This is a genomic window from Halopseudomonas aestusnigri (assembly GCF_002197985.1).
GTDB classification, from domain to species: domain Bacteria; phylum Pseudomonadota; class Gammaproteobacteria; order Pseudomonadales; family Pseudomonadaceae; genus Halopseudomonas; species Halopseudomonas aestusnigri.
In genome coordinates this window covers 536755-593319 of record NZ_NBYK01000001.1, presented here as the reverse complement: position 1 = coordinate 593319, position 56565 = coordinate 536755, and the positions used below count along the sequence as shown (strand labels likewise).

The window sequence follows — 56565 nt, the reverse complement described above, 5'->3', positions numbered from 1 at the left end:
TTGTGACGGATCACGCCGTTGGCATCGATCAGATAGGTTTCCGGTGCGCCGTAAACGCCCAGATCAAGCCCGAGTCGGCCATCGGCATCGCTGATGTTCAACTGATAGGGGTTATGAAAGTCCTTCAGCCACTTGATCGCGTCTGCATTGGTGTCCTTGTAGTTGACCCCGTAGATCACCACGCCTTCGGCAGCGAGACGGTTCAGCACCGGATGCTCGACGCGGCAGGCAACACACCAGGTCGCCCAGATGTTGACCAGCGCCGGGCCCTTGAGATCAGCCTGGGTAATGCGCGGCTCGCCGTCGATCACCGATGGCAGATCAAACGTCGGGAACGGCTTGTTCAACAGCGGTGACGGCAGCTCCAGCTCGGTCACGCCTTCTTCCTTGGTCATCAGGCTCTGCAGGAAGAAGCCGGCCAGCACCAGAAACAGCAGCAACGGCACAATCAGCAATAGACGACGCATCAGGCAGGCTCCCCGGCAACGCGACTGGCCGGCTTGTCGGCGCGCTGGCGCGCCTTGAGACGGTAGCGCTTGTCACTGGCTGCCAGAAGGCCACCAGCCATCATCATCAGGCCGCCCAGCCAGATCCAGCGCACAAAGGGCTTGATATGAACCCGCATCGCCCAGGCATCACCCTCAAGCGGCTCGCCCATGGCAACGAACAGGTCGCGGGTAAAACCGGCGTCAATGCCCGCCTCGGTCATTACCTGATTCTTCACCCGGTACAGGCGCTTCTCCGGATGCAGCGTAGTCAGCAGGCGGTCGCCGGAATAGACACTGACTGTGCCCTGATCGGACACCCAGTTCGGCCCCTCACGGTGGCGCACGCCATCAAATACGAAGGTGTAGCCGCCCAGATCCAGGGCGTCACCCGGCGCCATGCGCAGGTCACGCTGATTGTCGAACAGACTGGCACCGACCACACCAACGGCACAGACCGCGATACCCACATGCGCCAGGGTCATGCCCCAGTAGCTGCGCGGCAACGCACGAACACCGGCGACCAGCCCCTTGTTGCGACTCTTGTGCAGGATGTCACGCACACTGGCGCCACACACCCAGAAGACCAGCAGCAGCAGACTGCCGACCGCCAGCTGGTGGGCACCGATCCACAGGGCGATAGCGACTGCAGCCACGGCTGCCAGCACCAGCACCCACTTGAGCTGGCCAACCAGCCAGTCCATCGGGGTCTGCTTCCAGCGGCTGAGGATGCCGACACCGAGGGCAGCCATCAGAATCGCCATCAACGGCAGGAACATGCCGTTAAAGTACGGCGGGCCAACCGACACCAGGGTGTCGAACGCCGACATGATCAGCGGGTACAGGGTGCCGAGCAGGACCATCAGCGCCGATACCACCAGCACCACGTTGTTGACCAGCAGCAGCGCTTCACGCGAGTTCCAGGCAAAGCCGATCTGGCTCTTCACTACCGGCGCACGCAGGGCATACAGCAGCAGCGAACCACCAACCACGACCAGCAGGAAGCCCAGCACGAACACGCCGCGCTCCGGATCGGTTGCAAACGCGTGCACCGAGGTCAGCACGCCGGAGCGTACCAGGAAGGTACCCAGCAGACTCAGCGAGAAGGCCGCGATGGCGAGCAGCACGGTCCAGCTTTTGAACACGCCGCGCTTTTCGGTCACCGCCAGCGAGTGGATCAGTGCAGTACCCACCAGCCAGGGCATGAATGACGCGTTTTCTACCGGATCCCAGAACCACCAGCCACCCCAGCCGAGCTCGTAATAGGCCCACCAGGAGCCAAGCACGATACCGATGGTCAGAAATGCCCAGGCGACGATGGTCCAGGGCCGCGACCAGCGGGCCCAGGCGGCGTCAAGGCGACCGCCCAGCAGCGCCGCGATGGCAAAGGCAAAGGCCACCGAGAAGCCGACATAGCCCATATAGAGCATCGGCGGGTGGACGATCAGGCCGAAATCCTGCAGCAGCGGATTCAGGTCATTGCCGTCGACCGGATGGAACGGCAGCTGCCGGTCGAAGGGGTTGGAGGTAATGAGCATAAAGCAGAGGAAGCCGACGCTGATCATGCCCATCACCGCCAGCACCCGCGCCAGCATCTCTTCGGGCAGGTCGCGGGAAAAAATGGCAACAGCGAAGGTCCATCCGGCCAGAATCAGCGCCCACAGCAGCAGAGAACCCTCGTGACCACCCCAAACCGCACTGATCTTGTAATACCAGGGCAGTGCCGAGTTGGAATTGAGCGCAACATAGGTCACGCTGAAGTCGTCAACCACAAAGGCGTGGACCAGGCACCCAAAGGCAATGGCCACGAACAGACACTGCGCCGCGGCCGCCGGTTGACCGAGCCCCATGGCCATGCCATCGCCGCGCCAGGCGCCATACAGCGGCACTGTTGCCTGCAGAACCGACAGGCACAGCGCAATGATCAGGGCAATCTGCCCAAGTTCAGGAATCATGCTTTACCCCTTATTCCGCTTGCGGCTGCTGGGCGGCCTTGTTGGCCATGGCGTCATTCATCGCCTTGGCCACTTCGGGCGGCATGTACTCTTCATCGTGCTTGGCCAGCACCTCGTCGGCCTCCAGCACGCCATCGGCGTTGATGCGACCCAGCGCGACGATGCCCTGCCCTTCACGGAACAGATCCGGCAGGATGCCACTGTAGGCAATGGTCACAGCCTTGGCACCGTCGGATACATCAAAGCGGACATCGAGGGAGTCGGTCGAGCGCTCGACGCTGCCCTCGACCACCATGCCACCAGCACGAATGCGCGCACCCTGGGGTGCCTCGCCGTCGGCAATCTGGGTCGGGGTGTAGAACAGGTTGATGTTTTCGCGCAGGGCAGTCAGGGCCAGCGCCACGGCGGACCCTACTCCCAGCAGAACCAGCAAAATCAGAATCAGGCGTTTCTTGCGTGCGGGATGCATCAGGATTCCTCTCGCCGACGACGGCGTGCTTCGGCCTGCACCAGCCGACGACGTCCGATCATCGGGGTGAGGAACAACAGGATCAGAACTGCAGCCGTAATTCCGTAGGCAGTCCAGACGTAGGGGCCATGTCCACCCATGGCAAAGTAGGTCGCCAGGTCGCTCATGAATTGTTCTCCAGCGCATCACGTACCCAACGGGTCTTGTGCTCGCGCTTCAGGATTTCCAGCCGCATGCGCATGAACAGATTCAGCGTAAACAGCCCGTAAAACGCCAGTACCATAACCAGCAGCGGCAGCCACATTTCCGGCGGCATGGCCGGCTTCTCGGTAATAGTGAAGGTGGCAGGCTGATGCAGGGTGTTCCACCAGTCGACCGAGTACTTGATGATCGGGATATTGATCACGCCGACAATGGCCATCACCGACGTCGCCTTGGCTGCGGTATCACGATTGCTGATCGCCATGCGCAGGGCAATGATGCCAAAGTACAGAAACAGCAGGATCAGCATAGACGTCAGTCGCGCATCCCACTCCCAGTAGGTACCCCAGGTCGGCTTGCCCCAGATTGACCCGGTGATCAGCGCAACAAAGGTCATCCAGGCCCCGATCGGCGCCGCACACTGCAGTGCGACATCCGCCAGTTTCATGCGCCAGACCAGGCCAACGACGCCAGCTACCGCCAGCATCATGTAGCAGGATTGGGCAAGAATCGCCGCCGGCACATGGATGTAGATGATGCGGAAACTGTTGCCCTGCTGGTAATCCTGCGGGGCAAACACCAAACCCCAGACGCTGCCGACAACCAGTGCCAGCAGGCTGAAGGCAGCGATCCAGGGCATCAGTTTGCCGCTGATCTCATAGAACCATTTGGGCGAGCCCAGTTTGTGGAAAAACGTCCAGCTCATTCGCCGTTCAACTCCGCAATTATTCGCTAACCCCGATTCGCAGGCCCGCAGCGATTGCCAGCGGGGCCAGACTCAATGCCAGCACTGCCAGGCAGCCCAGCCACAGCAGGTAACCCTGCACCGGCAAACCCTGCAATGCCGCATCCATGGCGCCGGTGCCGAGAATCAGCACCGGGATATACAAAGGCAGTATCAGCAATGCCAGCAGCATGCTGCCGCCGCCCTTCAACCCTACCGTCAGCGCCGCACCGATGGCTCCAAGCAGGCTCAGTACAGCCGTACCGAGCAGCAGCGTGGCACAGAGTACCGGGATCACCGACCAGGGCAAAGCCAGCATCATGCCCAGCACCGGCGTCAACAGCACCAGCATGACACCACACATCAGCCAGTGGTGCAGCACCTTGACCAGCACCAGCAGTGTCAGGGGATGGGGAGACAATACCCATTGCTCCAGCGAGCCGTCCTCAAAGTCACTGCGAAACAGCCCATCCAGCGACAACAGGGTCGCCAGCAAAGCCGCCACCCAGATCACACCCGAAGCCATGCGCTGCAGCAGCGCCGGCTCGGGGCCGACCGCCAGCGGAAACAGCGTTATAACCATGGCAAAGAACACCAGCGGATTGAGCACCTCGCCGGGGCGCCGCCAGGTCAGCTGCCATTCTCGGCGCAGCAGTTGCCAGAGCACGCTACCCATCAGCAAACCCGCCCCAGATCCAGCCGCCGAACCTCATTCAGGTGGTCCAGACTGTGGTGGGTGGTCAGCACCGCGATGCCACCGTCGCGGGCAAATGCCAGAATCTGCTGTTCCAACACTTGCACTGCCGCCCGATCCAGCGCGGTAAAGGGCTCGTCCAGCACCCAGACCGGCTTGGCGGTCTGCAACCGCAATCGTGCCAGCGCTACGCGACGCTGCTGCCCTGCGGACATCTGCCGACAGGGCACATCTTCATAGCCGCGCAGGCCAACCGCAGCCAGAGCATCCCAGATCGCCTCACGGTCGACGGGCTGGTCGAGCGCGCAAAGCCAGGACAGATTCTCTTCTGCGCTCAGGGTCGCTTTTACCGCCGTGGCGTGACCAAGAAACAGCAAATGGCGGCGCCAGAACTCGCGCCCGCTGCCACCCAGGATAGATCGGCCAGCATAATGAATATCACCGGCCGAGGCAGGCATCAGGCCAGCCAGAATACGCAGCAGACTGGTCTTGCCTGCACCATTGGGGCCGGCGACCTGCAATACGTCGCCTGCCTGAAGACAGCAGTCCAGCCGGGCAAAGAGCTCACGCTCATCCCGCTCACAAGCCAGGTCGATGATGTCGATCTGCTCAGCTGCCACCGCTGCTCCGAACGCTACCTGGGTGGTAGCGGCTAATTAATGATCCCGCCCCGTCTGCCGCTATACTCTGTAGCCAGCAAGACCTGCGGGAGCGCCTGTTTTCCAGCGGCGCCATTATACATGCCCCCCTTTTGCGGGGGACCTCGATTTACGTCAACATGTGACAGCATGAGCCCCGACTTTCGCCTGCCACCGACCAGCAACACCCCGCCAACCGGCAGCACCAGTGCTGCGCCGGCGCGTTCTGCCGACGCCATAATGGTGGCGCTGCAGCTATTGCGTCCAATTGACGCACTGCAGGTTTTGGGCGGCGATCAGGCTGACGCGGATGTCGTGCAGAGCAGCGCCAAACCGAATGCAAGCGGCCAGTTCGATCTGCTGCTGAAGATCGTCAAGCAGGACATGAGCGGCACCACCACCCTGCCTGCCAGCAGCAACCAGCCGCTTGCAACCGGAACCCGCATGGTGGTCCAGGCGGTGGCCCAAACCCAGCTGATGGCAGTCGTACAGCAGGTCAACGCACAAAATGCCCAGCTGCTGACCCGCCTTGATCCGGCGCAGTTTCCGGCCGGCTCCCCGGTCCAGGCGCGGGTAATCAGCCAGCAAACGATTCCAGCCACCACCAGCCAGGCTGCGCGCTACGAGCTGGTGGCCCAACTGGTCCAGCAGAGCGCCCAACAGACACTGCTGAACATTAACAGCACGCGCCCGGTCGAGCCCGGCACCCTGCTCAACGCAACCGTTGGCAGCCAGGGCGAATTGCGCGTGCTCAGCAGCAGCGAGCAGGTCCGCCAGGCCGATCTGCTGCAAGGCTTGCGCGCCGCCTTCCAGCAGCAGGCTTCATCAGAACTACTGCTGACGCGACTGGCCTCGCTGGCGGCATCGCCAGGCGACTTGCCGGCCGTGCCGGCACTGCAACTGGCTGTTGCCAACGTACTGAAGCAGATTGTCGATGCGCCGCAACTGATGACTGCGACCGGCGTCGCCAATGCGGTGGCCCAGAGCGGCAATTTTCTGGAAGCCAACCTGGCACGTCTTGCCGATATCATGGGCCGACAACAGGCTGGCGAACTCAACCCGGACGGCAAGGCGCCGGTTACCTCACCCGGTGACGCTGCCAGGCCGGCCCTGCCCGCACTCGACAAGCTGCTGCCGCTGCTGGCCAGCCTGAGCGCACCACGCGCAACAGAGCCGCTGGCCGGTGCAGACTTCAAGGGGGCGCTGGTCAGCCTGCTGGTTACCCTGCAGCAACAGCTACCGGGCTCGGCCCTGACTCCACCGCAGACGCCGACCGGACCATGGCAACAGGCAATGCAGCTGGCGCAGCAAGGCGTAATCGTCAAGCCTGGCCTCTTCCCCCTGCCCGCCCGCGCCCTGCAGGCACTGGGCGAAACCAGCGATCTGGGCAGCCTGCTGCGCCTTACCGCAGCGCTGCTATCGCGTATTCAGCACCATCAACTGCAGAGCATGGGCCAAACCCAAACCTTCTCGGACGGCAGCAGCCAGACAACCTGGCAGCTTGAAATCCCCCTGCGCGACGGCCAGCAGTTCAACCATGTGCAGGTCCGCATCCAGCGCGACGCACCGGCGCCAACACCACGTCAGCCGGAACCGGTGCCGATATGGGAAGTCAGGCTGGCGTTCAATCTGGATCACCTGGGCAACATGCAGGCAATTGCCCGTCTGCGCAATGACAAGGTCAGCAGCGAGCTGTGGGCAGAGCGGCAGGAAACACTGGGCCTGATCAACAGTGAAATCGGCGCCCTGCGCGACCGACTGCTGGCCAAGGGGCTGGATGTCGGCGAGCTGAGCTGCCACCGGGGCACACCACCGCCACCACGCCAGCCGGTACAGCAAGGCTGGATCGACGAGGTAACCTGATGAGCACATCCCGAGAAGCGATTGCGCTGGTCTATGACGGCGGAGAACAGGCACCGACCATTACCGCCAAGGGCGAAGGGGATCTGGCAGAACAGATCATTGACCTGGCAATGCAGTACGAAGTACCGATCTACGAGAACGCCGAACTGGCAAGAATGCTGGCACGCATGGAGCTGGGCGATCAGATACCCGAAGCCCTGTACCGGACGATCGCTGAAATCATTGCCTTTGCCTGGTACATAAAAGGGAAGCGGCCGGCGGGATTCGACCCAGATGCCGGTAAGGAAAAACCACTGCAGCTGGAACGCAAGGAGCAGCAGTAACCTGGCGTCGAGGTCAGCCCTGGCGCGAGGCGTGCAGTTTGACGAACAGTTCGGCCTCGGCCTTGGACAGACCGCAGGATTGGGTCAGATCTTCAATACTCGCGCCCATGCCAACCAGCCTGGCGGCCTGGTTATAGGGCATCGCCTGGGGGTCCTGTTGCTCAAGCTTTAGCTGCTTGTCTTCGAGTCGCTTGACCTGCTGGCGCAGCGCAGTCAGCTCTTCCCCCATGCGGATACTGCCCTGCTGGAAGGTGGCAAGATCCCGTACCAGCTGGTCCATCCGCGCCTGCAATCGAACGTCCAGTTGCTGCTGCAGAGTCGGCAGGCGACGCACCTGAACGAACAGCGCAATGAGGCCGACCAGCGCGGCCAGCAACAGGCCGACCACACCGCCCACCACCAGCAGCAGCCAGGGCTCATTCATCTGTCAGAATCCCGACAATTCTGCCCACTCGTCCTCGGTCATCATCTTCTCGAGATCGACCAGAATCAGCAGCTCGTTGTTCTTGTTGCAGACGCCCTGAATAAACTTGGCCGACTCATCCGTACCAACATTCGGCGCCGTCTCGATCTCGGACTGACGCAGGTACACCACCTCGGCCACGCTGTCGACCAGGATGCCGACAACCTGCTTGTCTGCCTCGATGATCACGATGCGAGTGTTATCGGTGATGGGGGCCGGGCTCAGGCCAAAGCGCTGACGGGTATCAATAACCGTCACCACATTGCCACGCAGGTTGATGATCCCCAGCACATAGGAGGGCGCACCCGGCACAGGGGCGATCTCGGTGTGTCGCAGTACTTCCTGCACCTGCATGACATTGATGCCGTAGGTCTCGTTGTCGAGCCGGAAGGTCACCCATTGCAGGATCGGATCTTCAGCACCTTGTCCCGAATTATTCTTCATTGTCTTGCTTCCCGATCATCATTTAAGTCCAGGGCTCGAGCGCGTCACTCGGCAACGCCACCCTACCCGCTCATCCTAATGCTGGCGCCGCGGCATTACCAGCTGCAGCAGAACCTGCGTTACCCACTATCAGCTCGGCCAGCGCAGACACATCCAGCAGCGCACACATGTGATCAATCACGGTACCCGCAAGCCAGGGTCGCTTGCCCTGCTGTGAGCGCCATTTGATCTGTTCCGGCGCGAGCCGAATCGACTGCTGTACGCCGTGCACGGCCATACCCCAATCGTAACCTTCAACCGAGATCACAAAGGACAGACTGTCCTTGAGCTCCGGCGTGTAGCGCTCGGGCATGACCCAGCGCGCCGTGTCCAGCACCTTGATATTGCCGGCCTGGGTGGCGAGGATACCGAGAAACCAGTCCGGCTGACCGAACAGCGGGGTAATTTCATCTTCCAGCGGGTAAATGGTACCCAGCAGCACCAGTGGCACCGCCAGTTTGAGCCCGCCCACATCAAACAGCAGCGCTTCGAAAGGCTGTTCCCGCCACTGCGGTACTGACCTGGCCGGCGTTACGGGTTCGGCGGCGATCGGATCGGGCTCTTCGCGCGCCTCTACCACCGACGGCGCAGGCCTGGTCACAGGCCGATCAGGCTCCGACTTTTCCAGCCCTCGCAGCGGCGTAGGCTCGGCAACCTCGGGCTGCGGAGCCGGCGCAATACTTTCCTGTTCGGCACGGGCCAGCTCATCAGCCGCGTCCTGCAGCAGGGCATCCAGATAATGCTGAATGGTCTGCTCGGGCACGAACTCCTGAACCGGCAACAAGGGTTTACTCATAACAACCAGATCGTCTCGCATTGCCGTCACCCCATAGGTAACGGCCTGTATTGGTTATCGGCGCGCCAAGGCAAAGCATTAGCGAACCCGGTAGCCCGTTCTCACGCCACCTGCTCACGGCGATTGAGCGACTGGGCCAGCAAAAACCGCAGCAACGCCCGGTAAGCCAGCACCCCACGGGCATTTTGATCAAGCTGCGATGGCACCACGCCCGCAAGGCTGGCGTCGCGCAGTTTCGTATCAATCGGAATGTACGCCTGCCACAGATGCTCCGCGTAGTCGCGACGCAGCAGCCGCAAGGTATTGAGTGACGCCTGGGTACGGCGGTCAAACAGCGTGGGCACGATGGTGTAAGGCAACGCCTGCTTGCGCGAGCGGTTGACCATGTTGAGGGTATGCACCATCCGTTCAAGCCCCTTGAGTGCCAGGAACTCGGTCTGTACCGGAATAATCAGTTGTTCGCACGCCGCCAGTGCATTGATCATCGACACGCCGAGGAGTGGCGGACTGTCGATAATGACGAACTGGTAGTCGTTCCACAGTTGCGCCAGCGCTCGGGAGATCACCAGACCATACCCGCCCTGCGCGGCCGACTGACGCTCCAGGGTCGCCAGCGAGGTGCTTGAGGGCAACAGACCGATATTGGGATGCGAGGTCTCTTTCAGCAATGCGGCCGCAAGCCCCTCGGGCACCTGCCCGTTGTGCTGAAACAGATTGAAAACGCTGCTGGTCAGCTGGTCGGGATCCTGGCCGAAATAACTGGTCATCGAGCCGTGCGGGTCGAGATCCACGACCAATACCTTCTGGCCCTGATCTGCAAGCAGGCCCGCCAGCGCGACGGCTGTCGTGGTCTTGCCCACCCCGCCCTTCTGGTTGGCTACCGCCCAGACTCTCATACCCTGCCTCCGAGGATGCCGGTACCGCTGCGCATCCCGCAAAAATAATGAAACGCCAACATTCTGACAGCCCGCCGTCTATTTTAGCTATTGCAGAGCGTCCAATGCAGGAGCCGTGCCAGAAGCCGGCGACGTACGCGCTTCACGCATCACATCAATACGCTCGTCAGGTTCTGCGACCTGCTCGTGCCGAGTGTCAAGAAAGCGTGACACCAGCAGCACCACCCGGCGGTTAGCCCTGCGGCCAGCCGCCGTCGTGTTATCGGCGACAGGCCTGAATTCACCATAGCCTACCGCAGCCAGCCGGTCAGGGTTGACTCCGCCATTGCTGAGCATGCGCACAACGCTGGCTGCCCGGGCAGCAGACAATTCCCAGTTGGTCGGATAACGACTGGAGCGAATCGGAATATTGTCGGTAAAGCCCTCAACATGCACTGGATTGTCATAGGGCTCAAGAATCGTCGCGATCCGATCAATCAGGTCAAAGGCGGAATCCAGGGGCAGCGCATCGCCGCTGGGAAACAGCAGCCCCGAACTCAGCTCGATCTCGATCCACATCTCGTTGCCACGAACCTCAAGCTCACCGGACTGGATGAGATCGCCGAAGGCTGCTGTCATCGCGGCGGTGATATCCTGCAAGGCATCGCTGCTGCCGTCAGGGCTGCCGGCACCGGTAGCGTCGTTATTCTCACGGGTAACGCCGCGCGGCAGCTCCGTGCCGATCTGAATCGGGTCGACCGAGCGTTGCGGCTGGTTGAAGGCACCGACCAGCGTATCGGATAACACCTTGTACTTGCCCTCGTTGACCGAGGAAATGGAGTACATGACGACAAAAAAGGCAAACAGCAGGGTAATGAAGTCCGCGTAGGACACCAGCCAACGCTCGTGATTCTCTTGCTCTTCCGGTCTGGATCGGCGCATCGTTCAACCTCTAATCCAGAAAGCCCTCAAGCTTCATTTCGATCGACCGCGGGTTCTCGCCCTCGGCGATCGACATCAGGCCTTCGAGCAGCATTTCGCGGTATTTGGACTGTTGCAGCACCACCGCCTTGAGCTTCGCAGCAGCCGGCAGCATGAACAGGTTGGCGAGCGCCACGCCGTAGATGGTGGCAACAAAGGCAACCGCAATACCGGCACCCAGCCGCGAAGGGTCGGCGAGATTGCCCATCACATGAATAAGCCCCATCACCGCCCCGATAATACCAATGGTCGGTGCGTAGCCACCCATGCATTCGTAAACCTTGGCCGCCATCAGGTCGCCGTGTTCCTTGTTGACCAGATCGACTTCCATGATGCTGCGCAGCGCTTCGGGCTCGCTGCCGTCAACCAGCAGCTGCAAGCCCTTGCGGGCAAAGTTGTCAGGCTCCAGCTCGGCCATACTTTCCAGCCCGAGCAGCCCTTCCTTACGTGCGATGGTGCTCCAGTTGATAACCTGGCTGATACCCTCACGCATACGGTTGGCCGGCGGAAAGATGATCCAGGGCAGAATCGCCAGCGCCCGCTTGAACACGGTCAGCGGCGTTTGGATAAATGCAGCACCCAGGGTGCCACCAATGACGATCAGGCCTGCCGGACCGTTGAGCAGCGCGGTAGCGTGACCACCTTCGAGGTAGTTACCACCGATGATAGCGACAAACGCCAGAATGACGCCGATGACGCTGAGGATATCCATCAGCTGAGCTCAGCCAGATAACGACCGATTTCATCCAGGTTATAGATGCCATCAGCCAGATTAGCCTTGGCAACAGCCATCGGCATACCGTAGATCACGCAACTGGCTTCGTCCTGGGCCCAGACCGAACTGCCGGCCTGCTTGAGCATGCGTGCGCCCTCACGCCCATCAGCCCCCATACCGGTGAGAACCACCGCCAGCACCTTATCCTGGAAAGCCTTGGCGGCCGAACCAAAGGTCACATCCACACACGGTTTGTAGTTCAGGCGCTCATCACCGGGCAGAATTCGCACAACGCCGCGCGAATCCACCATCATCTGCTTGCCTCCCGGTGCCAGCAGCGCCCGGCCGGGACGCAGCACGTCGCCGTCCTCAGCCTCCTTGACGGAAATCCGGCACAGCTTGTCCAGCCGCTCGGCGAACGCCTTGGTGAAGGCAGCCGGCATATGCTGGACCAGCAGCAACGGAGCAGGAAAATTCGCCGGCAGCTGGGTCAGTACTTTCTGCAGCGCCACCGGCCCCCCGGTCGAGGTACCAATGGCCACCAGCTTGTAGCTCCGCTTGCGCGGGGCCGGACTGTTTTTCACCGGTGCCGACGGTGCGGGTGCAGCGGTCGGGCGCGCAGGGGCACTGCTCGACAAACCCGAAGCCGGGCGCGAGGCCAGTCCGGGTGCGGGGGCAGCAGCGGGCGACGGGGTGGAGTGCAGACCGAGCGAGCGACGGTTGGTTCGGGCCAGGGCGGTAACCCTCTCGCACAGCATCTGACGTACCTTGTCAGGGTTGCGCGAGATGTCCTCGAAGTTTTTCGGCAGATAATCGGCCGCACCGGCGTCAAGCGCATCCAGGCTGACGCGCGCGCCTTCGTAGGTCAGCGAGGAGAACATGATCACCGGCGTCGGACAGCGCTGCATGATCTGCCGGACGGCTTCAATGCCGTCCATGACCGGCATCTCGTAGTCCATGGTGATCACATCCGGGTGCAGCGCCAATGTCTGCTCGATGGCCTCACGACCATTGTTGGCAGTACCGACTACCTGGATTTGCGGATCGCCGGCCAGAATCTCCGTCACCCTGCGGCGAAAGAAACCCGAATCGTCGACCACCAGAACCTTAACCGCCATACCCTCTCCTGACCTGCGTCCTGCACATGAACTGATTCATAACTGTTTTGGCGGGCTTGCAGCTTCCCGCAGACAACACTTGCTTAAGCCTTTTAGGGGCGCTCGACGCGTCCCGAAGCAGGCTATCACATGCGTCGCGCATAACGCTTGAGCAGGCTCGGAATATCCAGAATCAGGGCAATACGACCGTCGCCGGTAATGGTTGCCCCGGCCATTCCGGCGGTACCTTGCAGCATACGCCCGAGCGGCTTGATGACAACCTCTTCCTGACCAACCAGCTGATCGACCACAAAGCCGACCCGCTGGGTACCCACCGACACGATCACCACACTTGCCGCCGAATGATCGCTGGTATCTTCCACTCCTGGCATCAGCCAGTGCTTGAGATAGAACAGCGGCAAGGCCTTCTCGCGCACGATGATCACCTCCTGACCGTCCACCACGTTGGTGCGGGACAGGTCGAGGCTGTAGATCTCGTTGACGCTGACCAGCGGCAGCGCGAACGCCTGGTCGGCCAGCATGACCATCAGGGTCGGCATGATGGCCAGGGTCAGAGGCACCTTGATTGCGATCCGCGAGCCCTGCCCTTTGGTCGACTCGATGCTGATCGTGCCGTTGAGCTGGGAAATCTTGGTCTTGACCACGTCCATGCCGACACCACGGCCGGAGACGTCGGAGATTTCCGTTTTGGTCGAGAAACCCGGCGCGAGGATCAGATTGAAGCATTCGGCGTCGCTGAGACGGTCCGCTGCGTCCTTGTCCATCATGCCTTTCTCGACCGCTTTGGCCCGCAGGATTTCAGGGTCCATGCCACGACCATCGTCGACGATGGTCAGCAGAATATGATCACCTTCCTGCTGCGCAGCCAGCACCACCTTGCCCGTCCGCGGCTTGCCAGCGGCTTCACGCTCGTCCGGCAATTCGATACCGTGGTCTACCGAGTTGCGCACCAGGTGCACCAGCGGATCGGCCAGCGCCTCAACCAGATTTTTGTCCAGATCGGTCTCTTCACCAATCAGCTCAAGATTGATTTCCTTCTTGAGGTTGCGCGCCAAATCGCGAACAACCCGGGGGAACCGGCCGAAGACCTTCTTGATCGGCTGCATGCGCGTTTTCATGACCGACATCTGCAGGTCGGCCGTGACCACATCCAGGTTGCCAACGGCCTTGCCCAGCTCTTCATCACCACTGGCCAGACCCAGACGCACCAGGCGGTTCCGCACCAGCACCAGTTCACCGACCATGTTCATGATTTCATCCAACCGAGCGGTATCGACACGCACCGTGGTGTCGGCAGCCGGCGCCTCGGCGGGTGCAGCCGACTTGGCCGGTGCCGGTGCGGGTGCTGCGGCCTTGGCCGCCGGCTTCGCTGCAGCCTTGGGCGCAGCGGGCGTTACCGGCTTGCTGGCAGCAGGTTGTGCAGCAGGTTTGGCAGTCTCGGACTGGTCGGCCTTGGCGTCAGCAATACCGGGGGCAGCACCCTTGCCGTGGAGCTGATCAAGCAGCGCTTCGAATTCGTCGTCAGTGATATGGTCATCGGAACTGTCGACAGCCGACGTCTCCGGTGCAGCAGCAGGTGCTTCCTTGACACCGGGGGCGGCACCCTTGCCGTGCAACTGATCAAGCAGCGCCTCAAATTCATCGTCGGTAATGTCGTCACCGTCAGACGCCGGCCTGGACGATTCAGCGGATGCCGGCTTGCCTGCCGCAGTTGCCGGCGCCTTGCCCGGGCCATGTAGTTCATCCAGCAGGGCCTCAAACTCATCATCGGAGATCTCATCCGCGCCAGCGGCGGACGTTGCCTGCGCAGCAGCAACAGAGGCTGCGGCAGCCGCACTGCCATCACCGTGCAGGGCGTCAAGCAACTGCTCGAATTCATCGTCGGTGATGTCACCCTCGGCAGCGGCAGATGCCGCAGCGTCAGTCGGACCTGCCTCGGGCTCCGGCTCAGGCTCGGGCTCTTCTACAGCAGGCGGCTCGCTTGTCACCTCATCCGCCGAGGCGGGCTGAGCCAGGGCGGCCAACGCATCCAGCAGAGCAGGCGCAGCAGGAGTCGGCTCCTCGCTCTCTCGCACCTGGGCAAACATGCCATTAACCGTGTCCAGCGCCTGAAGAACGACATCCATCAACTCGGGCGTGACGGTACGTTCGCCCTTGCGCAGAATATCGAATACGTTCTCGGCGATATGGCAGCAGGCAACAAGGGCATCCAGCTGGAGAAAGCCGGCCCCGCCCTTTACGGTGTGAAAGCCGCGGAAGATAGCGTTAAGCAGATCCATGTCGTCGGGCCGGTTTTCCAGCTCGACCAACTGTTCGGACAACTGCTCGAGAATCTCGCCGGCCTCGACCAGAAAGTCCTGGAGAATCTCTTCATCCGCATCGAAACTCATGCACCCACTCCCCTCGGGCGTGTTATCGGAAGGCCACGCAATGCCGCCTTGAATTTCCATCTCGGCGCTGCGCAGTCACTCAACGTTGCTGCCAGGCAGCGACCTTGAGCAGTCAGACCGGCCGCGCGCTCAGCGTGCGGCAGTTACAGCTGACATCAGAATCCCAGGCTGGAAAGGAGGTCATCAACCTCATCCTGACCGGAAACAACGTCTTCCCTTTTATCGGCATGAATTTGCGGACCTTCACCCCTGGAGGACGATTTTTTTCCGTCCTCGGGAGATTCACCATGATTGATGCCGGTAATGCGGTCGACCTGTCCCGCCATTCGGACCAGGTTGACCAGGCTCTCTTCGACATCATGCACAAGCGTGGTCACGCGCTTGATCACCTGGCCGGTCAGGTCCTGATAGTCCTGAGCCAGCAAAATATCGTTCAGATTGGTGGACAGATCCTTGCTGGTCGATTCAGTCTGCTCAAGGAACTCGCCTACCCGGCGGTAGAGGTCGCGAAATTCGTCCGCTGCCATCTCCCGGCGCTGCAGCCGCTGCCAGTCTGCCTTGAGGGCATTCGCCTGCTGCCCCAGATCAGCGACCTTGGGCACGCTGGCCTCGACCAGATCCATGGTCCGGTTGGCCGCCTTGTCGGTCAGCTGAACCACATAGTCCAGCCGGTCAGAGGCATCGGATATCTTGGACGTATCGTTGTCACCACCCAGCGCGTGGGTCGTGTCGATCTGAAAATTGACGATGGCATTGTGCAACGCGCGGGTCAGCTGCCCCACTTCGTGATAAAGACCACGGTCGCGTGCCTGATTGATGGCATGAATGACCAGCAACGCTTCACCGAAGTTGCCGCTCTCAAGGTGACCAACCAGCTGGTGCGCATTGTCCTTCAGCGAATGCTCGAATTCCTGAGCGGTCGCCTGGCCGGGATCCTTACTCAAAGCCATAACCTGTACCCCGGTTGATTATTATTTAGCCTGAACTCGCTCAAAGATTTTTTCGATCTTTTCTTTCAAGGCCTGAGCCGTAAACGGCTTGACCACATAGCCATTGACGCCCGCCTGCGCGGCTTCAATGATCTGATCTCGCTTGGCCTCGGCCGTTACCATCAGCACCGGCAGGTGCTTGAGCCGCTCGTCGGCCCGCACAGCGCGTAACAGGTCAATGCCGCTCATGCCGGGCATGTTCCAGTCCGTCACCAGAAAATCGAAACTGCCACTCTGCAGCATCGGCAGGGCGGTGTTGCCGTCATCGGCTTCGGCTGTGTTGGTAAACCCAAGGTCGCGCAACAGGTTCTTGATGATGCGCCTCATCGTCGAAAAATCATCAACGATGAGAATTTTCATATTCTTGTCCAAGTCGACCTCCGTACAAACCAGGGAATGTGCAGGCCTGCACCCCAAAAACCCATCGCAAATAACCAATCAAGCCGTAAAAGAAGCTCTGATCAATCAGCTGGAAGCCAGCAGGCTGATCGGATGCACCCTCGAAAACGCCACCTGGACGTCCGGCCCGAAGCCACTACCTGTCGAGCAATCCGAGCATTGTCCGGATGTTGACGACAAAATCAATCATTTCGCCAGTTCATCAGCTTCGAGCGCAACCGGGCAGCACATTGACTGTGCAGCTGACTGACCCTGGATTCACTGACACCCAGCACAGCGCCGATCTCCTTGAGGTTAAGCTCCTCATCGTAATAAAGCGACAGCAGCAGTCGCTCGCGCTCGGGCAACATGTCGATTGCCTCGATCAAAGCCGCTCTGAAACGCTCATCCTGCAGCCCGGACGCCGGCTCCTCGCCGCCCTGCACATCTGCCGGCGCACCCGACTCAAGCAGGTCATCAAAGCTGAACAACTTGCTGCCGGCGGTATCGCTGAGGATCGTATAGTACTCTTCCAGGCTCATCTCCAGCTCGGCGGCAACTTCGTGATCCTTGGCGTCACGCCCGAGCCGTGCCTCGACCGCACGCATCGCATCACTGACCATCCGCGTATTGCGGTGTACCGAGCGTGGCGCCCAGTCGCCCTTGCGCACCTCGTCCAGCATCGCACCGCGAATGCGGATGCCGGCATAGGTTTCGAAACTGGCGCCCTTGCCGAAGTCGAATTTGCGGGAGGCTTCCAGCAGCCCGATCATACCGGCTTGCATTAGATCCTCCACCTGCACACTGGACGGCAGCCGACCCAGCAGGTGGTAGGCAATTCGCTTTACCAGCGGCGCATACTGCTCGACGAGTCGATCCTGCTCACCGCGAGAACTCTGTGCTCGTGTATACATGCTCAATCCGCCAGCCTGTGCTGTCATAGGCCAGACCCTGTCGGTTGCACCAGACGTTCGACGAAGAACTCCAGGTGTCCTCGCGGGTTGGCCGGCAGCGGCCAGGCATCAACTTTCTGTGCAATGGCGCGAATTGCCAGCGAGGCCTTGCTGCGCGGAAAAGCTTCAAACACCGCGCGCTGCTTTTGCACTGACTTGCGCACCGCCTCATCAAACGGAACAGCTCCGACATACTGAAGTGCAACATCAAGAAATCGATCCGTCACCTTGGCGAGCTTAGCAAACACCATGCGGCCTTCCTGCGGCGTGCCGACCATATTCGCCAGCACACGGAATCGGGTCATCCCGTAATCACGGTTAAGCAGCTTGATCAGGGCGTAGGCATCGGTAATCGACGTTGGCTCGTCACATACCACGACGAGCACCTCCTGCGCCGCCCGCACGAAGCTGACTACCGAATCACCAATGCCGGCCGCCGTATCGACGATCAGCACGTCGATATTGTCACCGATCTCGCTGAACGCCTGAATCAGGCCGGCATGCTGCTGATGGTTGAGACTCACCATATTGGCGGCCCCTGAGGCGGCCGGCACAATACGAACACCGCCGGGGCCGGTGACCAGAACGTCACGCAGATCGCACTTGCCCTCCAGCACGTCGGCCAGCGTTGCCTTTGGCTTGAGCCCCAGCAGCACGTCAACGTTGGCGAGACCAAGGTCAGCGTCAAGCAGCACAACGCGCCGTCCCATCTCCGCCAGAGCAAGGCTGAGATTCACCGACACGTTGGTCTTGCCGATGCCACCCTTGCCCCCGGTGACCGCGATTACCTGAACCGGATGTTTGCTGCCCATCTGCGCTGATTACCTTAATCCTGTGAAATTGCTTAACTGGCCCGCTGGCTGTTCATCATACCGGCAAATACGTCGGCCATGGTCTGATCTGCCGGCGCATCATTACCCGCCATACTAACTGCACGACTCACCAGCTGATGCCCAACGGCACGACTGATATCGTCGGGAATGCGCTGGCCATCTGCCAGATAGGCTACCGGCAAACCCTGCTCCATCGCCAGCCCCAGCGACTCACCGAGCGTTGCGGCCTCGTCCACTTTAGTCAGAATGCAGCCCGACAGACCGCACGCCTTGTAAGTATGGTAGGCCGCTTTCATGACTCGGTGCTGACTGGTCGCCGGCAACACCAGCAGATTGCGAACCCGACGCCCCTGGCTGGCCAGGGTGTCGAGCTGGCCGCGCAGGTAGGGATCGTTGGCCTGCAGGCCGGCGGTATCAATCAGAACCAGGCGCTTGCCGGCAAAATCGGCCAGCACGTCATTGATATCCTGCTGTTCATCTACCACCTTGACCGGCACATTGAGAATGCGGCCCAGGGTGCGCAATTGTTCGTGCGCGCCGATACGATAGGTATCCATGGTGACCAGAGCAACGTGCTGACTGCCGTGCTTGAGCACGTAACGCGCAGCGAGCTTGCCCAGCGTCGTCGTTTTGCCGGCACCGGTGGGGCCGACCAGCGCGATCACGCCGCCGGCATCGAGCGGCTCTTCGCGCAGCACAGGCACACGATGCGCCAGATAGGCCAGCAGCATGCGCCAGGCCTGACGCGGATCACTCACGTCAGAAACCTGACGCAGCAGATCCTGACTGACTTCGGCCGGCAAGCCCATCTGGGTCAGACGGCGCCAGAGACCGGCCTGTTTCGGCTTGTGCTGATTGAGCTGCCCCCATGCCAGCCCCCCCAGCTGTGACTCCAGCATTTCCCGCAGCCCGGCCAGTTCGGCGCGCATGGCGCTGAGGCTGGCATCTTCAACGGCCGCTGCCGCCGGCGAGCGCTCCGCAGCAGGCCGGCTGGCTGCAGCCGGTGCCGCCGGCTCAACCGGCTCCTGGATCAGCCGATCCAGCAGATCACGGGCCTCCACAGACCCCTGGCGAGCCGCGTGGCGCATGCTGTCACCAAACAGCTGGCGGTTGACCAGAGGCTGGTCGTGGGAGGCCATCTCGCCCACCTCCAGCTCGGCGCGCGCGGCAACGATGCGCTCCTGGGTCTTTTTCAATTCAGCATCCAGACCCGGTGTCGGTGCCGTCAGACGGGGCGCCTCGTAGTCCAGCGCAGCGGTCAGTTCAACGCCACCGGCCACCCGGCGATTGGCGATGATCGACGCATCAGCGCCCAGCTCATCGCGAACCAGCTTCATCGCCTGGCGCATGTCTGCGGCAAAGAAACGTTTGACTTTCATGGCTGACCTCGTCGCTTTTCTGGCACCGCCCGCTGGCGGTTGCTGTCATTCATTCAGAGTGCTGCAGTTCAGTTCTGGCCAACCGTCGCAATGATGGTGACCTGCTTGCTGTCCGGAATTTCCTGATAGGACAGTACATGGGCGCCCGGGGCTGCGTAGCGTACAAACTTGGCCATCATCATTCGGATCGGCCCCGCCACCAGCAGCACTGCCGGCTTGCCCTGCACTTCCTGCCGTTGTACGGCATCAGACAGTGAGCGCTGCAACTTCTCGGCCATGCCAGGCTCCAGCAACATACCGTCGTCGGCGCCCTGACCGGCCTTCTGCATACTCTGTAGCAACATCTGTTCCAACCTTGGCTCCAGCGTGATCACAGGCAGCTGAGAGTCAAGCCCCACAATGCTTTGCACGATTGAGCGTGACAACGCGACACGCACCGCGCCGATCAGCGCGCCGGTATCTTGACTCTTGTTCGAGTTGTTGGCGATGGCCTCGGCAATGGTCCGGATGTCACGAACCGGCACCTGTTCCTGCAGCAGCCCCTGCAGCACCTTGAGCAGGTTGGACAGGGAGATCAGCCCCGGCACCAGCTCCTCGGCCAGCTTCGGCGAGGCCTTGGCCAGCACCTGCATGAGCTGCTGCACCTCCTCGTGGCCAATCAGCTCGTGGGCGTGCTTGTAGAGAATCTGGTTGATATGGGTGGCAACCACGGTGCTGGCGTCAACCACGGTGTAGCCGAGTGACTGCGCCTGATCCTTCTGGTTAGGCTCAATCCAGACTGCGTCCAGACCAAACGCCGGATCCTTGCCGGGCACACCCTTGATCTCGCCAAAAACCTGACCCGGGTTGATCGCCAGCTCACGGTCGGGGTAGATCTCGGCCTCGGCCACACCCACGCCCATCAGCGTCAGGCGGTAGGCATTGGGCGCCAGATCAAGGTTGTCGCGGATATGTACCGAAGGCATCAGAAAGCCCAGATCCTGCGAAAGTTTCTTGCGAACGCCCTTGATCCGCGCCAGCAGTTGCCCACCCTGATTACGATCAACCAGCGGGATGAGCCGATAACCGACTTCAAGCCCGACCATGTCAACCGGGGTCACATCATCCCAGCCAAGCTCACGGGCCTCCGGCGCCTGAACGGCCGGCAGCTGGGCCTGCTGACGCTCCTCTTGCACCTTTTCCTCCTCCTTGGCCTGCTGACGCTTGGCGATGAGGTAGGCACCCGCCGCCGCAATCGCGCCGAGGCTGAGGAAGGAGAAGTGCGGCATCCCAGGGATAAGCCCCATGACGATCAGGATGGCCGCAGCCACCGCCAGCGCCTTGGGTGAGGCAAACATTTGACGCTGGACCTGAGCCCCCATGTCTTCCGAGGAGGAAACCCGGGTCACCATGATCGCAGCAGCAGTCGAAAGCAGCAGCGACGGGATCTGGGCAACCAGGCCATCACCGATGGTCAGCAGCACATAGATGCGACCGGCCTCGGCAAATGGCAGCCCGTGCTGCGCCATGCCGATAGCCAGACCACCAATCACGTTGATGAACAGAATCAGCAGGCCGGCGACGGCGTCACCGCGCACGAATTTGCTGGCACCGTCCATGGAACCGTAGAACTCGGCCTCTTGGGCCACTTCCTGACGACGCGCCTTGGCCTGATCCTGATCGATCAGACCGGAGTTGAGATCGGCATCGATTGCCATCTGCTTGCCCGGCATGGCATCCAGGGTAAAGCGCGCACTCACCTCGGAGATTCGGCCTGCGCCCTTGGTGACAACCACGAAGTTGATGATCATCAGGATCGCGAACACCACCAGACCAACGACGTAGTTACCGCCGATCACCACCTCACCGAAGGCCTGGATCACCTTACCGGCCGCATCCCCACCCTCGTGACCATACAGCAGCACTACACGGGTCGAGGCCACGTTGAGCGCCAGACGCAATAAGGTCGAGACCAGCAAGATGGTCGGGAATACGGCAAAATCCAGCGGTCGCAGCGCGTAGGCGCACACCAGCAGTACGACCAGCGACAACGCAATATTGAAGGTAAACAGGACGTCGAGCAGAAATGGCGGGATCGGCAGCATCATCATGCCGAGCATCACCAGCAGCAGAATCGGGATACCCAGACTGCCGTGGCGCAAGCCGGCCAGATTGGTCCGCATATTTCCCATCAGTTGCGCGCGATCGACAGCCATTGGCGAAAAAGTCCCCAGATCAAATATTTGACGCAGATTGCGTTGTATCCGGGACTACGCAAGAAGCGTTCCACTTTAGGAACCCGCAGGCCCGGTACAGGTCTACCAATGGCTGTTAGCCTGCACTCGAGTTCTGCTTCGTCCCGGCAAACCTTCTGATAAACTGCCTGACGCTGTAACGGCAAAGGATGGCCAGATAACTGACCCGGCAGATTCGTAAGCACCGAACACTGCCATCCACTGCCACTACAGCCCGATACCCGCTGGCTGGTCGCAACCCGAGAGGTTTCATGCGCGCGCCTAACGCTCTGCTACTTGGACTGAGCATCGCCCTCAGCGGATGCCAAACCCTGTCTGAACCCGACAGCCTGCTGAGCCGTTCCGGTGAAATAATCAGAACCCAGAGCCAACGCCTGGCCGACCTGGCCTCGAGACTGACCAGCGACCCGGCCGCCCGGCAGCGTCATGCCGACGTCGAAGCGCTGTTCGCGCAACCGTACATCGATCCCCTCACCCGCTACCTGAATGCCCACGCCAACGATCCGGTCTACTCAGACTACATTCCACTGGTCGAAGAAGAACGAGACAGCCGCTGCGAGGCCATCGGCCAACGCTACGCCGCCGAGCAACCGACCCGCGACAACTTGCGGAGGCTGCGTGCCGGCTATCAGTTTTCCTGCCCAAACCAGGTGGGCGCGTTTGCAGCCCGGGTACCGCAGCCCGCAAGCACACCGTCTAGAAGCAGCCCAACCACGGACCAGCAGGAAACCTGCTACCTGCTGTTTGCCATCCGCAACTACAGCCAGGCTGGCAATGCCTGCCGCGCTGCAGCCGAAGCAGGCGATGCCAAGGCCCAGCATCACCTGGCAAGCATTGCCGACAGCACCGGGCAAGGCGACACGGCACTGCGCTGGGCCCGCAACTCTGCCGAACAGGGCAATACTGCGGGCCAGCTGCTGCTGGCTGATCTACTGCAGCGGCAAAACAGCAGCGAAGCCGACATGGACGCCTTCAGTTGGTTGAAAAAGGCCGCCGACAGCGGCCAACCCGAAGCCCGCTATCAGTTGGCCCGGGCGTATCTGAACGGAACCGGAACCGCCATCAGCCCGGACAAGGCCGAGGATCAACTGCGCCGGGCCGCCTTGTCAGAGCACATTCCCGCCATGCTGGAGCTGGCGCGCAGCCACCCCGACACCGCGTCTGCCCGCCACTGGCTGGCCGAGGCTGCAGAGCTTGGGTCGGCCGAAGCGCAATACCGCCTGGGGCTTGATTACATGCAGGGTAATGGCGGCCCGCAAGATCTGGAGCAGGCATACTTCTGGCTAAGTCTGGCGCTGGTGAACGGAGAGTCCCGCGGCCGACGCTACGTCGAACAGCTGTCTGGCCAACTCAGCAATGACCAGCTGACCAGTGCGCGCAGCGCCCTGCAACAGCGTATCAACAGCCGCTAAGGCAGAGGGTGACAGGGATGCTGCCAGTCAAACGCGCAATCATGGTTCTGCTCAGCCTGCTGGTCGGGCTGTTCCTGCTCGGCAGCTGGTTGATCGCCAGCCTGAATCTGGAGTTCGCCGAGAATGCGATGGGTACGCTGCGCGAACGCCAGATTACCGACACCTTTTATGCCAACCTTGATCGCATCAATGCCCATCACCGACTGATGGAGCAGAGCACCCGCGGCCTGGCCCGAGCCGGCGGACTGCTGCTGCGCAACCCTGCCGATCCGGCGACGCAGGCAGATACCCTTCGCAACGCCCTGCAGGACTTTCCCGACAGCTACGGCAGCAGCCTTTGGTACAGGGAGCCCGGACGCCCGGCCCACTATGCCTACCGCCAGGGACAGGGCATACAGGTCGAGCCGGTCAGTGCCGACGAACAGCAGCGTCTCACCACATGGTTTCAGCGTCTGCGCGGGCTGCAGCCACCCATCGAGCCAGCACAGCAATGGACCGCGGCGTATTACAAAAGCAGCATCAACGCGGTGGTGATCAGCCATGCCACACTGATACGTGATGCGCAGGGACGCCCTCTTGGTCTGGCCATGACCGACTGGCTGGCCGATGACATCATCCGCACTGTCAGCCGGGTCGAAGTGACGCCCGGCACCTTTGCCTTTTTGCTGGACCACGACAACCGCAACCTTTCCAGCCTGTCTGACGCCGCCGACGTCGATCGCGCCCAGCAGATGATCAACAGCGTGACTGCGCTGCAGCTTCATCAGAGACTGCAGGACCAGCCGCTTCCCATTATCAGTTCAAGACAACTGGCATCGCCGATGCAGCAACTCAGACATCAGGTAGACGAGCAGCACTACAGCCTGTTTTACTCGCCAACCCGTGCCGGCATGATCTTCGGCATCGGTGTTCCGCAAACCGAGATCGATGCGGTACTGACGCCGATGCGTGACAGCAGTACCCGCATTCAGCTGCTGGCGGGCACGGTCATGCTGATCATTTCCGCGCTGATTCTGTATCTGGTGGCCGGCACCCTGCGCCAGCTGCGCAACCTGTACACCGACCCCCTAACCCATCTGCCCAACCGCGAACGGCTGCTGGCTGATCTCAGGAAAACCCACACTGCCAGCCTGCTGCTGCTCAATCTGGATGCCTTCAAGGAAATCAACGATTTCTACGGCCACCAGTGCGGCGATCACGTTATCGCAACGCTGGCCGAGGCGCTGCAGCAGCACCTGAATGAACGCGCAGACTGGCGCGGTAGCCGGCTGTACCGGATGCCGGCCGACGAGCTGGCCATCTGGCTACCAGGCCATCACAACCAGGAACAGCTAACCCCTGCCCTGACGCGGCTGCTCGGCTTCATCAGCAATCTGGAGATTCGCTGGCAAGAGCAGGATATCCCGCTCCACGCCAGTATTGGCGTGGCGTGCTGCAACCAGCGCGAAGCGCAGGACCTGAGCGGCGAACAGTTGCTGCCGGCAGCCAACATCGCACTCGAGCTGGCCCGCGCCGGCAACGAGAGCTTCGTGTTTTACGACGCCAGCCGGGGCGTGCGCGAAGGATACGAACAGAACCTGATTGGCGCCAACCGGCTGCGTGCAGCGCTGGAGGAACAGCGCATCGTCGCCTTCTTCCAGCCGATCATGGACGTCAGCAGCCGACGCATCGAAAAGTATGAGTGTCTGGTGCGGATGATCGACGAACATGGCGAACCGGTGAGCCCGATTCACTTTCTCGACCTGGCGAAAAAGGTACGGCTGTATCGCGCGATCACTCGCTGCATGATAGACAGCGCAATTGAGCGCTTCGCTGACCAACGCTGCAGCTTCTCGATCAACCTGTCCTGCGAGGACCTGCTGGACCCGGAGCTGGCCGACTACATCATCTCGACGGTAGAGAGCCACGCTGTCGGACAGCGCGTCATCTTTGAAATCCTCGAATCGGAAGGTATCGAAAACTACGCTGCCGTACGTCAGTTCATCGACCGCGCCAAGGCTCTGGGCTGCCTCATTGCCATTGATGACTTCGGCACCGGCTATTCAAACTTCGAACACCTGATGCGGCTCAACGTCGACCTGATCAAGATCGACGGCAGCCTGATTCGTCAGCTGGAGGACAACCCGACCGCCGTCACCCTATGCCGCGGCATCGTGCAATTCGCCGAGGAACTCGGCATGCAGACCGTCGCCGAATTTGTGCACAGCCCTGCGGTACTCAAGAAGGTCGAGGAGTTGGGTATTCAGTTTGCCCAGGGCGCCGCCATCGGCATGCCATCGGCCAGCCTGATCACCGAGATCAGCGTGCTGGATGCCGACGAGCCGGGCACCCGCAGCTAGCGGTAAATGATATCCGCGCGCATTGGTGCAAGACGCTGCAGCAGGCGATTCTGCACGGTGACGGGCAACCGCTCGGCCTCCATCGCCGCAATCAGATCTTCAACCAGCGCATTGAAGTCAGCTTCGGTGAGGTCAAACCCGGCGTGCACGTCGGCCATGCTGTCACCGGTATACTCGCAGGGGCCTCCCGCCTCGACACAGAACTGCTCCTGCAGTTTTTCCTGCAAGCGAGCAATATCGGTGTCGGCGAAGTGGTGGGCGATACGCACGTCATCGGCGATGCGATACAGCAACGCCTCGACCACACGATTGATACCTGCCTGCTCTCCAAGGGCCTGATACAGACTGTCACTCTCCGGCGGCTGCGAGGCACATCCGGCCATGCCGATCAGCACCAGCGCAGCGCAGGCCGTTGCACGTAATTCTCTGTACATGATGACCTCAGTAGCTCAACTGCATGGAAAGGAAGAGGCCGCGCTGGCCTTCCAGCGTGGCAATCTCGCCCAGATCGGCCCAGGCCGCAGCGAGCGCCAGACGCTTGCTCGGAAAATAGCCGACAAACACATCCTGCCAATCGCTCTCCCCGGCAAACGACAGGTTGTCCGGCTTCTCGCGGTACTCAACCCCCACCACCCAGCGAGGGTTAAGCAGCAGCGCCACACTCCCCTCCTTGAGCAGTGAGCGGCTGTCGCGGCGATCACCACCAAAGCCCAGCAGACCGGTTTCATTGGCGCGCGAGTAGCGCAGCGTGCCGTTGACCAGCAGGTTGTAGCCGCCGACTGCACCCAAAAACAGCCGGGACCCCGCCAGATAGAAATCGGTATCCGAATCTCGCTGGGCGCCGACCAGTGACGGGATCAGGAAATTGGTCTGGCGCTTGTACTGCGCGCCCACGACAACCTGTGGCAAGCGGTCATATACCAGATCCCCAAACAGCCGCAGCTTCACGCCGAAGACGTCCTGATTCAGGCTTTTGTGCGGCAGGCCCGCCGCCTTGGTCAGCGCATCCATGTCCAGCCGCTGGCGCGCCACCGACAGCTCCACCCGGTTGTTGAATGCCAGCGACGCGCCAAACGCGTCGAGCCGATAGTCACCCGTGTCGACGCGGGTGGCAAAGGCATCGCCGCCCCACTCGTCCCGGGTACCGTAGCCAGACAGCACAGCCCACGGCACGATGCCGCCGCCGGCCGAGCCTTCGATATTGGTCACCCCTCCGGTCGCCAGCAGGCGCCCGCCGGTATCAGCACAGGCACTCCCCGCCAGACACAGCAAAATCCCACACAAAGCAGTTTTGTTCATGGCAGCCTATCTAAACGAACGTTCCTCGCGTCTCCGCCATCCAGCGCTCAAGATCAGCGGCCGGCAGCGGACGACTTATGAAGTAACCCTGCGCCACATCGCAGTGACGTTCCTTGAGCCAACTGAGCGAGCGTGCATTCTCAATACCTTCAGCAATGACTTTCAGGCCCATGTTGTGGGCCAGCTCGATGGTCGATTTGACGATGACCGCATCATCGCTGTTGTCGGCCAACTGGAGCACAAACGACTTGTCAATTTTCAGATCCTGAACCGGCAGGCTCTTGAGCGTGGCAAGCGACGAGTAGCCCGTGCCATAGTCATCCACCGCCAGCGCGATTCCCAGCTCGCGCAGGGCCAGCAGGCTATCCAGACTGCGCTGCGGGTCGCGCATGACCGCGCTTTCAGTCACTTCCAGTGAGAGGTAGTCCGGGCTGATTTGCTGGGCGCGCAGCATCCGCTCCATACGCTGCGGAAACGCTGGGTCATCAAGGTCGCGGGCAGAAATATTCATGGCTACCTGCAGATGGATACCGTGATCAATCCAGCTGCGCAGCTGCGACAACACCGCGGCCATCATCCACTGCGTCAGCATGCCGATACTGCCCGTCTGCTCGGCGAGGGTAATGAACTCATCAGGCCCGATCACGCCGAGTTCACTGTGCTTCCAACGCATCAGCGCCTCAACCTGCCGCACTTCCCCGGACGCCAGATCCAGCTTCGGCTGGAACACCACACTCAACTCCCGGTACTGCGGTGCGTAGCGCAGGTCCCGCGCCAGACGAATACGCCGTTGATAGGCCTGATCACGCTGCGCCTGATAAACCGCAATACGATCCGCCCCCGGAGCAGCATCGTTCAGCGCAATGCTGACTTGCCGCAGCAGTTCCTGCGGATCACGGCCATGCAGCGGCCAGGTCACCAGTCCAGCCAGCCACTGCGAGCTGAGCTTGATATCCTGAACCTGCATTTTCTCCCCGAGCCGCGCCAGCAGCCCGTCGATGAGCACGACGGCCTCCTCCAGCTCATAGCCCTTGAGCAGCAACAGAAAACCGCTCCCCGGTTGCCATGCCAGCAGGGCGTTGGGCGGCAGAACGCCTTCCACGCTGGCGACGGACTGACGTATCAGCGCATCCAGAAACTCCTGGCCGCGCGCCTTCAGCAACAGGTCCGCCGTGAGCAGGTTGCACTGCGCCAGCACCCCACCCGCGCCACTGGCGATGGCATCGTCGAGCTGGCTGCGAACAACCCCGATGTTCGGCAACCCGGTCAGCGGGTCGTGCAGAGCGTTGTGCATGATCAGGTCTTCGCGCTCGGCGATGCCCGATCGCATAGCGTCAATGCGCTCAGCCAGCAAGCCAAGCTCATCGTTACGCTCAAGCCTGACCTGCCCGGTATAGTCGCCGCGGCCGATCCGTGTAGCGGCTTCAGCCAGCAAAGCAACCGGCCGAGCGAGACTGCCCGACAGATGTACCGCCAGCAGCGAAGACGCCAGTAGCGCGATCAGAGTGATGATCAGCAGCTCGCGCTTGAGCAAATCGAAGCTGGCAAGAGTTTCGGCCATTGGGCTGGCCAACTGCGCCAATACCCGGTAATCGGCCTGATCCAGCAGCGCAATGACCGTCGTCAGATAGCCTTCGGACTCCTGCATTTGCCCGCCGCTCTCTGCATCCATCTCGAGCACGCTGCTGGTCATCGTCGAGTAGCTGCTCATCACCGCGTCATCGTGACTGCTGACAAACCGAATCTCCAGCCCCGTCAGCTTTTGTAGTTCGTGCGCCAGCGCCTCGTCCAGACTGAACGCCATCGCCACCTGCCCCAGCGTCACCGGCGCGCGCACCACCGCCTCCACCAGCAGGTAGGGACGATCATCAATAATGGCGATCATGGCCTGATCGGAAAAGCGTTGCAGCGCCTGCACATCAACCGGCGCGGCAATGCCATCCTTGACCGAAGCGATGCGCATCACACCCTGCGCGTCGAACAGCATTGCCTGATCAGCGCCAATGCGCCGGACCTGATTCAACAGCGCCGAACGAATGGTCGGCAGATCGCCGGTGGCGACAGCCTGCCGGAAGCCAAAATCCGCCACCAGAATTTCAGTGGCGCTGGTCAGCTCACGGGCACGCGCCTCCAGCAAATTGCTGAAAACGTTGCTACCGACCTGCAGGTGCTGTTGCGCCTGACGCTTGGCGGAGACGTCGGTAGCCGTATAGACCACCAGAAACACGGCACCCAGAACCAGCGCCAGCAGGCCGACGGAGGTAAGGATCAAGCGCGTCCGCAGATAACGCATACGCATGCTGTTATTGCAACGACTTGAAACGCTGTTGCAGGGGAGACAGCGCTGGAGCAGGAGCCTCAACCGTTGCGGAAATCGGCAGACTCAGCGTCTGGTCGCGCTGGTTCAGGTCCAGCTCACCCAGCGCCACGGGGGCCTGTTGAAACTGATCAGGGTGCCACCACGAAACCGGCCATTTACCCTCGGGCAAGTCTGGCAGCAGCACCTGCCCCGCCGCATCGCTGACGGCAAAGCGCGGGTGCTCGGTCACCAGTATGTAGCCCACCATGGCGTCGTGAATATTGCAGCCCAGAACCACCACGCCAGGCCGTTCAAAGGTCACCGGTGGCGCCTCTTCGCCCTTGAACAGGCGCAGCTCGAAGGGTTTGGCTTCGGAGAAGGAGTAAACGTGATGCCGCACATCATCACTGTTGGGGAAATCAACCTGAGCACCAACCGGCACCACCAGCGTATGGGGCACGAATTGACGGTCAATCTGGTCCATCACATAGCTGTCTTCGGCACGCGGCGGCACCCCTTCAACCAGCAATACCGCGTTGGCCAACGGCAGGCCGTCGGCGTCGGTCACCCGTATTTGCGCCGCCATGGTGTGACAGGCCCAACCGAACTGCCCGGACAGCAGCAGCGCAAGTAATCCGAAACGACGTACGCCGCGCGCTGTGAGACGATTCTGCATGGTACTTCTTCCCCCCAAAAAGAGACGCCCCCAAAGTGCGACGTACCACCCGTGGCCGGCGCACCCCCTGCTCGCACGGCAACCCGTTGCAATACGGATTGACGCTTCACAGTGTCGCCCTTTGCCAAACGACGCTAGCATAGCCTGATTGCAAACTGATGTGCAGGAGCGAAAATGCCTAACTCGACCATCCCCCTCTCCGTGCTGGACCTGTGTTCCATCGCAGAAGAGGGCACCGCCGCCGATGCGTTACACAACGCTCAGGCGATGGCACGGCATTGTGAAGCGCTTGGCTACCAGCGCTACTGGGTCGCAGAGCACCACAACATGACCGGCATCGCCAGCGCGGCCACTTCGGTCGTCATGGGGTATCTGGCGGGCAGCACTCAACGCATTCGTATCGGCTCCGGCGGCATCATGCTGCCGAACCACGCACCACTGCAGATCGCCGAGCAGTTCGGCACCCTGGAATCCCTGTATCCCGGTCGCATCGACCTTGGCCTCGGCCGCGCCCCCGGCACCGATCCGGCCACCGCGAATGCACTGCGCCGCGGCCGCACCGACGGCGAAGACTTTCCGCAAATGCTTGAGGAGTTGCGCCGCCTGTTTGCCCCGATTGAGCCCGGCCAGCGTTTACGCGCCGTGCCCGGCGGCGGCCTGAACATTCCGATCTGGCTGTTGGGCTCCAGCACCTTCAGTGCCCAGTTGGCAGGACGACTGGGGCTGCCCTTCGCCTTTGCCGGACAGTTCTCTCCGGATTACCTGTTCAGCGCCCTGCGGCTGTACCGCGAAAGCTTCCGCCCGAGCGACCAGTACAGCGAGCCCTACGCCATGCTCGGCATCAACGCCTACGTCGCCGATGATCGTGAGCAAGCCCACTATCTGGCCAGTTCCCATCAGCAGGCGTTTCTCAACCTGATCCGCGGTACACCGGGACAGCTGCCACCGCCGACCCGGGATATGGAATCACTCTGGCAACCGCATGAACGCCATCAGGTGATGTCGACGCTCGCTGGCAGTCTCATTGGAGACCTGCAGAGCGTGACCGGCCAGCTGTCCGATTTGCTGGAGCGAACAGGCGCCAATGAACTGATCGTGAACAGCCCGATTTTTGACCAGAATGCACGAAAGCATAGCTACCAACTGCTGATGCAGGCCAGCCAGCAACGCTGAGCCCCTTCCCTGATGCAGGCGACTCTGGTAAAAAGACGCCTGCGCGGGTGTAGTTCAATGGTAGAACGGCAGCTTCCCAAGCTGCATACGAGGGTTCGATTCCCTTCACCCGCTCCAGTCTTGCTTCCTTCTGCTTTACTTTCCATTGTCACAAGCCGGCCAGGCGAGAAAAATTCGCGTGCGCAAATGCCTCTGCTTATGCTTTTCTCTACGACCAACATGCCAATAACCCCTTGTAATGATTGGTTTTTTCTGCACAAACGGATGACAAGAGCGATCCGCTTGGGCACAATGTCCAGTCAAACGTTAATGTCAGTGGAGTACCAGCCATGAAAGGCCATCCGGACGTCGTCAGCTGTCTTATCGATCTGTTGCGAGGCGAGCTTGGCGCACGGGATCAGTATTTCCTGCATTCGCGACTGTATGAAGACATGGGCTATGCCAAGCTGTACGAGCGCATCAACCATGAGATGGAAGAGGAAACCCAGCACGCCGACGCTATCCTCAAGCGCCTGCTGTTTCTTGAAGGCAAGCCGGACATGCGGCCCTCGCCCATCACCCCCGGCAGCACCGTGCAGGAAATGCTCGAGTCCGACCTCAAGCTGGAATATGAGGTACGCGAGAACCTGGCCAACGCCATTGCCCTGTGCGAGCGTGTCGGCGACTACCAGACGCGGGAAATACTTGAGGTCCAGTTGGCAGATACCGAAGAGGATCACGCCTACTGGCTGGAGCAGCAACTGCGCCTGATCAAGATGGTTGGTGAACAGAACTACCTGCAATCGCAAATGTAATCTGACGCCCCGCCACAGCCCTGCCAGCTGACGCTGGCAGGCGTCATGCGGCCATTCGCCCCCCAGCACCGCACTGCATCTGCTTCCCCGGCGCTGCCTGTTATTTCCAGACCACAAGGTCAGCATTTTCGGAATTCGAACTAATATTCGTTAGTGCACCAGCCTGGTGATGCCAGAACCCTTTTGCACCTGCGTAGCCCAGCGCAAACCTCAGATTCAACGCCCTCGCGCATTCACGCCACCAAAACTGACCACTCAGACAGGAATTATCGGCAACAGCCAATGCATGCTGCCGCGATGGCACCTTTTCTGCATTGCCAGCAGCTCCAGCCAATTGGAGCACTCTAGTGACCTCAGCCACCTGCCCAGATCGTCGTCAGACACGGATACTGTTGCCTGCCAGCGCCAAAGAGGCCTGTGCACTCGCCAGATACCACAGCGCGCCCTATATGGCCGGAGCCAGCGCGCTGCAACTCGGCTGGAACAAAACAGGCAGATGGCCAAAGCATGTGGTCAGCCTGAATGCAATAAACACACTGCACGGCTGCCATCGGGCCGCAGACCATTGGTCCCTTGGTGCCTTGAGCCGTCTATCGGAGCTGACGCGCAATCCGGATCTGTGTGCAGAGCTGCCCGTGCTTGAAACGGCGCTGCTCGGTGTCGGCGCACCCGGCATTCGGCATATCGCCACCCTCGCGGGCAATATCGGCTTTGCCGGCGACCTGCTGCCTACTCTGCTGGTACTCGACGCCCGACTTGACTGGCTGGACGAAAACGGCGCGGATCAACAAACACTGCTGGCCGATTGGCTGACCGCCCCGCCAGCGCATGCCCTGATAACCCGGGTTCGCCTGCCACTGCCGCAACCGCAGCAACATCTGCACATGGAAAAGCTGGCTAGCCGCAGCGCATTCAACCCGCCCCTGCTGAATATTGCCAGCAGCTGGCAATGGCAGCCACAAGCGGATCTGCGTTTGGCTGCCGGCGGCGCAGGCTTGCGACCCCGTCGCCTGCAAGCCTGCGAGCAGGCCCTTGCTGCAACCGCCGACCGGCCGCTGACGGCCCGCACGCTGCTACCCCTGCTGGCCGCAGACCTTCCCGAATTGGCCGAGCAACCGTTGCTGCAGATAGCGGCCAACCTTGTCCGGGCACAATGGCACGGGAGCCACGCATGAACACAACCGCATTCACGCCACGCCCTCTTACCGCCGACACCTTCGCCGAGCGCTGGCAGCCGCGCCCTGACGCCACCGAGAAGGTGCGCGGCGAACTACGCTACCCCACCGACGAACTTAACTGGCCCGGCCTGCTGCATGGCCGCATTTTACGCAGCGCTTTGCCACACGCCCGCCTGCTTGGCATCGACGTCGAGCGCGCGCGTACGCTGCCCGGCGTTCACGCGGTGGTGACCGCAGCCGATATTCCCGCAGCCAACAACTACGGCATCGTGTTCCGCGACCAGCCGGTATTCTGCGTTGATCACGTGCGCTACCTCGGCGATGCGCTGGCGGCGGTCGCCGCGGATACGCCCGAGATCGCTGCACACGCGCTCAGCCTCATCGAGGTGCGCTACGCCGAGCTACCTGTGGTCAATGACCCGAGCGCGGCACTGGCCGATGGCGCGCCGGCGCTGCACCCCAATGGGAATCTGCTGGACAGCTCGCTGATCGAACACGGCGACGTCGAAGCAGCCTTCTCCGCCTGTGCATTCGTGGTGGAAGGTCGCTACCGCACCCCGCGGCAGATGCATGTCTTCATGGAGACCGAGGGTGGCGTGGTGGTGCCCGATGAGAACGGTGGGCTGACCTTCCGCGTGGGCTGCCAGAGCGCCCACCGAGACCGCGAACAACTGGCCAGCATTCTCGGCCTGCCGCCGGATAAGGTGCGCGTAATCGGCCTGGCGACCGGTGGCGGTTTCGGCGGCAAGGACGAGCTGACCATGCAGCCGGCCGCCGGACTGCTCGCACTGCGCACCGGACGCCCGATACGCATTCACTTCGATCGCCGCGAATCGACCATCGCCGGCATCAAGCGTCATCCAGTAGAGTTCTTCGCCCGCACCGGCTGTGACGCGCAAGGTCGCATCCTCGCCCATCAGTTGCACGCGATACTCGACACCGGCGCCTACGCCACCCTGGGTCCTGCTGTCCTCACCAACCTGACCGATCACGCCGCGGCGCCGCTGTACCGTATCCCCAATATCCGCGTGAGCGGTCAACTGGTGCATACCAACAATGGTGTTGCCGGCGCCTTCCGCGGCTTCGGCGGCAACCAGGCGACCTTTGCGGTAGAAAGCCAGCTGGACAGGCTGGCCCACGCCGCCGGTTTACACCCGGCCGAACTGCGCCGACGCAACCTGCGTACACCGCAGGACCCCGGCGTCGAGGGCCAGACCCAGCAGCAGCCCTGCGACCCCCGACTGCTGCTTGATGCGGCGCTGCAATCCCCCCTTTGGGCCAGTGCCAGCAGCACCGACGACCGCCGCTGGGTGACCGGCGTCGGCATGGCAATGGGTGCACAGGGCAATGGCCTGGGTAACGGGTTACCCGACGCCGGCGGCGCGCGCCTGACCCTGACTGGCGATGGACGCATTGAACTGGCATTCGGCTTCATCGAGTATGGTCAGGGCGTAATTGCAGCAATCCGGAATCTGGCCTGCGACTACCTGAACTGCGCACCGGAGGACCTGGATATCCGTCTGGGCGACTCCAGCGGCCCCGACTCCGGCCCGACCAGCGCCTCACGCAGCAGCATCATCGCGGTGGAGGCCCTGCGCCGACTGCAGCCGCAATGGCGCGCATTGCTGACCAGTCTGGCGCCACTGGCAACACCAGGGCTGCAACCCGGCCCCGGCGGACTGCGGGATCAGTCAGGTGAGCTCGTCATCAGCTACCCGCAACTGGCTGGCGCAGGCACGCCTGTCACGCTGAATGTGCATTTCGACTTTCCGACCGGCCCGGACGCGACCCCGCGCGGACGCTATCTGCAACTGCTCATCGCCACCGTTGCGCACGTGGCTGTCGACCGACTGACGGGGCGGATTCGTATCGAGCGACTGCACCACATCACCGCCGGCGGCAAGGTTATCCACCCACCCAGCTACCGCGGCCAGATCGAAGGAGCCGCCATCATGGGCATGGGCATGACGCTGCTTGAGGACGTACCCATGCAGGACGGTCAGTACCAGCTGGACAACCTCGACGCCTATCTCATCCCGACACTGGCCGACGCGCCCGAGCAACAGGTCGACGTCATAGAAGGCATTCTCGGGGGAGAAAGCTACCCGGTGCGCGGTATCGGCGAACTGGGCATCGAGGCAATCAGCCCGGCCATCACCGCCGCCATCGAGAACGCCATCGGCGTACGCCCGGAGCGCCTGCCAGTAGAACCGACCACACTGCTTGCAGCCATGCAGGAGCCACATCCGTGAACGACGTATTCTTTACCCTGCACTTCACCGTCAATGGCCAGGAGCAGACGCTCGAAGTACCGGCCGCCCGTCGCCTGCTCGACATCCTGCGCCTGGATCTGGGGCTGATCGGACCGAAGGAAGGTTGCAGCATAGGTCGCTGCGGTGCCTGCAGCGTAGTGATTGACGGAGACTCCATGCCTGCCTGCTGCTTGCCTGTCAGGTGCAGGGACGCACGGTAGACACCATTGAAGGGCTGCGCGAGGACCCGCTGTGCGAGCGCATCAGCACAGCACTGGTCAATGCCGGCGCGCTGCAGTGCGGTTACTGCACCCCCGGCATTGTCAGCAGCTTGACCGCCGCTCTTCGCCACAACCCCGCTGCGGATGTCGCTGAGCTCGAACAGGCCCTGCACGGCAATCTCTGCCGCTGCACCGGTTACAACGGGCTGCGGCAGGCGATTGCCGAGCTGGCAACCTAGATACGGAAACTGCCCACCAATTGCCTCAACCGGGTGACCTGATCCTCGAGTGAAGCACAGGCACGCAGGGTCGCCTGCAGGTTATCAACTCCCTCCTGGTTGAGGGTGTTGATCTCGGTGATGTCGACGTTAAGGCTTTCGATTACCGAGGTCTGTTCCTCTGTTGCGGCAGCAACTGACTGGTTCATGTTGTCGATATCGCCAATACCGTGGGTGATCTCGCTGAGCCGGGTGCCGGCTTGCCCCGCCACCTCGACGCTGTGCTGACTGTACTGCTGACTGTCGGTCATGATGCTGACCGCTGCACTGGCGTCGGTGCGCAGATTCTCGATCATGTCGTGAATTTCCCGGGCAGAGCTTTGGGTACGGTGTGCGAGGTTGCGCACCTCATCGGCAACCACCGCAAACCCGCGCCCTGCCTCACCGGCACGGGCCGCCTCGATGGCCGCATTCAGCGCCAGCAGGTTGGTCTGCTCGGAGATACTTTGAATCACCTCCAGAATGCGACCTATGTCCTCGGTCTTGTGGCTGAGTGACTGAATCGTTCTGCTCGATTCACTGATCTTGGCCGACAGCTCCTGCATTGCAGCAATCGACTGGCTGACTACTGCCGATCCCTGCTCCGCTCCCTGGCGCGCCTGACTGGCCTGCGCGGATGCATCCGCCGCATTGCGGGCTATTTCCTGCGCCGCCGCACCCAGCTCATTGATAGCTGCCGCCACGCTGTTGGTCCGGCTGGACTGCTCGTCAGAGCTGGCCATGTTGGCATTGGAGGCATCAACCACCTGCCGCGCAACGTCGTGCAGCGTACCGCTGGTACTGGCCACCTGGCTGATTGACTCGTGGATACGCTGCACGAATTGGTTAAAGGCGTTGGCCAACCGACCAAACTCGTCCTGGCTGGTGACAGGCAGGCGACGGGTCAGATCACCCTCGCCCTCGGCGATATTCTCCAGCGCCGCTCCCAGCGATACCAGCGGACGCAGGAGGTAGCGCATCAGTACGCCAAGAAGCAGCACAATAATCACCACCGATACGATAACCGCAAGCAGCGCTGAATAGCGAAACTGGGCAAGGCTGGCGAAAGCCTTGTCACGGTCAATCGACAGGCCGACGTACCAGTCGGCACCGGGTAATCCGGCGACCGGCAAAAACGTCAGTAAGCGCGGTTGACCATCCAGCTCGGCCTCACTGAGGCTGCGCTCGATGCGCGGTGTGTTCCGCGGGTAGATCTCACTCAGGGTCTTCATCTGCAGGTCGGCATTGGGATGCACCAGAATGGTTCCATCACTGCTGACCATGAACGCATACCCCATGCCATTGAAATCCAGGGCGTTAATAATCCGGGAAATGGTCTGAAGGTTAAGGTCGCCGCCAACCACGCCCGCCCCTGCCGGTGTGGCAATAGTCATGATCAGTGCGCCGGTAGCCGCATCGACGTAAGGGCTGGTCAGGATGGTCCTGCCGGCCTCACGCGCACCCTTGAACCAGGGCCGCGAGCGCGGGTCGTAGTCCGCCGGCATCTCGGAATCAGGCCGCATGGTAAAGGCGCCATCGGCGGCACCGAGGTAGCTGAAATCGAAGGTTTCAGCCAGCGTGCGCTGCTCGAGCAACGGCACCAGCCGGTCCGGACTCTCACTCTGGATATTCTGTGCCAGATTCTCCAGCAACAGAATACGACCGGACAACCAGTTGCTGATATTGTCCGCCGTCAGCGTCCCGGCGTCGGTCAGATACGTCTGCAGATTGGCCTGCAGAGTCTTGCGTTGCAGGTAATCGTTATAGACAGAGAAGGCCGAAAAGGCCGCAATCACGACCAGGGACGCGGCCAGCAGGATCTTCTGATTGAAGCTGAGTCTGGTAGGCATCGGTTTTGCCTCGAAAAGGGGGTCTGAAACTGTATGTCGTCCCGCCAGACGGAAACTTGATTTCCGGCGATACAGACCGTCTTTTCAAGGTTAGATGACGAAATGCCATTTTGCTGCAAGCAGACTGCCATCTCATCGCCGATACACGCCAGCCAGAGCGCCTCGACAGCACAGCCGGTGACGCTGTCGAAAACGCTCGCCCTGCTGACGTCGCAGGGCGCCGTGTGTTGAGCTAGATAATGCGCGAGAAGCGCTGTTGGCTGGTGTCACTCTGATAGGCGTCGAACAGCATGCAAATCGAGCGCACCAGCAGCCGGCCGGCGGCCATAACCCGAATCCCGCCGGGTGTGAGGATGATCAGCCCATCACGGGCCATCTGCTCAAGCATCGGCAGGCAGGAGGCAAAGTACTCGGGAAAGTCGATCCCGAAGCGCGCCTCAATATCGCTGAACTGCAGCTGGAAATGGCAGATCAGCTGGCTGATAACCGCCCGCCGAATGATGTCGTCGGAGTGGCAGACGAGACCACGCTGGGTCGCCAGCTCATCCGCCTGCAAACGCTCCTGATAGACCTTGAGGTCGCTACTGTTCTGACAGTACAAATCACCGACCTGACTGATTGAGGAGACGCCCAGACCAATCAGATCGCAATGCCCGTGCGTGGTGTAACCCTGAAAGTTGCGCTGCAGCTCGCCGTTCTCCTGGGCGATGCTGAGGCTGTCGTCCGGCAGGGCAAAGTGATCCATACCAATGTAGCGATACCCCGCTGCCAGCAGCTGACGCACGCTGTTCTCGAACATTTCCAGCTTTTGCGCGGGGCTAGGCAGATCGGCACTGTTGATCCGGCGCTGGGGCATGAAGCGTTCCGGCAGATGCGCGTAGTTGAACACCGACAGCCGGTCAGGCTTGAGTGCGATGATCGCCTCAACGGTGCGGGCGAAGCTCTCCGGCGTCTGCTTGGGCAAACCGTAGATGAGGTCGATGTTGATCGAGCGATACGCCAGCGTGCGCGCGGCGTCCATCACGGCCTGGGTCTGCTCCAGCGTCTGCAGACGGTTGACCGCGCGCTGAACCTCCGGGTCCAGATCCTGGACGCCAAAGCTCACACGATTGAAGCCCAGCTCGCGCAGCAGCCCCATCGTTGCCCAGTCGGCCTCACGGGGGTCGATCTCGATACTGTAGTCACCGATATCGTCGTCACGCAGGCTGAACCGACTGCGCAACCCGGCCATCAACTCGCGCAGTTCCTGATGGCTGAGAAAGGTGGGCGTCCCACCGCCAAAATGCAGCTGCTCAACGACCTGATCCGGGCCCAGATGAGCGCTGATCAGCTCCATCTCGCGCTGCAGGCTGGCGAGGTACTCGCGCGACCGGCTGCGGTCTTTGGTAATCACCTTGTTGCAGGCGCAGTAGTAGCAAATGTTGGCGCAAAACGGCACATGTACGTAAAGCGACAGTTGCCGACCGGCCTCACGGGAGGCGTCGATGGCGTGCAGAAAGTCTGCCGGTTTGACACCGTCGTGAAACTGCACGGCGGTGGGATAGGAGGTATAACGCGGACCGGCATGGTCGTAGCGTCGAATCAGATCGGCATCCCAACGAATAGTGGGCAGCATGGGGAAACTCCGGCTTTGCTCTGGCATGGAACAAAGCCTACGCCGGCCAGGCAAACCAGGTTTTGACCAGCGTCAATAGACCCGTGGCCGCATCCTAGCCGCCGGTCGCGTTCATGAAACGCAACACCTGAACCTCACCACCCACGCTGAATTCATGCCGCGCCGGCTTGTGTTGCAGGGCACGTTCCAGAGCCTCGCTGACCGGCTCGTCATGCTCCGGATGACGCCTGACCAGGGCGCGCATATCCAGAGAATTCTCGTGTCCAAGACAAAGCAGCAGGCGCCCTTCGGTGGTCAGACGTACCCGATTACAGGTGTCACAAAAATTGTGCGAATGCGGTGAAATGAATCCGATGCGACTATCCGGGTAGCCATCGATTCGCAGGTAGCGCGCCGGCCCGCCAGAGTTTTCAGCACTGTCGATCAAGCGGTAGCGTTCCGCCAGCAGACTGCGCACTTCGTCGCTTGAGCAGTAGGCTTCGCCCCGCTCACGCCCCACCTCGCCGAGCGGCATCTCTTCGATAAAGGTGATGTCCAAGCCCCGCTCCAGCGCGTAGGCCGCCAGCGCCTGCACCTCATCGTGGTTGCGGCCCTTGAGCACCACCGTGTTGAGCTTGACCCGCTCAAAACCGGCGTCACGCGCAGCCTCGATACCATCGAGCACCTGCTGCAGGTCACCCGTGCGGGTAATACTCCTGAAGCGTTCGTGATTGAGGCTGTCGAGGCTTATATTGAGCCGCTTAACGCCGGCCTCGGCCAGCGGCCGGGCCAGCTTGGTCAACTGCGAGCCATTGGTGGTCATCACCAGTTCGCGCAGCCCCGGCAGGGCGCTGATGCGGGCACAAAGGTCAACCACGCCACGCCTCACCAGCGGCTCGCCTCCGGTCAGCCGGATCTTGCGAACGCCCTGGGCGACAAACAACCGCGCCAAACGCTCAATCTCTTCAAGACTGAGAATCTGCTGGCGGGGAAGAAAGGTCATATCTTCGGCCATGCAGTAAACACAGCGGAAATCGCAGCGATCTGTCACCGAAATACGGAGATATTCTATCTTTCTCCCCAGACCGTCCTGCAACATCAACTGTGTCATGCAAGGCTCCGACTAATCTGTTTTCCAGCGCGAAAGCGCAACTTCGTCGCTATCGCGTGCATCAACCCAGCGCTCGCCATCCGGCGTTGCTTCGCGCTTCCAGAACGGCGCGCGGGTCTTGAGGTAATCCATGATAAAGGCGTTAGCCTCAAAGGCTGCCTGGCGGTGGGCGCAGGCAACACCAACAAACACAATCGGCTCTCCAGGCTCCAGCTGGCCAACGCGGTGCAATACCTGCACGTCCAGCAGTGGCCAGCGGGCCTGCGCCTGCTCGACGATACCGGTCAGCGCCTTTTCCGTCATGCCCGGATAGTGCTCAAGCCACATGCCGGACACCGGATCACCCTCGTTATAGTCGCGCACATACCCCACAAAGCCGACCACGGCGCCCACGCCCAGATGGTCCGCATGCAGACGATTGAGCCGCTCGCCCGGATCAAAGTGGGCCTGCTGCACCTCAATCAACACATCAACCACCCGTCACTGGCGGAAAGAAGGCAATCTCATCACCGTCAGCCAGTGGCTCGTCAAGGGTACACAACTCCTGATTACGCGCACACATCAGGCGTGGCTCGGCCAGTACCTGCCAAGCCTCACCACGCGCCAGCAGGAGCTGCCGAAGGTCTTCAAGGGTGCTCAGCTCCGGGGTCCACATCAGTTGCTCCCCGCTGCTGCCGAGCACATCCCGGTAACGGGCAAAAAACTGCAGCTCTATCACGCGCTACCCGCCTCCGCCTGAAACTCCCCGCTCTTTCCACCGCTCTTGCTCAGCAGCCGAGTACTCTCGATCACCATACCCTTGTCGACTGCCTTGCACATGTCGTACAGGGTGAGAGCAGCGACACTGACCGCTGTCAGCGCCTCCATCTCGACACCAGTCTGACCGGCCAGCTTGCAGCGCGCCTGAATGCGCACCGCGTCAGGCGCTTCGATGCCGAGTTCTACCTTGACGCTGGTGAGCATCAGTGGATGGCACAGGGGGATGAGGTCGGACGTACGCTTGGCCGCCTGAATGCCGGCAATGCGGGCAACGGCCATGACGTCACCTTTAGGATGACCACCACTCTGAATCAATTCCAGCGTCTGCGGGCGCATGCGTACCAACGACTCGGCGACCGCCTCGCGGTGGGTAACGGCCTTGTCGGTGACATCGACCATACTGGCGCGGCCTTGTGCGTCCAGGTGAGTAAGCATAAAGTAGGTCCGGTTGCGTATTCGCTGGCTACTTTACTGCAATCCTCTGCCGCTGACAGCCCGAAGAACCAACTGCACCTGCAACGGTCACACATCCCGACGCACAATTCAGGCCGTGAACGCTGATCGCTTGAAATTGTTAACAGCGCACCTATATAGCGAAAAGCTATTCACGGTTTAGTTGAAATTTATTTTAAGTATTTAACACAGGCGCATACCATAGCTCCTGTCTTCTCAACCATCGACGAAAACGACTCAAGAAGGAGTTCTACATGTCTGTTATCAACACCGAAATCAAACCGTTCAAAGCCTCTGCATTCAAGAATGGCGAGTTCTTCGATCTGACTGAAGCCGACGTCAAAGGCAAGTGGGCCGTCTTCTTCTTCTACCCGGCTGACTTCACCTTCGTTTGCCCGACCGAGCTGGGCGACGTTGCTGATCACTATGCCGAACTGCAGAAAATGGGCGTTGAAGTGTACGCCGTGTCCACTGACACCCACTTCACCCACAAAGCGTGGCACGACAGCTCTGAAACCATCGGCAAGATCCAGTACGCCATGATCGGCGACCCGACCATGCAGATCAGCCGCAACTTCGAAATCCTGCGCGAAGATCAGGGCCTGGCCAACCGTGGCACCTTCATCATCGACCCGCAGGGCGTGATCCAGGCTGTTGAAATCACTGCCGAAGGCATTGGCCGCAACGCTGAAGACATGGTTCGCAAAATCAAGGCTGCCCAGTACGTTGCAGCTCACCCGGGCGAAGTTTGCCCGGCCAAGTGGAAAGAAGGCGAAGCCACTCTGGCTCCTTCTCTCGACCTGGTAGGCAAGATCTAAGATCGGCCTGATGACCCGGCCCGCTGCGCAGCCACAGGCTCGCAGTCGGCGGGCCGGGTTTTTTATGCCCGAAATTTGACCCCATTTTCAAAGGACACGCATATGTTGGACGCCAACCTGAAGAAACAACTGGACACGTACCTGCAGCACATCGTTAACCCGATCGAAATCAGCGTGTCCGTAGATGAAAGCCCCAAGGGCAAAGAATTACATGAACTCGCGGTCGAAATCGCGGAGATGTCCGGTAAAATCGGCCTGGTCTCGGCCGATGACAAGCGCACCCCGAGCATGGCGGTAGGCGCCGCCGGTGAAACACCGCGCATCCGCTTCGCCGGCATCCCGATGGGCCACGAGTTCACCTCACTGGTACTGGCACTGCTGCAGTCCGGCGGTCACCCGTCCAAGGCCGACCCTGCCCTGCTGGAGCAGATCCGCAACCTGGAAGGCGAGTTTCACTTCGAGACCTACATCTCGCTGTCATGCCAGAACTGCCCGGACGTGGTCCAGGCGCTGAACCTGATGGCCGTTCTGAACCCCAACATCACCCACGTGATGATTGACGGTGCTCTGTTCCAGGACGAAGTCGAGCAGCGCCAGATCATGGCCGTGCCGTCGGTTTACCTGAACGGCGAGCCCTTCGGTCAGGGCCGCATGACGCTGGCGGAGATCGTCAACAAGATCGACACCGGTGCGGCCAAACGCAAGGCTGCAGAGCTGAACGAGAAAGCGCCGTACGATGTACTGATCGTCGGTGGCGGCCCGGCTGGCGCCTCAGCTGCCATTTACGCGGCCCGCAAAGGCATTCGTACCGGTATCGTCGCCGAGCGCTTCGGTGGCCAGGTGATGGACACCGTCGGCATCGAAAACTTTATCTCCGTGCCCTACACCGAAGGCCCCAAGCTGGTTGCCAGCCTCGAGCAACACGTCAAGGAGTACGAGGTGGATGTCATCACCGAGCAGAAAGCTGCCAGCCTGGACACCGGTGACTACGTAGAGATCGGCCTGGAGAGCGGAGCCACCCTGCGCAGCCGCACGGTCATTCTTGCCACCGGCGCGCGCTGGAGGGAGATGAACGTACCGGGCGAACAGGAATACCGCGGCAAGGGCGTGGCGTACTGCCCGCACTGCGACGGTCCGCTGTTCAAGGGCAAGCGTGTTGCCGTCATCGGCGGCGGCAACTCGGGGATCGAAGCGGCGATTGACCTGGCCGGCATCGTGGAGCATGTAACCGTGCTGGAGTTCGCCGACACCCTGCGCGCCGATGAAGTATTGCAGCGCAAGGCGCGTTCAATGTCGAACATCGAGATCATCAAGAACGCCCAGACCACCGAAGTGCGTGGCGATGGCAGCAAGGTTGTCGGTCTGACCTATAAGGATCGCACCACAGATGAGCTCAAGCAGGTCGACGTTGCCGGTATCTTCGTCCAGATCGGCCTGGTACCGAACACCGAATGGCTCAAGGGTGGCGATCTGAACCTGACCCGCTTCGGCGAGATCGAGATCGACAGCCGCGGCTCGACCAACCTGGAAGGCGTATTTGCTGCCGGCGACGTCACAACCGTGCCGTTCAAGCAGATCATCATTGCCATGGGTGCCGGTTCCACCGCGGCCCTGGCTGCCTTCGACCACCTGATCCGCACCCCGGACCCGGCGACTGCGAGGAAGGAAGAAGCTGAACTGGCCTGATGTCTGAGCCGCACAAAAAACCGCCCCAATGGGCGGTTTTTTGTGCGCGCAATTCGCTCAGTCAGGCAACCACAAGCGGTCCAGCTGCTTGAATGGCCAGTCTTCCGGGCTCTCTCGTCCGATGATTCGATCCGTTTCATGGGCGTCGGCCAGATCAATCAGGGTAACCGGTAATCCCTGCTTCAAGCGCACCGAATAGAACACGCTGACCTTGGGCGTGAGCAGGGAACTGGTACCCTGCTCTACAACCACTCCCAGACGCTCGGACTCAAGCCGCACAAGGGAGCCGACCGGATAAATGCCCAACATACGAACAAACAGCTTGAACAGCACCGGGTCAAAATGGCCTTTCCAACTGGCCATCCGACTCAGCGACTCGGCCGGATCCCAGCCCGCCTTGTAAGGGCGATTTGAGGTAATGGCGTCATAGACGTCGCAGATCGCACCCATGCGCGCCAGCAGCGAAATATTTTCCCCGGCCAGCCGCTCGGGATAGCCGGTACCATCCACTTTCTCATGGTGATGCAGACATACATCCAGCACCGCATCCGGTACCCCGTCCCAGTCGAGCAGCAATTTGTGCCCTTCGGCCGGGTGAGAACGCATGATGGCAAATTCCTCATCGGTCAATTTGCCCGGTTTGTTCAACACCGCTTCAGGCATGACGGCCTTACCCATGTCATGCAGCAAGCCCGCCATACCCGCTTCCATCACCTGGTCTTCCGGCATTTTCAACAACCGAGCCATACCCACCATCAGAGCAGCTACGGCAACGGAGTGCAGATAGGTGTACTCATCCTTGGACTTGATGCGGGCAACGCTGATCAATGCATGGGGGTTTCGGCTGAGCGACAGACTCATCTCGCTGACCAGATCGTGCAACCCGTCAGTCGTGATGGCGTTGCCCAGACGTACGTCCTTGAACAGGTCCTGAATTGCCTGTTTGCCGTTGCGAAATATCTGCTGGGCACGCCGCACTTCATCGGCCATAGAAGCCCTGACTACCCTCTCGCTCGGCGCTGAACCTGACGCACTTGCAGCCTCAACCTCGGCCACGGCGATCTCCACTTCGGAGGGAGCATCGGCAGACGTCGGCATATCAGGCTGTGCAGCCACTTCGACATCCAGACCTTTGCTGACGTCAATAATCACTTCCGCAATCGAGCTTTGCAAAATAGTGTTGAGCGTGCGTACATCCTCAATCAGAAGCTTCTTGCTCCAAAACGGATGCTGCAGCCAGGAACCGCAGAATTTGTCGACATACATGCCAACACGCAGGGATTGGGTAGGAATCTTTTTCAGCATCGACAACTGTAGTCTCCAGGCGTCAGGACTCTCGCGTTCCCTGCTGAACAAACACGAAAGTCGGGAGCTCCGCCAGGGCCCCACGACCAGCGCCGGCATTATGCCAGTTGCACCTATGCGCGGCAAAACAAACACGGGTTGACGGTTGTCAGGCATCCAGCTCGCAGGCAGCGCCAAAATCCGTTCCCATATTCTCGTTCAGCCGATCGGGGTCGAAGCGGGTCAGACATCCCTCGCCCAGCGTTGGCGGCAGCACTGCCGAACCCGCCTCCAGGGGATCGAACCCCTCATCGTCATCCTCAATCACTTTGGCGCACCATGCTGATTATAGGTCTGCATGGCCCTGAGAATGTCACGCCGGCTAATCTGACCGACCAGTTGCCCCTCGTCGACAACCGGCAAACGTCTGCGTCGCTGGGAAATAAAGTGCTCGGCTGCCTTTACGATATCCGCATCGGCATCAATGGTCTCGACCACTGTGGTCATCACCGAGGCAACCGACCCTCCCGCCTCCTCAAAATAGCTGCCGGCCAGAATGCCTTTCAGGCAATCCCCTTCCGACAGCAACCCGATCAGATAGCCGTTCTCATCCAGCACCGGCGCCCCGGAAATACGATGCATCAACAGCTTGTCGATCGCGCGAAACAAGTCCATGTCTGGCGTAAAGGTAACCAGATCCGTGGTCATATAATCGCGCACTTTTACGGATTTCAGCATACAGCCTCCTGCTCGGGTTTCTCCGTTACCAGCTTAGCAGGCCGCAGAACAATGCATACAGTGACGCCAATCAAAGGTTGTGGCCCAAATCCGCGTCGGGGGAGGACTAGCTGAATACAACCGTCTTGTTGTCATGCACCAGCACTCGGTCCTCAAGGTGGTAGCGCAACCCCCGCGACAGCACCATTTTCTCGACGTCCTTGCCCAGGCGAACCATATCTTCGGCGTTATTTCGGTGAGTGATGCGAACCACGTCCTGCTCGATAATCGGGCCCGCATCCAGCTCTTCGGTCACGTAATGGCAGGTCGCTCCGATCAACTTGACCCCGCGCTGGGCGGCCTGGTGATAAGGACGAGCGCCAACGAACGACGGCAGAAAGCTGTGATGAATATTGATAATCTTGTGCGCATAACGCTCGCACAGTTGCGGCGGCAGAATCTGCATGTAGCGCGCCAGCACGATACATTCGGCCTGCTGTTCTTCCACCAGACGAGTAACTTCGGCAAAAGCCGGCTCCTTATCTTTAGGGTCGACCGGCACATGGTGGAATGGAATACCATGCCACTCAACCATACTACGCAAGTCATCGTGATTGGAAATCACGCTGGTAATATCACAATCCAGCTCGCCACTGTGCCAGCGGTGCAACAAGTCGGCCAGACAATGGGACTCGCGACTTGCCATCAAAACCACTTTCTTGCGCACTGCAGAATCACTGACCCGCCAGTCCATCTGAAACTCTTCACCGATGGGTGCAAAGGCAGTGCGTAAACCTTCAAGATCAAACGGCAGGGAATCAGCACGAATTTCATGGCGCATGAAGAACCAGCCAGAAAGATTATCGGAGTGGTGATTCGCCTCGGTAATCCAGCCGTTATAGGTCGCCAGAACATTACTGACCTTGGCAACAATCCCGACACGATCGGGGCACGCGATTACCAGCCTGAAAGTACGCATTTTCTCTCCTGTGTATTAGCCAACCGCCCGCAACGGCAACACGCCAGCGATGAAGACCGGGCCGCGGCATTTTACCCGCTGCGCAGAGCGCATGCAGCCACAAACAGATGAAGAGTGCGAAGGATTATGTCCTTAAGGCGTCACTCATCATTCGATCTGCCGACAAACCGCCGCCGGCATCGATTCCGGGACCGACTGAGAAGCCTTGTTTATAGGTAACTCACAACTATGTGATTAATTCGTTAGTTGGCCCGGATAACTTGTTGTAGGTTTTTTGTCATTAACCTATTATTCAAACATCCTGATTACATCAACTCCCTGCAAGGACACTATCCATGTCAATGCTGCAAGAATACCGTCATATTGAAGAACAGATTCGCGAACTCAAAGAACGCCTCAATTCACTGTCCAACGATGACAAGCTGAAAAAGGAAATCGAGTTCGAGGAAAAACTGCGGAGCCTGATGGGCCAGTACAACAAATCGCTGAAAGACATCACTGCCATCCTCGACCCGGACAATAAGCTGGGTGCAGCCAAAGGCAAGGCAGCAAGCACTGGTGGCAAGCGCACCCGCAAGGTCAAGCAATACAAAAACCCGCATACCGGCGAAGTGATTGAAACCAAAGGTGGCAACCACAAGACCCTGAAGGCTTGGAAAGAACAATACGGCGGCGACACCGTTGAGTCCTGGGTAACTATCCTGGGCTAAGTTGCTCCCGCGTAAAAAAACCGATGCTCGCATCGGTTTTTTTACGCCTGGTAATTACATATCAAGCTGCACAGCCAAGCGGGCCCCGTAGTCGCGCCAGCTCAACAATAGTTGCTGCTGTTCCACAGAGAGCTCCGGCAGCAAGCTGTCGATACCGGCCAGGAACTCGCCCAACGATAGAACCCTCGCCTGCTCGCCACTCAGCCTCGCTCGGCAATACGCGAACCAGTGTTGCTGTTCGGATGCGGACAGGCTGTCGGGAAAATTACGCGCCCGATAGCGGAACAGCATATCGACCAGCCGCTGATCGCGCAGCGGCCAGCGCATGCTGCCGAGCACTGAACCATCGGCTTCACGAATCGCCGGGAGCAGACGGCGGTCAGCGTCAGACAGAAACCCATCGTACAACTGAACCTCGGCTTCCTGTTCAACATCGTCCTGCCTGCCCTGCTCGGCATAAATCTCGGCGAGTGCCGCCTGCCCTGCGTCGCGCCAGTCCGCCAACTGCTGGGCGCGCGCCAGCAGCAACGGCATATCCAGCTGAAGCCGCTCGATATCCGCTGGCTGCAGCACCTTGGTGTCTGCCAGCACCGGACACTTGTTCAAATGGACCAACTTGAGACCTGGCCGTGCCTGGTCCTCGCCCAGATCCTCGGACCGGGTATACAGGCTTTGACGCACCTGCTCCGGCGACTGATCCATCAACACCGCCGGATCAACTGCCAGGTCGTAGACAATTACCGCATTGCGATTGACCGGATGCCATCCCAATGGCAGGACAAGAGCAAGCCCCTGCCGCTCGCGTCCGAACCGGCCGGACACGTGCACCAGCGGACGCACCCGCTGCAAATCGATAAACTCCGCTGCGCGCCGCTTGTCACGCAAGCCAAGCAAATATTCGTAGAGCTTCGGCTGCGCCTGCCTGAACAGACGGGCCATGGCGATGGTTGCCCGTACATCCGCCAGCGCATCGTGCGCCTGTCCATGATCAATGCCATTGGCAGCGGTCAGCAATTCAAGTCGCAGACTGGTAAATCCGTCAACCTGCGGCCACTCAATCCCCTGCGGGCGCAACGCATGCGCAGCGCGAAGGCCATCCAGCAGGTCCCAGCGACTGTTGCCACCCTGCCATTCACGCGCATAAGGGTCGAAGAAGTTGCGATACAACGAAAACCGGGTCATCTCGTCGTCGAATCGCAGGCTGTTGTACCCTACCGAGCAGGTCCCTGGCTGGATCATCTGCTCGTGCAGCTGACGCATGAACTCGGCTTCGTTCAGGCCATGCTCCAGCCGTTGCGCAGAGATGCCCGTCACCAGGCATGCCTGCGGGTGCGGCAGGACATCAGGCGTCAGGCGTGCGTCAATACACAGCGGCTCGCCGATTTCCTCCAGTGCTTCATTGGTACGCACACCGGCAACCTGAACCGGCCGATCGTATCGGGGATCGATCCCGGTCGATTCAAAGTCGTACCAGAAAAAGCTCTTGCTCATGCGCCCCTCTTCACGGTCAAAGGGGGCAGATTACCGTAACGACGGGTATCAGGCATCCGCCAATTGATCAAAGCGGAAATAGCGCTGCAGAGCCAGCGCCAAACCGGCGAAGGCCTCTTGATGGGTAACCACACTGAAACCGCAGTCGAAATGTCCCGGAGTTACATCGGCACGACACCAGTGACTGCGCGCATGGAATACCAGACGCTGAGCACCCAGCGGATCATCCAGATCAGGGAGTTTCAGCTCCAGTTCATATTGCTGATCGAGCATCACCGGCAACGCGCAGATCAGCATGATCCCGTCACGCGAGATATTGCCAATATAGCCGATAGGTCGCCCGGTTCGGCTGTTGTAGACACACAGATAAGCGCTCAACTGATGCCGCGGGATGCGGCGCTGCTCGATGGAGGGGTCCTGACTGGAATCCGGAATGACATGCATGTCAGCATTGCTCCGCAATCTGTTGCCGCAGCGATGCTTTAGCCTCGGCCACGCGGGCATTGGACACTTCAACACGCTTGCCGTCGGCGTCCTCTTCGTACCAGTAGACTCGCTGCTCGAATCTGGACAGCCGGTCGCGCATGTCTGCACAACGCGCCTGGCGCTGACGTTGTTGCTGCGCCAGCAGGTTGCGCTGCTGTTGCCGCTCCTCAGCCCTGATATCCGTAAGCCGCTCCATTGCGGCCTCACTGTCGCGCACATGCCTTTCGCGCTCGACCACCTGCGGACGTATCTCTACCACCTCGGCACCAGCCCTGGGCTGCTGATCAAAATGCACCTGCCCGTCAGCGTCCACCCAGCGGTAGATCTGTGCCTGAGTATCGAAGCTGCACAGCATAAGCGCAGCCAGCAGTGGTCGTAGTTTGCGGTGACTCATCGCGATTCCCTGCGCGGTCCGATCAAGGCAGGATAGCGGACCGCCGGCACCACGCCAAGCGAATCGGCGGCCGGCCTGCTCAATCGGCTAGCGGCGGCACAGGGCGCGCCGGGTCGTAATGCCCCAGCTGACGCAGCGTCTCCAGACGCGCAGCGGCGCGATAGCTGTATTCGCTGGCCGGATAGGTGTCGAGCATAAACCGGTATATCTGAATGGCATCCAGGTAAAAACCCTGGCGCTCCAGACACTGCCCGCGCAGGAGCGAAACCTCCGGCTGCAGGTGCGGACGCGAACGAATCAGACGCTCGGTCCTGGACAACTCGGCGACGACCCGATCGCAGTTACCGGCCGCATAGGCGTCGTAGGCCCGGTCCAGATGTTTCTTGTAGCCGCTCATGCCACAGCCGGCAAGCAGCACGATAACAGCGGAAAGCCACCAGCACTTGTTCATATCAACCTCCGGACAATGGCTCTGTATCGGCACGTCACGCCGATTCTTCAGTCCATCAGGGTTTGATGCATATCAGTGTAAAACCACACGATTTGCATTAGGCTGGTTCAATACCGTGTCACACCGACAACAGGAGTCAGCCGCATGGATATCAAACACCTTCTGGTGGTGATCGACCCTACCCGCGAACAGCAACAACCTGCGCTGGATCGCGCGGCTTCGCTGCTTGCACGCTTTCCCGCTGCCCGTCTAACGCTGATGCTCTGCGACTACATCCCGGCCCTGGATGGAGGGATGCTGTTTGATACCGCGGGGCTGGAAAAGGCCCGAGCGTCACTGCTCCAGCACCACCATGAATATCTCGAAAAACTGGCCGCACCGCTGCGCGCCAAAGGCACCGAGGTGGCAGTGACTGCCGTTTGGGGTAAGCGTTCGGATCGCCATATCCTGCGCGAAGTAAGCACTTGCAAACCCGATCTCGTGCTCAAGGCGACACGCCATCACAACGTGCTCAAGCGCCTGCTGCTGACCACGGCCGACTGGCAACTGATCCGCCACTGCGAGGTTCCGCTATGGCTGGTCAAGCACGGCGACAAGCCGATCAGTCGCCTGTGCGCCAGCGTTGATCCGCTGCACAGCGCCGACAAGCCGGCGGCGTTGGACCACAAGCTCATCGCCATTGCGACCAGTCTCGGCAAGACCATGGACGCGACGCTGGATCTGGTGCACTGCTATACACCTCTGCCGCGGACCATGGTGTTCGACGCCAGCGTCATTGCTGATTATGAAGGCTACGCCCGGGACGTGAAGCAGCACCACGCTACGGCGTTCAGCCAACTGCTTGCCCGTTCGGCCTCCGAGAACGCGCAATCCCACCTGCTTGAAGGCGACCCGGAAGAAGCCCTGCCCGACTTTCTGGAGAAGGAAAAGGTCGATCTGCTGATCATGGGTGCGGTGTCGCGCTCACGACTGGACAGCGCCCTCATCGGTCACACCGCAGAACGCTTGCTGGACTCGGTGTCGTGCGACGTACTGGTAATCAAGCCGGACGGCTTCGTCGATCCAAGCAAGCCCTGAACCCGAGCCTCGGCAGCCGCCTCAGGCGCTGCCGACCTGCCCCGCAGCGCGGGCGAGAGCGGTAATCTCGCCCCAGCGCTGCTGCGCGATCAGCTCGGCTGGCGCAACCCAGCTGCCACCAACTGCCATCACATTTGGCAGTGCCAGATACTCGGCCAGATTGGCCTGCGAGACGCCCCCCGTCGGACAGAAGCGAACATCCCTGAACGGCCCGGCAAATGCCCTCAGCAAGCCAACCCCGCCGAGAATCTGGGCAGGAAAAAGCTTGAAGCGACGATAGCCGAGCCGATAGGCACTCATCAACTCGGATGCGGTGGCAATGCCCGGCAACAGCGGGACTGCTGCTTCAAGCCCGCATTGCAGCAGCTCGTCAGTACAGCCGGGCGTCACCACGAACTGCGCGCCGGCCGCCAGCACTGCCTCAAACTGCTTCGCCGCCAGCACCGTCCCCGCGCCGACCATCAAGGCAGGACGCTGCGAACGCAGCAGCGCAATGGCGTCAATACCCAAGGCGGTACGCAGGGTAATTTCCAGCGTGGTAATCCCCCCTTCCGCCAGGGCGTCGGCCAGCGGCAACACATCCTCCAGCCGCTCGATATTCAGCAGCGGCAGCACAGGTGAGTGACTGAACAAGGAGTCCAGCATTTGCGTTTTTTCAGACAGGTGCGTCATCGGGCTGACCATCTTCCGGGCAGTAGTAAATATCCATGGGTGCCTGCACAAAGGCACTGATTGGCCAGCGCGCTGGCTGATCGGCTTCAACAGCCGTGCACAGCGTCCGCAACTTGGCATCGCCACTGATCGCCAGCAATCGAAATCGCGCGGAGTGTAACGCACGCCCGGTGAGGGTCAACCTCGGCGTACCATCGGCAGCCCGGCTTGCTACGCAACCAGCGTCGCAGTTGCCGTTCAACCACTCAGCCACCCCCTCGGCATGCGGGAACAGCGAGGCCGTATGGCCGTCAACGCCCATTCCCAGAACCACCAGATCCAGTGGCAGCCAGTCGGCGAGCTGCGCATCCACTTGGGCAGCATCCGCTGCCGGCGTCACGCCACGATACAGCGGCAACCACTGCAGTCGAGGAAAAACCGCAGCCAACCGTGAACGCAGCAGCGCTGCATTACTTTGCGCATCGCTCTCGGGCACCCAGCGTTCATCAACCAGCGTCAGCCGAACACGCGACCAGTCAATCGCCTGACGCGCCAGCGCGTCGAGAAAGCGCACCGGGCTGCGCCCACCGGACAGCGCCAGCGAGGCCTGACCGCGCTCGGCAATTGCCATGTTCAACCGCTCGACAACCGCAGCCGCCAGTTGTTCGGCCTGCTGCAGGGGCGTGTCGAAGCGCTTCAGCGTTACGCCGCGCTGCTCGAGCCGGCTTTCAATGGCGTTCATTACCGATCCGCCTCGCGCAGACTGGCGGTAAACACGCTGGCCCCCTGATCCGCCGGACTCGCTTCGGCCCGCATAAAGGCAAACAGCTCACGGCCCCAGCCACGACGGACACCATCCGGCGCAGTTGCCGCCGGTCGAGCCTGCCAATCGGCAGCAGGCTCAATCAGCTCCAGCGTACCGGCATCGGCATCCAGGCACAGCACGTCGCCCTCGCGCAGGCGCGCGATCGGCCCACCATGCAACGCTTCGGGGCACAGGTGAATTGCCGCCGGCACCTTGCCGGAGGCACCGGACAGTCGTCCGTCGGTTACCAGCGCGACCCGCTGCCCGCGATCCTGCAAGACGCCCAGATACGGCATAAGACGGTGCAGCTCCGGCATGCCGTTGGCGGCCGGGCCCTGAAAGCGCACAACAACAACCACATCACCGACCAGTTCACCGGCCTCGAAGGCACGAACAAACTCCGTCTGACTGTCAAACACCCGGCAGGCGGCCGTGACCCGACGGTGTTCGGCTGCCACCGCCGAGACCTTGACCACGCCACGGCCAAGCGCGCCGGCGATCACCCTCAGGCCGCCATCGGGCGCAAAGGGCTGCTCCGTACCGCGCAGTACCTGATCATCAAGACTTGCGCCGATGCCATCGCGCCAGCTCAGCTCGCCGTCATCGAGCACCGGCTCAAGGGCATAACGCTCAAGGCCCGGACCCGCGACCGTCTGCACATCCGCATGCAGCAGCCCGGCGTCCAGCAGCTGGCGAAACACAAAGGCGGTACCGCCGGCAGCCTGAAACTGGTTGATATCGGCCTTGCCACTCGGATAGATATGCGCCAGCGTCGGCACTACCCGGGACAGCTCGGCCATGTCATCCCAGTCAAGCTGCAGCCCCGCTGCCTGACCGATGGCAACCAGATGCAGCGTCAGGTTGGTCGAGCCCCCCGTTGCCAGCAACATCACCACGGCATTGATCAAGGCCCGCTCATCAAGCACATCGGCCAGCCGTACCCGACCATCCCGCGCCAGCCGCACCGCGGCAGCAGCAGCCTCGCGGGTCAGCGCGTCACGCAGCGCACTGTCCGGCGCGACGAAAGAAGCCCCCGGCAACTGCAGCCCCATCGACTCCAGCAGCATCTGATTGGTATTTGCAGTGCCGTAGAAGGTGCAGGTGCCCGGGCTGTGGTAGGAAGCGCTCTCGGCCGCAAGCAAGGCCTGCCGGTCAACCTTGCCCTCGGCATAGAGCTGGCGAACCCGGGCCTTCTCGCTGTTCGGCAGTCCGCTGGGCATGGGACCGGAGGGAACGAACACCGTCGGCAAGTGGCCAAAACGCAGTGCGCCCATCAACAGGCCGGGCACGATCTTGTCGCAAATACCGAGGCACAGTGTGGCATTGAACATGTTGTGGGACAGGGCAATGGCGGTCGACATGGCAATCACATCACGACTGGCCAATGACAGCTCCATGCCCGGCTCGCCCTGGGTCACCCCGTCACACATTGCCGGCACACCGCCGGCGACCTGCCCGGTGGCGCCCAGACGGCGCAGATACTGGCGCAGCAACGCGGGATAACGCTCGTATGGCTGGTGCGCCGAGAGCATGTCGTTATAGGCCGTGACGATGCCAACATTGACCTCGTCCGGCAGCGCCAGCCGCTGCTTGTCCTGAGCGCTGCAGGCAGCCATGCCATGCGCCAGATTGCCACAGGAAAGGCCCTGCCGCGGAGCTGGCGCAGCGTTTATCAACGACAGATAAGCCGCTCTGGAACGGGCACTGCGTTCGCGCAATCGTTCGGTTACCTTGCCCAGCACTGGGTGCATTCCACCTCTCCCGACCCGATGGTCACAAACCTACCCGCCAGCCGACATTATGGTCTATTGTAGGGCCTCCCCCAACCCTCCCGTACAAGGACCCCTGCATGACGCTGCGTCGCACCAAAATCGTCGCCACGCTCGGACCGGCAAGCAACAGCCCGGAAAAGATTGCCGAGCTGATCAAGGCCGGAATGAACGTCGCCCGCCTGAACTTCTCCCATGGCAGTGCTGATGAACACCGAGAGCGTGCAAGACTGGTGCGCGAAATCGCCGAACAGCAAGGCAAGCACGTCGCCCTGCTGGGTGACCTGCAGGGTCCGAAGATCCGCATCGGGCGATTCGCCGACGGCCCGATCAAACTGGAGGTGGGCGATCATTTTCGGCTGTCGACCAACCACCCTCTCGACGGTGGAACTCAGGATATCGTCGGCCTGGATTACCCGGATCTGGTCAAGGATTGCCGCGCTGGCGACGAGTTGCTGCTGGACGATGGTCGCGTAGTACTGCTGGTCGAAAGCGTCGGTCGCGACGAGGTACGCTGCAAGGTAACCACCGGCGGTCCGCTGTCGAACAACAAGGGCATCAACCGCCGTGGTGGCGGTCTGTCTGCCCCGGCCCTGACCGACAAGGACCGCGCCGACATCAACCTCGCCGCCGAGCTGCAGATGGAATATGTAGCCGTCTCCTTTCCGCGCGACGCCGCCGACATGGATCTGGCCCGCAAACTGCTGCGCGACGCCGAGTCAGACGCCTGGCTGGTGGCCAAGATCGAGCGCGCCGAAGCGGTTGCCGACGATGTTGCGCTCGACGGGCTGATCCAGGCCAGCGACGCCGTCATGGTTGCCCGGGGCGATCTGGGCGTCGAGATTGGCGATGCCGAGCTGGTCGGCATCCAGAAGCACATCATCAGCCGTGCCCGCAAACAGAACAAAACGGTGATCACCGCGACCCAGATGATGGAGTCGATGATTTCCAGCCCACTGCCGACCCGTGCCGAGGTGTCGGATGTTGCCAACGCCGCGCTGGATTACACCGACGCGGTAATGCTGTCAGCCGAAACCGCCGCCGGCAGCTACCCGGTTGAAGCCGTTGAGGCCATGGATCGCGTATGCCGCGGTGCTGAGAAACAGCCGGTCAGCAAGCGCTCCGGCCATCGTCTGTACCAGGAGTTCGAGCGCTGCGATGAAACCATCGCACTGGCCGCCATGTACGCGGGTAACCACTTCCCCGGCGTCACGGCGATCATCACCCTGACCGAAAGCGGCTACACCCCGCTGATCATGTCGCGTATCCGCTCTCACCTGCCGATCTTCGCGCTGTCACCAAACAGCCAGACACTGGGCAGGGTATCGTTGATGCGCGGGGTCCAGGCGATCCGCTTCAACCCGGCTGAAATGGCGCCTAGCGATATCAATCAGACCGCGGTGACCCGCCTGCTGGAGGCCGGCCACGTAAAACCGGGCGACTGGGTAATCCTGACCAAGGGCGATGTCTACAACTCCCGCGGCGGTACCAACTCGATGAAGCTGCTGCATGTCGGTGAGCGGCTGGTCTGACAACCGGAGCGCAGCCACAAAGAGGGTCTGCCCGAACTGACGGGACGAGCTTTCCCTTGCGGCTCATCGCTGCATACTGTGCTGTTGTTGTGTCAGTCTTTCGCCTTTA

Annotated in this window: 57 protein-coding genes and 1 tRNA gene (1 of these 58 only partly in view); 16 read left to right on the top strand and 42 right to left on the bottom strand. The window is 61.0% G+C overall.

Translation table 11 applies throughout. From position 1 onward, the window contains the following. The 7 genes in view from B7O88_RS02900 to ccmA are tightly spaced (at most 19 nt apart) and all read right to left on the bottom strand, a layout consistent with a single transcriptional unit that may run on beyond the window. Positions 1-467 carry the 5' portion of a DsbE family thiol:disulfide interchange protein gene (locus B7O88_RS02900; protein ID WP_088273678.1) on the bottom strand. 82 nt of this gene lie to the left of the window's left edge, so only the first 467 of its 549 coding nucleotides appear in the window; it begins with the start codon at positions 465-467; its stop codon lies beyond the left edge, outside the window. Further along, on the bottom strand, positions 467-2440 hold the full coding sequence (locus tag B7O88_RS02895) for a heme lyase CcmF/NrfE family subunit (RefSeq protein WP_088273677.1): 1974 nt from the start codon (positions 2438-2440) through the stop codon (positions 467-469). The genes B7O88_RS02900 and B7O88_RS02895 overlap by 1 nt, the downstream gene beginning before the upstream one ends. A gap of 10 nt (positions 2441-2450) precedes the next feature. After that, positions 2451-2909: a cytochrome c maturation protein CcmE gene (gene ccmE, locus B7O88_RS02890; RefSeq protein ID WP_088273676.1), complete on the bottom strand. Its 459-nt coding sequence runs from the start codon at positions 2907-2909 to the stop codon at positions 2451-2453. Continuing rightward, positions 2909-3076 carry a heme exporter protein CcmD gene (ccmD, locus tag B7O88_RS02885; RefSeq protein ID WP_088273675.1) on the bottom strand — a complete coding sequence of 56 codons (168 nt, stop codon included), beginning with the start codon at positions 3074-3076 and terminating at the stop codon, positions 2909-2911. The genes ccmE and ccmD overlap by 1 nt, the downstream gene beginning before the upstream one ends. Next, positions 3073-3816, bottom strand: a complete 744-nt coding sequence (locus B7O88_RS02880) for a heme ABC transporter permease (protein WP_088273674.1) — start codon at positions 3814-3816, stop codon at positions 3073-3075. Before B7O88_RS02880 ends, ccmD begins: the two co-directional genes overlap by 4 nt. Before the next feature lie 19 nt (positions 3817-3835). Beyond that, on the bottom strand, positions 3836-4510 hold the full coding sequence (gene ccmB, locus B7O88_RS02875; protein WP_088273673.1) for a heme exporter protein CcmB: 675 nt from the start codon (positions 4508-4510) through the stop codon (positions 3836-3838). Next, positions 4510-5148, bottom strand: coding sequence for a cytochrome c biogenesis heme-transporting ATPase CcmA (gene ccmA / locus B7O88_RS02870; protein WP_088273672.1), 639 nt, complete (start codon positions 5146-5148; stop codon positions 4510-4512). The genes ccmB and ccmA overlap by 1 nt, the downstream gene beginning before the upstream one ends. Before the next feature lie 168 nt (positions 5149-5316). Here ccmA and fliK point away from each other — a divergent pair, with 168 nt between their 5' ends. Further along, complete coding sequence (gene fliK, locus B7O88_RS02865; RefSeq protein ID WP_160003130.1) at positions 5317-7029, top strand: flagellar hook-length control protein FliK; 1713 nt, start codon at positions 5317-5319, stop codon at positions 7027-7029. Further along, positions 7029-7352 carry an EscU/YscU/HrcU family type III secretion system export apparatus switch protein gene (locus tag B7O88_RS02860; RefSeq protein ID WP_412779051.1) on the top strand — a complete coding sequence of 108 codons (324 nt, stop codon included), beginning with the start codon at positions 7029-7031 and terminating at the stop codon, positions 7350-7352. Before fliK ends, B7O88_RS02860 begins: the two co-directional genes overlap by 1 nt. A 13-nt stretch (positions 7353-7365) precedes the next feature. Here B7O88_RS02860 and B7O88_RS02855 read toward each other — a convergent pair whose 3' ends face one another. The 14 genes from B7O88_RS02855 to flhA form a co-directional block, all read right to left on the bottom strand. Beyond that, on the bottom strand, positions 7366-7776 hold the full coding sequence (locus B7O88_RS02855; RefSeq protein ID WP_088273669.1) for a DUF2802 domain-containing protein: 411 nt from the start codon (positions 7774-7776) through the stop codon (positions 7366-7368). 3 nt (positions 7777-7779) lie between these two features. After that, entirely contained in the window at positions 7780-8259 is a 480-nt protein-coding gene (locus B7O88_RS02850; RefSeq protein ID WP_088273668.1) for a chemotaxis protein CheW, read from the bottom strand. A 70-nt stretch (positions 8260-8329) separates the two neighbouring features. Next, a complete protein-coding gene (locus tag B7O88_RS02845) occupies positions 8330-9094 on the bottom strand; it encodes a CheW domain-containing protein (protein ID WP_088273930.1) in 765 nt (254 codons plus the stop codon). A gap of 101 nt (positions 9095-9195) precedes the next feature. Further along, positions 9196-9990, bottom strand: coding sequence for a ParA family protein (locus tag B7O88_RS02840; protein ID WP_088273667.1), 795 nt, complete (start codon positions 9988-9990; stop codon positions 9196-9198). Between the two features lie 87 nt (positions 9991-10077). Then, positions 10078-10911: a flagellar motor protein MotD gene (gene motD, locus B7O88_RS02835; RefSeq protein WP_088273666.1), complete on the bottom strand. Its 834-nt coding sequence runs from the start codon at positions 10909-10911 to the stop codon at positions 10078-10080. 10 nt (positions 10912-10921) lie between these two features. Beyond that, a complete protein-coding gene (locus tag B7O88_RS02830) occupies positions 10922-11662 on the bottom strand; it encodes a flagellar motor protein (protein ID WP_088273665.1) in 741 nt (246 codons plus the stop codon). Further along, a complete protein-coding gene (locus B7O88_RS02825; protein WP_088273664.1) occupies positions 11662-12783 on the bottom strand; it encodes a protein-glutamate methylesterase/protein-glutamine glutaminase in 1122 nt (373 codons plus the stop codon). The genes B7O88_RS02830 and B7O88_RS02825 overlap by 1 nt, the downstream gene beginning before the upstream one ends. Positions 12784-12908: 125 nt before the next feature. Further along, on the bottom strand, positions 12909-15173 hold the full coding sequence (locus B7O88_RS02820; RefSeq protein ID WP_088273663.1) for a chemotaxis protein CheA: 2265 nt from the start codon (positions 15171-15173) through the stop codon (positions 12909-12911). Positions 15174-15328: 155 nt separating this feature from the next. Continuing rightward, a complete protein-coding gene (locus tag B7O88_RS02815; protein WP_088273662.1) occupies positions 15329-16123 on the bottom strand; it encodes a protein phosphatase CheZ in 795 nt (264 codons plus the stop codon). Positions 16124-16144: 21 nt separating this feature from the next. Further along, the gene (locus B7O88_RS02810) at positions 16145-16522 is read right to left on the bottom strand and encodes a chemotaxis response regulator CheY (RefSeq protein ID WP_172409633.1); all 378 of its coding nucleotides are present in this window, start codon (positions 16520-16522) and stop codon (positions 16145-16147) included. A gap of 221 nt (positions 16523-16743) precedes the next feature. After that, entirely contained in the window at positions 16744-17481 is a 738-nt protein-coding gene (locus B7O88_RS02805; RefSeq protein ID WP_088273660.1) for an RNA polymerase sigma factor FliA, read from the bottom strand. Continuing rightward, the gene (gene fleN / locus B7O88_RS02800) at positions 17478-18305 is read right to left on the bottom strand and encodes a flagellar synthesis regulator FleN (protein ID WP_088273659.1); all 828 of its coding nucleotides are present in this window, start codon (positions 18303-18305) and stop codon (positions 17478-17480) included. Before fleN ends, B7O88_RS02805 begins: the two co-directional genes overlap by 4 nt. 32 nt (positions 18306-18337) lie before the next feature. After that, a complete protein-coding gene (flhF, locus tag B7O88_RS02795) occupies positions 18338-19705 on the bottom strand; it encodes a flagellar biosynthesis protein FlhF (protein ID WP_088273658.1) in 1368 nt (455 codons plus the stop codon). 68 nt (positions 19706-19773) lie between these two features. After that, a complete protein-coding gene (gene flhA / locus B7O88_RS02790) occupies positions 19774-21900 on the bottom strand; it encodes a flagellar biosynthesis protein FlhA (RefSeq protein WP_088273657.1) in 2127 nt (708 codons plus the stop codon). Positions 21901-22190: 290 nt separating this feature from the next. Between flhA and B7O88_RS02785 the strand changes: the two genes are divergently transcribed. Both B7O88_RS02785 and B7O88_RS02780 read left to right on the top strand, forming a co-directional pair. Beyond that, positions 22191-23351: a tetratricopeptide repeat protein gene (locus B7O88_RS02785; protein ID WP_088273656.1), complete on the top strand. Its 1161-nt coding sequence runs from the start codon at positions 22191-22193 to the stop codon at positions 23349-23351. 17 nt (positions 23352-23368) lie between these two features. After that, positions 23369-25690, top strand: coding sequence for an EAL domain-containing protein (locus tag B7O88_RS02780; RefSeq protein WP_088273655.1), 2322 nt, complete (start codon positions 23369-23371; stop codon positions 25688-25690). Here the strand turns inward: B7O88_RS02780 and B7O88_RS02775 are convergent. The 4 genes from B7O88_RS02775 to B7O88_RS02760 are packed head-to-tail and all read right to left on the bottom strand — an operon-like array spanning position 25687 to position 29964. Further along, entirely contained in the window at positions 25687-26124 is a 438-nt protein-coding gene (locus B7O88_RS02775) for a group I truncated hemoglobin (protein WP_088273654.1), read from the bottom strand. The genes B7O88_RS02780 and B7O88_RS02775 overlap by 4 nt on opposite strands. A 7-nt stretch (positions 26125-26131) precedes the next feature. After that, the gene (locus B7O88_RS02770) at positions 26132-26989 is read right to left on the bottom strand and encodes a DUF3034 family protein (RefSeq protein WP_088273653.1); all 858 of its coding nucleotides are present in this window, start codon (positions 26987-26989) and stop codon (positions 26132-26134) included. A 10-nt stretch (positions 26990-26999) separates the two neighbouring features. Further along, positions 27000-29261, bottom strand: coding sequence for a putative bifunctional diguanylate cyclase/phosphodiesterase (locus B7O88_RS02765; protein WP_160003129.1), 2262 nt, complete (start codon positions 29259-29261; stop codon positions 27000-27002). Positions 29262-29292: 31 nt separating this feature from the next. Continuing rightward, positions 29293-29964, bottom strand: coding sequence for a methylamine utilization protein (locus B7O88_RS02760; RefSeq protein ID WP_088273651.1), 672 nt, complete (start codon positions 29962-29964; stop codon positions 29293-29295). 174 nt (positions 29965-30138) lie between these two features. Between B7O88_RS02760 and B7O88_RS02755 the strand changes: the two genes are divergently transcribed. The 7 genes from B7O88_RS02755 (at position 30139) to B7O88_RS18040 (ending at position 35821) form a co-directional block, all read left to right on the top strand. Continuing rightward, positions 30139-31137 (top strand): LLM class flavin-dependent oxidoreductase, encoded by a 999-nt coding sequence (locus tag B7O88_RS02755; protein WP_088273650.1) that lies wholly within the window; start codon positions 30139-30141, stop codon positions 31135-31137. 43 nt (positions 31138-31180) lie between these two features. Next, a tRNA-Gly gene (locus tag B7O88_RS02750) sits at positions 31181-31254 on the top strand. Positions 31255-31466: 212 nt separating this feature from the next. Then, on the top strand, positions 31467-31931 hold the full coding sequence (gene bfr / locus B7O88_RS02745; protein ID WP_088273649.1) for a bacterioferritin: 465 nt from the start codon (positions 31467-31469) through the stop codon (positions 31929-31931). Positions 31932-32278: 347 nt separating this feature from the next. Then, positions 32279-33106 carry an FAD binding domain-containing protein gene (locus B7O88_RS02740; protein ID WP_160003128.1) on the top strand — a complete coding sequence of 276 codons (828 nt, stop codon included), beginning with the start codon at positions 32279-32281 and terminating at the stop codon, positions 33104-33106. After that, on the top strand, positions 33103-35361 hold the full coding sequence (locus B7O88_RS02735; protein ID WP_088273647.1) for a xanthine dehydrogenase family protein molybdopterin-binding subunit: 2259 nt from the start codon (positions 33103-33105) through the stop codon (positions 35359-35361). Before B7O88_RS02740 ends, B7O88_RS02735 begins: the two co-directional genes overlap by 4 nt. Beyond that, positions 35358-35582, top strand: a complete 225-nt coding sequence (locus B7O88_RS18045) for a 2Fe-2S iron-sulfur cluster-binding protein (RefSeq protein ID WP_200818395.1) — start codon at positions 35358-35360, stop codon at positions 35580-35582. The genes B7O88_RS02735 and B7O88_RS18045 overlap by 4 nt, the downstream gene beginning before the upstream one ends. After that, positions 35564-35821 (top strand): (2Fe-2S)-binding protein, encoded by a 258-nt coding sequence (locus B7O88_RS18040; protein ID WP_200818394.1) that lies wholly within the window; start codon positions 35564-35566, stop codon positions 35819-35821. The genes B7O88_RS18045 and B7O88_RS18040 overlap by 19 nt, the downstream gene beginning before the upstream one ends. On the opposite strand, the gene B7O88_RS02725 is transcribed toward B7O88_RS18040, so the two are convergent. From B7O88_RS02725 to moaC, 6 genes are all read right to left on the bottom strand, one after another. After that, the gene (locus tag B7O88_RS02725) at positions 35818-37689 is read right to left on the bottom strand and encodes a methyl-accepting chemotaxis protein (RefSeq protein WP_088273646.1); all 1872 of its coding nucleotides are present in this window, start codon (positions 37687-37689) and stop codon (positions 35818-35820) included. The two genes, B7O88_RS18040 and B7O88_RS02725, sit on opposite strands and share 4 nt — an antisense overlap. A gap of 232 nt (positions 37690-37921) precedes the next feature. Next, the gene (hemN, locus tag B7O88_RS02720; protein WP_088273645.1) at positions 37922-39304 is read right to left on the bottom strand and encodes an oxygen-independent coproporphyrinogen III oxidase; all 1383 of its coding nucleotides are present in this window, start codon (positions 39302-39304) and stop codon (positions 37922-37924) included. 94 nt (positions 39305-39398) lie between these two features. Continuing rightward, a complete protein-coding gene (moaA, locus tag B7O88_RS02715; RefSeq protein ID WP_088273644.1) occupies positions 39399-40394 on the bottom strand; it encodes a GTP 3',8-cyclase MoaA in 996 nt (331 codons plus the stop codon). 12 nt (positions 40395-40406) lie between these two features. Further along, positions 40407-40862: a molybdopterin synthase catalytic subunit MoaE gene (gene moaE / locus B7O88_RS02710; protein ID WP_088273929.1), complete on the bottom strand. Its 456-nt coding sequence runs from the start codon at positions 40860-40862 to the stop codon at positions 40407-40409. A gap of 1 nt (position 40863) precedes the next feature. After that, entirely contained in the window at positions 40864-41112 is a 249-nt protein-coding gene (locus B7O88_RS02705; RefSeq protein ID WP_088273643.1) for a MoaD/ThiS family protein, read from the bottom strand. Further along, positions 41109-41588 carry a cyclic pyranopterin monophosphate synthase MoaC gene (gene moaC, locus B7O88_RS02700; protein ID WP_088273642.1) on the bottom strand — a complete coding sequence of 160 codons (480 nt, stop codon included), beginning with the start codon at positions 41586-41588 and terminating at the stop codon, positions 41109-41111. The genes B7O88_RS02705 and moaC overlap by 4 nt, the downstream gene beginning before the upstream one ends. Before the next feature lie 272 nt (positions 41589-41860). Here moaC and ahpC point away from each other — a divergent pair, with 272 nt between their 5' ends. Beyond that, positions 41861-42424, top strand: a complete 564-nt coding sequence (gene ahpC / locus B7O88_RS02695; protein ID WP_088273641.1) for an alkyl hydroperoxide reductase subunit C — start codon at positions 41861-41863, stop codon at positions 42422-42424. Between the two features lie 102 nt (positions 42425-42526). Beyond that, entirely contained in the window at positions 42527-44110 is a 1584-nt protein-coding gene (gene ahpF, locus B7O88_RS02690) for an alkyl hydroperoxide reductase subunit F (RefSeq protein WP_088273640.1), read from the top strand. Between the two features lie 57 nt (positions 44111-44167). Here the strand turns inward: ahpF and B7O88_RS02685 are convergent, their stop codons facing one another. From B7O88_RS02685 to purU, 4 genes are all read right to left on the bottom strand, one after another. After that, positions 44168-45415, bottom strand: a complete 1248-nt coding sequence (locus B7O88_RS02685) for an HD-GYP domain-containing protein (protein ID WP_088273639.1) — start codon at positions 45413-45415, stop codon at positions 44168-44170. 148 nt (positions 45416-45563) lie between these two features. Further along, positions 45564-45722, bottom strand: coding sequence for a hypothetical protein (locus B7O88_RS17910; protein ID WP_160003127.1), 159 nt, complete (start codon positions 45720-45722; stop codon positions 45564-45566). Then, positions 45719-46132, bottom strand: coding sequence for a CBS domain-containing protein (locus B7O88_RS02680; protein WP_088273638.1), 414 nt, complete (start codon positions 46130-46132; stop codon positions 45719-45721). The genes B7O88_RS17910 and B7O88_RS02680 overlap by 4 nt, the downstream gene beginning before the upstream one ends. Before the next feature lie 106 nt (positions 46133-46238). Further along, positions 46239-47090, bottom strand: a complete 852-nt coding sequence (gene purU / locus B7O88_RS02675) for a formyltetrahydrofolate deformylase (protein WP_088273637.1) — start codon at positions 47088-47090, stop codon at positions 46239-46241. Between the two features lie 335 nt (positions 47091-47425). Here purU and mvaT point away from each other — a divergent pair, with 335 nt between their 5' ends. Next, on the top strand, positions 47426-47800 hold the full coding sequence (mvaT, locus tag B7O88_RS02670) for a histone-like nucleoid-structuring protein MvaT (protein WP_088273636.1): 375 nt from the start codon (positions 47426-47428) through the stop codon (positions 47798-47800). A gap of 54 nt (positions 47801-47854) precedes the next feature. Here mvaT and sbcB read toward each other — a convergent pair whose 3' ends face one another. The 4 genes from sbcB to B7O88_RS02650 all read right to left on the bottom strand — a co-directional run bounded on the left by sbcB (position 47855) and on the right by B7O88_RS02650 (position 50622). Continuing rightward, positions 47855-49291: an exodeoxyribonuclease I gene (sbcB, locus tag B7O88_RS02665; RefSeq protein ID WP_088273635.1), complete on the bottom strand. Its 1437-nt coding sequence runs from the start codon at positions 49289-49291 to the stop codon at positions 47855-47857. Positions 49292-49339: 48 nt separating this feature from the next. Beyond that, complete coding sequence (locus B7O88_RS02660; RefSeq protein WP_088273634.1) at positions 49340-49735, bottom strand: PilZ domain-containing protein; 396 nt, start codon at positions 49733-49735, stop codon at positions 49340-49342. Position 49736: 1 nt separating this feature from the next. After that, entirely contained in the window at positions 49737-50171 is a 435-nt protein-coding gene (locus B7O88_RS02655; protein ID WP_088273633.1) for a DUF4124 domain-containing protein, read from the bottom strand. 79 nt (positions 50172-50250) lie between these two features. Continuing rightward, the gene (locus B7O88_RS02650; protein WP_088273632.1) at positions 50251-50622 is read right to left on the bottom strand and encodes a tetratricopeptide repeat protein; all 372 of its coding nucleotides are present in this window, start codon (positions 50620-50622) and stop codon (positions 50251-50253) included. 144 nt (positions 50623-50766) lie between these two features. On the opposite strand from B7O88_RS02650, the gene B7O88_RS02645 reads away from it, so the two are divergent. Beyond that, the gene (locus B7O88_RS02645) at positions 50767-51699 is read left to right on the top strand and encodes a universal stress protein (protein WP_088273631.1); all 933 of its coding nucleotides are present in this window, start codon (positions 50767-50769) and stop codon (positions 51697-51699) included. A 21-nt stretch (positions 51700-51720) separates the two neighbouring features. Here the strand turns inward: B7O88_RS02645 and B7O88_RS02640 are convergent, their stop codons facing one another. From B7O88_RS02640 to edd, 3 genes are read right to left on the bottom strand one after another with little or no spacing between them, the layout of a single operon-like run. Beyond that, positions 51721-52371 (bottom strand): bifunctional 4-hydroxy-2-oxoglutarate aldolase/2-dehydro-3-deoxy-phosphogluconate aldolase, encoded by a 651-nt coding sequence (locus B7O88_RS02640; RefSeq protein ID WP_088273928.1) that lies wholly within the window; start codon positions 52369-52371, stop codon positions 51721-51723. Then, positions 52355-53092, bottom strand: coding sequence for a 6-phosphogluconolactonase (pgl, locus tag B7O88_RS02635; RefSeq protein WP_088273630.1), 738 nt, complete (start codon positions 53090-53092; stop codon positions 52355-52357). Before pgl ends, B7O88_RS02640 begins: the two co-directional genes overlap by 17 nt. Next, positions 53092-54906, bottom strand: a complete 1815-nt coding sequence (edd, locus tag B7O88_RS02630) for a phosphogluconate dehydratase (protein ID WP_088273629.1) — start codon at positions 54904-54906, stop codon at positions 53092-53094. Before edd ends, pgl begins: the two co-directional genes overlap by 1 nt. A gap of 98 nt (positions 54907-55004) precedes the next feature. Here edd and pyk point away from each other — a divergent pair, with 98 nt between their 5' ends. Then, a complete protein-coding gene (pyk, locus tag B7O88_RS02625; protein WP_088273628.1) occupies positions 55005-56456 on the top strand; it encodes a pyruvate kinase in 1452 nt (483 codons plus the stop codon). The last annotated feature ends 109 nt before the right edge of the window (positions 56457-56565 follow it).

Coding starts and splice junctions, on each gene's coding strand:
- B7O88_RS02840 (WP_088273667.1), bottom strand. CDS start 9,990: ATGAGAGTCTGGGCGGTAGCCAACCAGAAGGGCGGGGTGGGCAAGACC.
- B7O88_RS02850 (WP_088273668.1), bottom strand. CDS start 8,259: ATGAAGAATAATTCGGGACAAGGTGCTGAAGATCCGATCCTGCAATGG.
- B7O88_RS02760 (WP_088273651.1), bottom strand. CDS start 29,964: ATGCAGAATCGTCTCACAGCGCGCGGCGTACGTCGTTTCGGATTACTT.
- mvaT (WP_088273636.1), top strand. CDS start 47,426: ATGTCAATGCTGCAAGAATACCGTCATATTGAAGAACAGATTCGCGAA.
- B7O88_RS02855 (WP_088273669.1), bottom strand. CDS start 7,776: ATGAATGAGCCCTGGCTGCTGCTGGTGGTGGGCGGTGTGGTCGGCCTG.
- B7O88_RS02685 (WP_088273639.1), bottom strand. CDS start 45,415: ATGCTGAAAAAGATTCCTACCCAATCCCTGCGTGTTGGCATGTATGTC.
- fleN (WP_088273659.1), bottom strand. CDS start 18,305: ATGGGCAGCAAACATCCGGTTCAGGTAATCGCGGTCACCGGGGGCAAG.
- B7O88_RS02845 (WP_088273930.1), bottom strand. CDS start 9,094: ATGAGTAAACCCTTGTTGCCGGTTCAGGAGTTCGTGCCCGAGCAGACC.
- moaC (WP_088273642.1), bottom strand. CDS start 41,588: ATGCTTACTCACCTGGACGCACAAGGCCGCGCCAGTATGGTCGATGTC.
- edd (WP_088273629.1), bottom strand. CDS start 54,906: ATGCACCCAGTGCTGGGCAAGGTAACCGAACGATTGCGCGAACGCAGT.
- sbcB (WP_088273635.1), bottom strand. CDS start 49,291: ATGAGCAAGAGCTTTTTCTGGTACGACTTTGAATCGACCGGGATCGAT.
- B7O88_RS02815 (WP_088273662.1), bottom strand. CDS start 16,123: ATGGCTTTGAGTAAGGATCCCGGCCAGGCGACCGCTCAGGAATTCGAG.
- B7O88_RS02880 (WP_088273674.1), bottom strand. CDS start 3,816: ATGAGCTGGACGTTTTTCCACAAACTGGGCTCGCCCAAATGGTTCTAT.
- B7O88_RS02895 (WP_088273677.1), bottom strand. CDS start 2,440: ATGATTCCTGAACTTGGGCAGATTGCCCTGATCATTGCGCTGTGCCTG.
- motD (WP_088273666.1), bottom strand. CDS start 10,911: ATGCGCCGATCCAGACCGGAAGAGCAAGAGAATCACGAGCGTTGGCTG.
- B7O88_RS02655 (WP_088273633.1), bottom strand. CDS start 50,171: ATGAGTCACCGCAAACTACGACCACTGCTGGCTGCGCTTATGCTGTGC.
- flhF (WP_088273658.1), bottom strand. CDS start 19,705: ATGAAAGTCAAACGTTTCTTTGCCGCAGACATGCGCCAGGCGATGAAG.
- B7O88_RS02735 (WP_088273647.1), top strand. CDS start 33,103: ATGAACACAACCGCATTCACGCCACGCCCTCTTACCGCCGACACCTTC.
- B7O88_RS02640 (WP_088273928.1), bottom strand. CDS start 52,371: ATGACGCACCTGTCTGAAAAAACGCAAATGCTGGACTCCTTGTTCAGT.
- ccmD (WP_088273675.1), bottom strand. CDS start 3,076: ATGAGCGACCTGGCGACCTACTTTGCCATGGGTGGACATGGCCCCTAC.
- B7O88_RS02805 (WP_088273660.1), bottom strand. CDS start 17,481: ATGACAGCACAGGCTGGCGGATTGAGCATGTATACACGAGCACAGAGT.
- fliK (WP_160003130.1), top strand. CDS start 5,317: ATGAGCCCCGACTTTCGCCTGCCACCGACCAGCAACACCCCGCCAACC.
- flhA (WP_088273657.1), bottom strand. CDS start 21,900: ATGGCTGTCGATCGCGCGCAACTGATGGGAAATATGCGGACCAATCTG.
- B7O88_RS02830 (WP_088273665.1), bottom strand. CDS start 11,662: ATGGATATCCTCAGCGTCATCGGCGTCATTCTGGCGTTTGTCGCTATC.
- ahpC (WP_088273641.1), top strand. CDS start 41,861: ATGTCTGTTATCAACACCGAAATCAAACCGTTCAAAGCCTCTGCATTC.
- B7O88_RS02785 (WP_088273656.1), top strand. CDS start 22,191: ATGCGCGCGCCTAACGCTCTGCTACTTGGACTGAGCATCGCCCTCAGC.
- ccmE (WP_088273676.1), bottom strand. CDS start 2,909: ATGCATCCCGCACGCAAGAAACGCCTGATTCTGATTTTGCTGGTTCTG.
- B7O88_RS02645 (WP_088273631.1), top strand. CDS start 50,767: ATGGATATCAAACACCTTCTGGTGGTGATCGACCCTACCCGCGAACAG.
- pyk (WP_088273628.1), top strand. CDS start 55,005: ATGACGCTGCGTCGCACCAAAATCGTCGCCACGCTCGGACCGGCAAGC.
- B7O88_RS02650 (WP_088273632.1), bottom strand. CDS start 50,622: ATGAACAAGTGCTGGTGGCTTTCCGCTGTTATCGTGCTGCTTGCCGGC.
- hemN (WP_088273645.1), bottom strand. CDS start 39,304: ATGCTGCCCACTATTCGTTGGGATGCCGATCTGATTCGACGCTACGAC.
- B7O88_RS02770 (WP_088273653.1), bottom strand. CDS start 26,989: ATGAACAAAACTGCTTTGTGTGGGATTTTGCTGTGTCTGGCGGGGAGT.
- B7O88_RS02660 (WP_088273634.1), bottom strand. CDS start 49,735: ATGCATGTCATTCCGGATTCCAGTCAGGACCCCTCCATCGAGCAGCGC.
- purU (WP_088273637.1), bottom strand. CDS start 47,090: ATGCGTACTTTCAGGCTGGTAATCGCGTGCCCCGATCGTGTCGGGATT.
- bfr (WP_088273649.1), top strand. CDS start 31,467: ATGAAAGGCCATCCGGACGTCGTCAGCTGTCTTATCGATCTGTTGCGA.
- ccmB (WP_088273673.1), bottom strand. CDS start 4,510: ATGGGTAGCGTGCTCTGGCAACTGCTGCGCCGAGAATGGCAGCTGACC.
- B7O88_RS02755 (WP_088273650.1), top strand. CDS start 30,139: ATGCCTAACTCGACCATCCCCCTCTCCGTGCTGGACCTGTGTTCCATC.
- ahpF (WP_088273640.1), top strand. CDS start 42,527: ATGTTGGACGCCAACCTGAAGAAACAACTGGACACGTACCTGCAGCAC.
- moaA (WP_088273644.1), bottom strand. CDS start 40,394: ATGACACAGTTGATGTTGCAGGACGGTCTGGGGAGAAAGATAGAATAT.
- B7O88_RS02780 (WP_088273655.1), top strand. CDS start 23,369: ATGCTGCCAGTCAAACGCGCAATCATGGTTCTGCTCAGCCTGCTGGTC.
- B7O88_RS02820 (WP_088273663.1), bottom strand. CDS start 15,173: ATGAGTTTCGATGCGGATGAAGAGATTCTCCAGGACTTTCTGGTCGAG.
- B7O88_RS02860 (WP_412779051.1), top strand. CDS start 7,029: ATGAGCACATCCCGAGAAGCGATTGCGCTGGTCTATGACGGCGGAGAA.
- B7O88_RS02775 (WP_088273654.1), bottom strand. CDS start 26,124: ATGTACAGAGAATTACGTGCAACGGCCTGCGCTGCGCTGGTGCTGATC.
- B7O88_RS02680 (WP_088273638.1), bottom strand. CDS start 46,132: ATGCTGAAATCCGTAAAAGTGCGCGATTATATGACCACGGATCTGGTT.
- B7O88_RS02825 (WP_088273664.1), bottom strand. CDS start 12,783: ATGGCGGTTAAGGTTCTGGTGGTCGACGATTCGGGTTTCTTTCGCCGC.
- pgl (WP_088273630.1), bottom strand. CDS start 53,092: ATGAACGCCATTGAAAGCCGGCTCGAGCAGCGCGGCGTAACGCTGAAG.
- B7O88_RS02725 (WP_088273646.1), bottom strand. CDS start 37,689: ATGCCTACCAGACTCAGCTTCAATCAGAAGATCCTGCTGGCCGCGTCC.
- B7O88_RS02810 (WP_172409633.1), bottom strand. CDS start 16,522: ATGAAAATTCTCATCGTTGATGATTTTTCGACGATGAGGCGCATCATC.